Origin of the sequence: Cytobacillus sp. NCCP-133, assembly GCF_026011715.1 — a bacterium.
GTDB lineage: Bacteria > Bacillota > Bacilli > Bacillales > Cytobacillaceae > Cytobacillus.
This window is the reverse complement of the sequence record NZ_BRVM01000001.1, coordinates 347,375-405,045: the sequence shown is the minus strand read 5'-3', so window position 1 is coordinate 405,045 and position 57,671 is coordinate 347,375. Positions and strand designations below refer to the sequence as shown.

At 40.7% G+C, this 57,671-nt stretch carries 56 protein-coding genes and 1 other annotated feature; of the genes, 50 read left to right on the top strand and 6 right to left on the bottom strand.

The genetic code is table 11. The features are described 5' to 3' along the window. Position 1 precedes the first annotated feature (1 nt). Positions 2 to 1,801 carry a M3 family oligoendopeptidase gene (locus NCCP133_RS02130; RefSeq protein WP_264803311.1) on the top strand — a complete coding sequence of 600 codons (1,800 nt, stop codon included), beginning with the start codon at positions 2 to 4 and terminating at the stop codon, positions 1,799 to 1,801. A gap of 44 nt (positions 1,802 to 1,845) precedes the next feature. Here NCCP133_RS02130 and pssA read toward each other — a convergent pair whose 3' ends face one another. Further along, complete coding sequence (gene pssA, locus NCCP133_RS02125) at positions 1,846 to 2,385, bottom strand: CDP-diacylglycerol--serine O-phosphatidyltransferase (protein ID WP_264803310.1); 540 nt, start codon at positions 2,383 to 2,385, stop codon at positions 1,846 to 1,848. A gap of 177 nt (positions 2,386 to 2,562) precedes the next feature. Between pssA and NCCP133_RS02120 the strand changes: the two genes are divergently transcribed. Beyond that, positions 2,563 to 3,339, top strand: coding sequence for a phosphatidylserine decarboxylase (locus NCCP133_RS02120; RefSeq protein WP_264803309.1), 777 nt, complete (start codon positions 2,563 to 2,565; stop codon positions 3,337 to 3,339). Positions 3,340 to 3,369: 30 nt separating this feature from the next. On the opposite strand, the gene NCCP133_RS02115 is transcribed toward NCCP133_RS02120, so the two are convergent. After that, positions 3,370 to 3,510 carry a sporulation histidine kinase inhibitor Sda gene (locus tag NCCP133_RS02115; protein ID WP_026584554.1) on the bottom strand — a complete coding sequence of 47 codons (141 nt, stop codon included), beginning with the start codon at positions 3,508 to 3,510 and terminating at the stop codon, positions 3,370 to 3,372. 524 nt (positions 3,511 to 4,034) lie between these two features. Between NCCP133_RS02115 and NCCP133_RS02110 the strand changes: the two genes are divergently transcribed. The 8 genes from NCCP133_RS02110 (at position 4,035) to NCCP133_RS02075 (ending at position 9,143) form a co-directional block, all read left to right on the top strand. Next, a complete protein-coding gene (locus NCCP133_RS02110; RefSeq protein ID WP_264803308.1) occupies positions 4,035 to 4,550 on the top strand; it encodes a YqeG family HAD IIIA-type phosphatase in 516 nt (171 codons plus the stop codon). 3 nt (positions 4,551 to 4,553) lie between these two features. After that, on the top strand, positions 4,554 to 5,660 hold the full coding sequence (gene yqeH / locus NCCP133_RS02105) for a ribosome biogenesis GTPase YqeH (RefSeq protein WP_264803307.1): 1,107 nt from the start codon (positions 4,554 to 4,556) through the stop codon (positions 5,658 to 5,660). Between the two features lie 84 nt (positions 5,661 to 5,744). Then, positions 5,745 to 6,584 carry a shikimate dehydrogenase gene (gene aroE, locus NCCP133_RS02100; RefSeq protein WP_264803306.1) on the top strand — a complete coding sequence of 280 codons (840 nt, stop codon included), beginning with the start codon at positions 5,745 to 5,747 and terminating at the stop codon, positions 6,582 to 6,584. Beyond that, the gene (yhbY, locus tag NCCP133_RS02095) at positions 6,578 to 6,868 is read left to right on the top strand and encodes a ribosome assembly RNA-binding protein YhbY (protein ID WP_264803305.1); all 291 of its coding nucleotides are present in this window, start codon (positions 6,578 to 6,580) and stop codon (positions 6,866 to 6,868) included. The genes aroE and yhbY overlap by 7 nt, the downstream gene beginning before the upstream one ends. Before the next feature lie 42 nt (positions 6,869 to 6,910). After that, on the top strand, positions 6,911 to 7,480 hold the full coding sequence (locus tag NCCP133_RS02090; RefSeq protein WP_264803304.1) for a nicotinate-nucleotide adenylyltransferase: 570 nt from the start codon (positions 6,911 to 6,913) through the stop codon (positions 7,478 to 7,480). Further along, positions 7,470 to 8,036 (top strand): bis(5'-nucleosyl)-tetraphosphatase (symmetrical) YqeK, encoded by a 567-nt coding sequence (yqeK, locus tag NCCP133_RS02085; RefSeq protein WP_264803303.1) that lies wholly within the window; start codon positions 7,470 to 7,472, stop codon positions 8,034 to 8,036. Before NCCP133_RS02090 ends, yqeK begins: the two co-directional genes overlap by 11 nt. Positions 8,037 to 8,040: 4 nt before the next feature. After that, positions 8,041 to 8,397, top strand: coding sequence for a ribosome silencing factor (gene rsfS, locus NCCP133_RS02080; protein ID WP_264803302.1), 357 nt, complete (start codon positions 8,041 to 8,043; stop codon positions 8,395 to 8,397). Further along, positions 8,394 to 9,143 (top strand): class I SAM-dependent DNA methyltransferase, encoded by a 750-nt coding sequence (locus NCCP133_RS02075; protein WP_264803301.1) that lies wholly within the window; start codon positions 8,394 to 8,396, stop codon positions 9,141 to 9,143. The genes rsfS and NCCP133_RS02075 overlap by 4 nt, the downstream gene beginning before the upstream one ends. A gap of 100 nt (positions 9,144 to 9,243) precedes the next feature. Here the strand turns inward: NCCP133_RS02075 and comER are convergent, their stop codons facing one another. Next, on the bottom strand, positions 9,244 to 10,071 hold the full coding sequence (comER, locus tag NCCP133_RS02070) for a late competence protein ComER (RefSeq protein WP_264803300.1): 828 nt from the start codon (positions 10,069 to 10,071) through the stop codon (positions 9,244 to 9,246). 92 nt (positions 10,072 to 10,163) lie between these two features. Here comER and NCCP133_RS02065 point away from each other — a divergent pair, with 92 nt between their 5' ends. The 3 genes from NCCP133_RS02065 to NCCP133_RS02055 all read left to right on the top strand — a co-directional run bounded on the left by NCCP133_RS02065 (position 10,164) and on the right by NCCP133_RS02055 (position 13,945). Next, a complete protein-coding gene (locus NCCP133_RS02065) occupies positions 10,164 to 10,802 on the top strand; it encodes a helix-hairpin-helix domain-containing protein (RefSeq protein WP_264803299.1) in 639 nt (212 codons plus the stop codon). A 126-nt stretch (positions 10,803 to 10,928) separates the two neighbouring features. Beyond that, entirely contained in the window at positions 10,929 to 11,492 is a 564-nt protein-coding gene (locus tag NCCP133_RS02060; RefSeq protein WP_264803298.1) for a ComE operon protein 2, read from the top strand. Between the two features lie 134 nt (positions 11,493 to 11,626). Next, positions 11,627 to 13,945 (top strand): DNA internalization-related competence protein ComEC/Rec2, encoded by a 2,319-nt coding sequence (locus NCCP133_RS02055; RefSeq protein WP_264803297.1) that lies wholly within the window; start codon positions 11,627 to 11,629, stop codon positions 13,943 to 13,945. A gap of 113 nt (positions 13,946 to 14,058) precedes the next feature. On the opposite strand, the gene NCCP133_RS02050 is transcribed toward NCCP133_RS02055, so the two are convergent. Then, positions 14,059 to 14,193, bottom strand: coding sequence for a YqzM family protein (locus tag NCCP133_RS02050; protein WP_019382872.1), 135 nt, complete (start codon positions 14,191 to 14,193; stop codon positions 14,059 to 14,061). 459 nt (positions 14,194 to 14,652) lie between these two features. Here NCCP133_RS02050 and holA point away from each other — a divergent pair, with 459 nt between their 5' ends. Beyond that, positions 14,653 to 15,693 carry a DNA polymerase III subunit delta gene (gene holA, locus NCCP133_RS02045; RefSeq protein ID WP_264803296.1) on the top strand — a complete coding sequence of 347 codons (1,041 nt, stop codon included), beginning with the start codon at positions 14,653 to 14,655 and terminating at the stop codon, positions 15,691 to 15,693. Positions 15,694 to 15,871: 178 nt separating this feature from the next. Here the strand turns inward: holA and rpsT are convergent, their stop codons facing one another. Further along, positions 15,872 to 16,138, bottom strand: coding sequence for a 30S ribosomal protein S20 (gene rpsT, locus NCCP133_RS02040; RefSeq protein ID WP_264803295.1), 267 nt, complete (start codon positions 16,136 to 16,138; stop codon positions 15,872 to 15,874). 267 nt (positions 16,139 to 16,405) lie between these two features. Here rpsT and gpr point away from each other — a divergent pair, with 267 nt between their 5' ends. From gpr to deoC, 13 genes are all read left to right on the top strand, one after another. Further along, positions 16,406 to 17,533 carry a GPR endopeptidase gene (gene gpr / locus NCCP133_RS02035; protein ID WP_264803294.1) on the top strand — a complete coding sequence of 376 codons (1,128 nt, stop codon included), beginning with the start codon at positions 16,406 to 16,408 and terminating at the stop codon, positions 17,531 to 17,533. Positions 17,534 to 17,747: 214 nt separating this feature from the next. Next, a complete protein-coding gene (gene spoIIP, locus NCCP133_RS02030; RefSeq protein ID WP_264803293.1) occupies positions 17,748 to 18,953 on the top strand; it encodes a stage II sporulation protein P in 1,206 nt (401 codons plus the stop codon). Between the two features lie 19 nt (positions 18,954 to 18,972). After that, positions 18,973 to 19,317, top strand: a complete 345-nt coding sequence (locus NCCP133_RS02025) for a YqxA family protein (protein ID WP_264803292.1) — start codon at positions 18,973 to 18,975, stop codon at positions 19,315 to 19,317. Positions 19,318 to 19,516: 199 nt separating this feature from the next. Next, the gene (gene lepA / locus NCCP133_RS02020; RefSeq protein WP_264803291.1) at positions 19,517 to 21,352 is read left to right on the top strand and encodes a translation elongation factor 4; all 1,836 of its coding nucleotides are present in this window, start codon (positions 19,517 to 19,519) and stop codon (positions 21,350 to 21,352) included. Between the two features lie 263 nt (positions 21,353 to 21,615). Continuing rightward, positions 21,616 to 22,764, top strand: coding sequence for a radical SAM family heme chaperone HemW (gene hemW, locus NCCP133_RS02015; protein ID WP_264803290.1), 1,149 nt, complete (start codon positions 21,616 to 21,618; stop codon positions 22,762 to 22,764). Positions 22,765 to 22,870: 106 nt separating this feature from the next. Continuing rightward, positions 22,871 to 23,902, top strand: a complete 1,032-nt coding sequence (gene hrcA / locus NCCP133_RS02010; RefSeq protein WP_264803289.1) for a heat-inducible transcriptional repressor HrcA — start codon at positions 22,871 to 22,873, stop codon at positions 23,900 to 23,902. Positions 23,903 to 23,995: 93 nt separating this feature from the next. Beyond that, entirely contained in the window at positions 23,996 to 24,607 is a 612-nt protein-coding gene (gene grpE, locus NCCP133_RS02005; protein WP_264803288.1) for a nucleotide exchange factor GrpE, read from the top strand. A 25-nt stretch (positions 24,608 to 24,632) separates the two neighbouring features. Continuing rightward, a complete protein-coding gene (dnaK, locus tag NCCP133_RS02000) occupies positions 24,633 to 26,462 on the top strand; it encodes a molecular chaperone DnaK (protein WP_264803287.1) in 1,830 nt (609 codons plus the stop codon). 324 nt (positions 26,463 to 26,786) lie between these two features. Beyond that, on the top strand, positions 26,787 to 27,905 hold the full coding sequence (gene dnaJ / locus NCCP133_RS01995; protein ID WP_264803286.1) for a molecular chaperone DnaJ: 1,119 nt from the start codon (positions 26,787 to 26,789) through the stop codon (positions 27,903 to 27,905). Between the two features lie 20 nt (positions 27,906 to 27,925). After that, positions 27,926 to 28,864: a 50S ribosomal protein L11 methyltransferase gene (gene prmA, locus NCCP133_RS01990; RefSeq protein ID WP_264803644.1), complete on the top strand. Its 939-nt coding sequence runs from the start codon at positions 27,926 to 27,928 to the stop codon at positions 28,862 to 28,864. A 90-nt stretch (positions 28,865 to 28,954) separates the two neighbouring features. Beyond that, positions 28,955 to 29,704, top strand: a complete 750-nt coding sequence (locus NCCP133_RS01985) for a 16S rRNA (uracil(1498)-N(3))-methyltransferase (RefSeq protein WP_264803285.1) — start codon at positions 28,955 to 28,957, stop codon at positions 29,702 to 29,704. Positions 29,705 to 29,710: 6 nt separating this feature from the next. Beyond that, positions 29,711 to 31,063 carry a tRNA (N(6)-L-threonylcarbamoyladenosine(37)-C(2))-methylthiotransferase MtaB gene (gene mtaB, locus NCCP133_RS01980; protein WP_264803284.1) on the top strand — a complete coding sequence of 451 codons (1,353 nt, stop codon included), beginning with the start codon at positions 29,711 to 29,713 and terminating at the stop codon, positions 31,061 to 31,063. Between the two features lie 477 nt (positions 31,064 to 31,540). Next, complete coding sequence (deoC, locus tag NCCP133_RS01975; RefSeq protein WP_264803283.1) at positions 31,541 to 32,212, top strand: deoxyribose-phosphate aldolase; 672 nt, start codon at positions 31,541 to 31,543, stop codon at positions 32,210 to 32,212. A gap of 129 nt (positions 32,213 to 32,341) precedes the next feature. Here deoC and NCCP133_RS01970 read toward each other — a convergent pair whose 3' ends face one another. Continuing rightward, the gene (locus tag NCCP133_RS01970; protein ID WP_264803282.1) at positions 32,342 to 33,274 is read right to left on the bottom strand and encodes a Na/Pi symporter; all 933 of its coding nucleotides are present in this window, start codon (positions 33,272 to 33,274) and stop codon (positions 32,342 to 32,344) included. Positions 33,275 to 33,510: 236 nt separating this feature from the next. Between NCCP133_RS01970 and rpsU the strand changes: the two genes are divergently transcribed. The 23 genes from rpsU to rpoD all read left to right on the top strand — a co-directional run bounded on the left by rpsU (position 33,511) and on the right by rpoD (position 57,580). Continuing rightward, positions 33,511 to 33,684 carry a 30S ribosomal protein S21 gene (gene rpsU / locus NCCP133_RS01965; protein ID WP_057771617.1) on the top strand — a complete coding sequence of 58 codons (174 nt, stop codon included), beginning with the start codon at positions 33,511 to 33,513 and terminating at the stop codon, positions 33,682 to 33,684. Positions 33,685 to 33,699: 15 nt separating this feature from the next. After that, positions 33,700 to 34,143: a GatB/YqeY domain-containing protein gene (locus tag NCCP133_RS01960; protein ID WP_264803281.1), complete on the top strand. Its 444-nt coding sequence runs from the start codon at positions 33,700 to 33,702 to the stop codon at positions 34,141 to 34,143. A gap of 266 nt (positions 34,144 to 34,409) precedes the next feature. Continuing rightward, positions 34,410 to 35,741, top strand: coding sequence for an NfeD family protein (locus tag NCCP133_RS01955; RefSeq protein ID WP_264803280.1), 1,332 nt, complete (start codon positions 34,410 to 34,412; stop codon positions 35,739 to 35,741). Positions 35,742 to 35,761: 20 nt separating this feature from the next. Further along, positions 35,762 to 36,760, top strand: coding sequence for a flotillin-like protein FloA (floA, locus tag NCCP133_RS01950; protein WP_264803279.1), 999 nt, complete (start codon positions 35,762 to 35,764; stop codon positions 36,758 to 36,760). Positions 36,761 to 36,795: 35 nt separating this feature from the next. After that, positions 36,796 to 37,263 (top strand): hypothetical protein, encoded by a 468-nt coding sequence (locus NCCP133_RS01945; RefSeq protein WP_264803278.1) that lies wholly within the window; start codon positions 36,796 to 36,798, stop codon positions 37,261 to 37,263. Positions 37,264 to 37,328: 65 nt separating this feature from the next. After that, positions 37,329 to 37,619 carry a sporulation protein YqfC gene (yqfC, locus tag NCCP133_RS01940; RefSeq protein WP_264803277.1) on the top strand — a complete coding sequence of 97 codons (291 nt, stop codon included), beginning with the start codon at positions 37,329 to 37,331 and terminating at the stop codon, positions 37,617 to 37,619. 18 nt (positions 37,620 to 37,637) lie between these two features. Further along, positions 37,638 to 38,831 carry a sporulation protein YqfD gene (gene yqfD, locus NCCP133_RS01935; protein ID WP_264803276.1) on the top strand — a complete coding sequence of 398 codons (1,194 nt, stop codon included), beginning with the start codon at positions 37,638 to 37,640 and terminating at the stop codon, positions 38,829 to 38,831. Then, positions 38,828 to 39,790: a PhoH family protein gene (locus tag NCCP133_RS01930; protein ID WP_264803275.1), complete on the top strand. Its 963-nt coding sequence runs from the start codon at positions 38,828 to 38,830 to the stop codon at positions 39,788 to 39,790. Before yqfD ends, NCCP133_RS01930 begins: the two co-directional genes overlap by 4 nt. Before the next feature lie 672 nt (positions 39,791 to 40,462). Further along, positions 40,463 to 41,896, top strand: a complete 1,434-nt coding sequence (gene ltrA, locus NCCP133_RS01925) for a group II intron reverse transcriptase/maturase (protein WP_264803274.1) — start codon at positions 40,463 to 40,465, stop codon at positions 41,894 to 41,896. A gap of 586 nt (positions 41,897 to 42,482) precedes the next feature. Beyond that, positions 42,483 to 44,675 carry an HD family phosphohydrolase gene (locus NCCP133_RS01920; RefSeq protein WP_264803273.1) on the top strand — a complete coding sequence of 731 codons (2,193 nt, stop codon included), beginning with the start codon at positions 42,483 to 42,485 and terminating at the stop codon, positions 44,673 to 44,675. Next, positions 44,672 to 45,142 (top strand): rRNA maturation RNase YbeY, encoded by a 471-nt coding sequence (ybeY, locus tag NCCP133_RS01915; RefSeq protein ID WP_264803272.1) that lies wholly within the window; start codon positions 44,672 to 44,674, stop codon positions 45,140 to 45,142. The genes NCCP133_RS01920 and ybeY overlap by 4 nt, the downstream gene beginning before the upstream one ends. Continuing rightward, positions 45,120 to 45,518, top strand: coding sequence for a diacylglycerol kinase family protein (locus NCCP133_RS01910; protein ID WP_264803271.1), 399 nt, complete (start codon positions 45,120 to 45,122; stop codon positions 45,516 to 45,518). Before ybeY ends, NCCP133_RS01910 begins: the two co-directional genes overlap by 23 nt. Positions 45,519 to 45,874: 356 nt before the next feature. Then, positions 45,875 to 46,273 (top strand): cytidine deaminase, encoded by a 399-nt coding sequence (locus NCCP133_RS01905; RefSeq protein WP_309298027.1) that lies wholly within the window; start codon positions 45,875 to 45,877, stop codon positions 46,271 to 46,273. After that, positions 46,266 to 47,186, top strand: a complete 921-nt coding sequence (gene era / locus NCCP133_RS01900; RefSeq protein ID WP_264803270.1) for a GTPase Era — start codon at positions 46,266 to 46,268, stop codon at positions 47,184 to 47,186. The genes NCCP133_RS01905 and era overlap by 8 nt, the downstream gene beginning before the upstream one ends. Positions 47,187 to 47,345: 159 nt before the next feature. Next, positions 47,346 to 47,489, top strand: coding sequence for a YqzL family protein (locus tag NCCP133_RS01895; protein WP_214727896.1), 144 nt, complete (start codon positions 47,346 to 47,348; stop codon positions 47,487 to 47,489). Positions 47,490 to 47,519: 30 nt separating this feature from the next. Beyond that, a complete protein-coding gene (gene recO, locus NCCP133_RS01890; protein WP_264803269.1) occupies positions 47,520 to 48,272 on the top strand; it encodes a DNA repair protein RecO in 753 nt (250 codons plus the stop codon). Positions 48,273 to 48,342: 70 nt separating this feature from the next. Next, positions 48,343 to 48,526 (top strand) — a binding site (T-box leader). Between the two features lie 341 nt (positions 48,527 to 48,867). Next, positions 48,868 to 49,758, top strand: coding sequence for a glycine--tRNA ligase subunit alpha (glyQ, locus tag NCCP133_RS01885; RefSeq protein WP_264803268.1), 891 nt, complete (start codon positions 48,868 to 48,870; stop codon positions 49,756 to 49,758). Beyond that, on the top strand, positions 49,751 to 51,823 hold the full coding sequence (gene glyS / locus NCCP133_RS01880) for a glycine--tRNA ligase subunit beta (protein WP_264803267.1): 2,073 nt from the start codon (positions 49,751 to 49,753) through the stop codon (positions 51,821 to 51,823). The genes glyQ and glyS overlap by 8 nt, the downstream gene beginning before the upstream one ends. Before the next feature lie 279 nt (positions 51,824 to 52,102). Then, positions 52,103 to 52,738 carry a helix-turn-helix transcriptional regulator gene (locus NCCP133_RS01875; RefSeq protein WP_331490966.1) on the top strand — a complete coding sequence of 212 codons (636 nt, stop codon included), beginning with the start codon at positions 52,103 to 52,105 and terminating at the stop codon, positions 52,736 to 52,738. Positions 52,739 to 52,766: 28 nt separating this feature from the next. Then, positions 52,767 to 53,585 (top strand): pyruvate, water dikinase regulatory protein, encoded by an 819-nt coding sequence (locus tag NCCP133_RS01870; RefSeq protein WP_264803265.1) that lies wholly within the window; start codon positions 52,767 to 52,769, stop codon positions 53,583 to 53,585. Positions 53,586 to 54,026: 441 nt separating this feature from the next. Beyond that, the gene (locus NCCP133_RS01865; RefSeq protein ID WP_264803264.1) at positions 54,027 to 54,467 is read left to right on the top strand and encodes a YaiI/YqxD family protein; all 441 of its coding nucleotides are present in this window, start codon (positions 54,027 to 54,029) and stop codon (positions 54,465 to 54,467) included. A gap of 48 nt (positions 54,468 to 54,515) precedes the next feature. Then, the gene (gene dnaG / locus NCCP133_RS01860) at positions 54,516 to 56,333 is read left to right on the top strand and encodes a DNA primase (RefSeq protein WP_264803263.1); all 1,818 of its coding nucleotides are present in this window, start codon (positions 54,516 to 54,518) and stop codon (positions 56,331 to 56,333) included. Positions 56,334 to 56,455: 122 nt separating this feature from the next. After that, positions 56,456 to 57,580, top strand: a complete 1,125-nt coding sequence (gene rpoD, locus NCCP133_RS01855) for an RNA polymerase sigma factor RpoD (protein ID WP_264803262.1) — start codon at positions 56,456 to 56,458, stop codon at positions 57,578 to 57,580. The last annotated feature ends 91 nt before the right edge of the window (positions 57,581 to 57,671 follow it).

Here is a 57,671-nt window from a genome sequence, read left to right as displayed (position 1 = left end):
GATGACTGCAACAGCCTATTCTACAGTTTGGGATTTGGATACCTTTTTTAAAGGCGGAAGTGATTCAAAGGAATTCGAACAGCATTTGCAAACTACAAGAGAACATATCCAATCATTTTATAATCAGGTACATAAATGGCAGACTTCCAATTCAGCTGCAGATGCAAAAGATATAAATGCAATGATTGATCTATTCCAGCAAACAGCTAAAAAGCTCCGCCAGGCAGGAGCTTTTGTGAACTGCCTGCAGGCTCAAAATACAGAAGACAGGAAAGCAAAAGCTCTTAGGGGATCAACGACTGAGCTAAGTGCGGAATTTCAAACAGCTTTAACGGTTTTTGATCAGTTGCTTGCCAGTTTTGATGAGGCCGGATGGAAGAACATTCTGAAAGACGAAAGTCTGAGCGAACTTGCTTTTGTGCTTACAGAACGGCGGGAACGTGCAGCCGAAAAACGATCTCAAGAGGAAGAGTCAGTGATTAATGCTCTCGCAATTGATGGTTATCATGGCTGGGGTCAAATGTATGATGTAATAGTGGGAAATATTAAAATTTCAGTCCGTGAAGATGGAGAGGAAAAGCAGCTTTCAGTCGGCCAGGCTGCGAATAAATTTTCCAGTCCGGATAGAAGCCTTCGAAAGCAAGTCTTTGATAAATGGGAAAAAGCCTGGAGCGGCCAGGCAGATTATCTATCCAAGACATTGAATCACTTAGCTGGCTTTAGACTAAATGTATATAAATTAAGAGGCTGGGAGGATTTTCTGAAAGAACCTCTTAGCTTGAATAGGATGAAAAAAGAAACATTGGATACAATGTGGGAGGTCATCTCTAAAAATAAAGCACCTCTTGTGAGATATATAGAAAGAAAGGCAGAGTTATTGGGCATTGATAAATTAAGCTGGTATGACCTGGATGCACCGCTTAGCAAGACAGAAATGAAAGTCTCATACCAGGAAGGTGCAAGGTTTATCCTTGAACAGTTTTCTCAATTTGGAGAGGAAATGTCGGCGTTTTCCGAAAAAGCATTTGAAGATAAATGGATTGAAGCAGAGGATCGACCCGGAAAATCTCCAGGCGGTTTCCATACGTATTTCCCTGAAAGCAGCCAATCGAGAATCTTTATGACTTACTCCGGAACTCCCTCCAATATCTCTACTTTGGCACATGAGCTTGGACATGGATTCCACACTTATGCGATGAAGGAGCTTCATTTATTGAATCGCAGCTACGCTATGAATGTTGCCGAAACAGCATCTACTTTTGCTGAAATGATTGTTGCTGATGCATCAGTTAAAAATGCAAAGACTGAAGAGGAAAAATTGGCGCTTCTTGAAGAAAAGGTTCAAAGATCGGTAGCCCTCCTAATGAACATTCATGCACGCTTTTTATTTGAGTCCCGTTTTTATGCGGAAAGAAAAAAGGGAAATGTGAGTGCAGAACGATTGAATGAATTAATGGCTGAAGCTCAAAAAGAAGCTTACGGAAATGCATTGGATGAATATCATCCTTCCTTCTGGGCATCAAAGCTTCATTTTTACATTACAGGCGTACCATTTTATAATTTTCCTTACACCTTCGGCTACCTATTCTCGCTTGGAATTTACGCACAGGCTATTGAAGAAGGAAAGGGGTACGAGGAAAAATATATTGCATTGTTAAAAGATACAGCTTCCATGACGGTCGAAGATTTAGCGATGAAACATCTAAAGGCCGACTTAACAAAACCGGAATTTTGGAAAAGTGCCGTACAGCTATGCATTGATGATGTAGAAGAATTTCTGGCATTAACAGAAAAGAAGTAACAAAAGAAAAATATAAAGGCCGGACTCATTTGAGTGCGGCTTTATTACATTTTCTTTAGCTTAAAAGGGCTTATCATGAGAAATGAAAGAGTCAGCATAATAAACAGGAAAAGAGGTTCGGGCAAGTATGGAATTGCGAGGAAACTTAACGTTGCAAGGCAGCCCGCGGCTGTAATGGGAAGACCGGTAAAGTAGCCGTTTTGTTCCGATATATTAAAACGTGCAAGACGGACTGCTCCGCAACCGATATAAAGGATGGCGATAAAGGATCCCGGAGCTCCAAAACCGGCCAAAATTCCCTGGTACAGTAAAAGGGAGGGAGCAACTCCAAAGGAGATTATATCACTCATCGAATCAAGCTGCTTACCCATATCCGACACAATGTTCAGCTTTCGGGCTGCCATGCCATCAAAGCGGTCAGCAAGGGCAGCCACAAAGATCAGGAGCGCAGTTAGATTCAAGTTCCCATTAATAGCAAATAATATGGCTAAGCCTCCTAAAGACAGGTTGGCAAGCGTCAATACATTGGCTGTCTGTGTCTTTAGTTTCTTGATGGTTAAATCAAGAACATCAGATAAAAACATTCAATACACTCCTTGTTATTTGAGGGAATAGCTATTGGCTCAAAATTATGCTAAAAAGTATAGCAATGCTGGAGTAGTTTATGGCAAACTTAGATTAATTTGTTATATAATAATATTTTATTCTATGCTTTTTATGCCTGTTCGTAAATAACATATTTCTTTTAGGGGGCTTGCCGATTGATTAAATCTTTATATCGCTTGATGATCGAGCTTACAAATAGAAGATGGACATCCTCGTTGCTGCAGAGATTTGCACGATCAAAATGGAGCAGGTGGGCCATTCCTTCATTTTCAAGGGTTTATAATATAAATGAGAGTGAGATGGAAAGAGCAAGAAAGGACTACCGCTCTCTTCATGAGTTTTTCATCAGGAGATTAAAAGATGGATTACGGATTCCAGATGAAAGTCCGGATTCGGCAGTCAGCCCAGTCGATGCTGTTATTGAAGATATAGGGAGCATTCAGTCCACACGCATCATTACGGTTAAAGGCAAAGATTATTCCATTTCGGAAATGCTTGGTGAGAAGAAAGCTGAAAAATACACTGGTGGCACTTATATGATTTTTTATTTAAGTCCGAGCCACTATCATCGTATCCACAGTCCTGTTACCGGCAAGGTTGTTGACCAATGGGTTCTCGGTTCAAAATCCTATCCGGTGAATAAATGGGGATTAAAATACGGCAGGGATACTCTTTCAAAGAATTACCGCAGCATCACTGAGGTAATGAATGGAACAGCCACGATTGCAATCGTTAAAGTAGGGGCCATGTTTGTAAATTCAATTGAACTGATTCATGAGGAAGACCAGTTGGAAAAGGGCAAGGAAATGGCTTATTTCTCATTTGGATCGACTGTTATCCTTCTTTTTGAGAAAGGAAGATTTGAGCTGAATCCTTCCGTAAAGGCGCCAGCTCACATAAAAGTAGGGCAGCTCATTGGAAATCTTTTATAAAAAAACAAGCCCTTTCAGGGCTTGTACTTTTTAAGAAGAAACTTTTATTCTGTTTGATAGTGAGCGCCGATGGATTTCTGTTTCAATTAAACGGATGAAGTCTTTGCTAAGCTGGAGTTCCCTTGCCTTATGATAGGATTCGATTAGTAATTCATCTGACAGTTTGCGCATGCCTGTCACACCTCCAGAAAAAAGAAATAGACTGTTCTAAATCTTTATTTATATACATATAATGTAGGATTTTATGTTGTACCCCTACTCTAGCAAAATAAAACGATTGGAACAACTGTTCTGTTATCCACAGATAGCAGTGGATAACCTGTGATTATTTTGTTTATAAAAAGGGAAAAAGTATAAGAACCACATTGGAATATGTGCATAAAGTTATCCACAGTTATCAAAGAAAGTAGAACTTTGTCGAAAAATTTTTATAATTAGTTCAAAATTACTAAATTTCTGCAAGTAAATTTCCTTTGTTTGAGTGTCTTTCCCCTTTTTGTGGAATCTTATAAAATATAACAGCGTGATTTATGGTGTTGTTTTGAAAGAGCGGATATAATTGGTTATGATGTAAACGGTAATTAGCATTTGTAAGTAAAAATATTAATGTTCGAAACCTGCATAGGTGATATTGCTACAGGCCTCCCGCACTTATCGAAATGGACAATAAGAATAATGATAGAGGTGTAAATATAGTGTTAAAGCATTTTTTGCCTGACCAGCATGTGAAAAGCATCTTTGAGATTACTCCTCAAAGCTTAAAGGAAAAAGGCGTTAAAGGAATTATAACGGATCTGGACAATACTTTAGTGGAATGGAACAGGCCTAATGCAACCCCGAAACTGATAAGCTGGTTTGAAGAAATGAAACAAAGCAATATAAAGGTTACAATCGTTTCAAATAATAATGAAAACCGTGTCAAGGCTTTTTCCCATCCGCTGAGTATTCCATTTATATATCAAGCGAGGAAACCGATGGGAAGGGCATTTCGAAGAGCCTTATCTGAAATGGGGCTTAAAAAAGAAGAAACGGTTGTTATTGGTGACCAATTGCTGACGGATGTACTTGGCGGAAACCGAAGCGGATTCCATACGATCCTTGTCGTGCCTGTTGCTCAAACAGATGGGTTCGTTACAAAGTTTAACCGTTTAGTCGAAAGAAAAATTTTGAATTGGTTTAGAAAAAAAGGAATGATTCAGTGGGAGGATTAAAAAGTGAGTGAAGAGCAATATGCTTGTATAGGCTGCGGGATTAAAATCCAAACGGAAACCCCCGAGGAAATAGGTTATGCCCCAAAATCCGCGCTGGAAAAGGAAGCGATCATATGCCAGCGCTGCTTTAGGCTAAAACATTATAATGAAGTTCAGGATGTAAGTCTTACGGATGACGATTTCCTAAAAATCCTCAATGAAATCGGACAAAGCGATGCGCTAATTGTGAAGATCGTTGATATCTTTGATATCAATGGAAGCTGGCTTCCTGGGCTTCACCGCTTTGTTGGAAACAATAAAATCCTTCTTGTCGGAAACAAGGTTGATTTGCTTCCTAAATCAGTAAAAGCCAATAAGCTGATTAATTGGATGAAGCAAGAGTCCAAGCAGCTTGGGTTAAAACCTGAAGAAGTATTTTTGGTAAGTGCTTCGAAAGGACATTTCATCAATGAAGTTGCTGCAGCTATTGACCATTATCGAGAAGGAAAAGATGTATATGTGGTTGGCTGTACAAATGTCGGGAAATCCACCTTCATAAATCGCATTCTTAAGGAAATAACGGGTGAAGGAGACGTAATCACCACTTCTCATTTTCCAGGCACCACGCTAGATATTATTGAGATTCCTTTATCTGATGGGAAAGCATTAGTGGATACCCCTGGTATTATTAACCATCATCAGATGGCCCATTATGTGGATAAAAGGGACTTAAAAGTGATTACCCCAAAGAAAGAAATCAAGCCAAAAGTCTACCAGCTGAATGAAGAACAAACGCTATACTTTGGAGGGCTTGCAAGGTTTGACTATATATCTGGAGGACGCCGTTCGTTCGTCTGCCACTTTTCTAATGATCTTAATATACATCGAACTAAAATGGAAAAAGCAGATGAATTATATGAAAACCATGCGGGAGAAATGCTCACACCTCCAAGAAAAGAACAAATGGAAACATTCCCTGAACTGGTAAGGCACGAATTTAGCATAAAAGAGCCCAAAACCGATATCGTATTTTCGGGTCTTGGATGGATTACGGTGAACGATGCTGGAGCTAAAGTAGCTGCTTATGTACCGAAGGGTGTCCATGCATTAATAAGAAAATCTTTAATTTAATTGGACATTTTCTGGTCCTCAAAGTTTGGCAAAAACAATTTCCGATACGCTCGGACTTAGATTCTTTTAAAAGGGGAGAGGAAATTGAAAAAGCTCTTTGGTGTGATAGGTGATCCGATAGAACACTCGATGTCGCCCTCCATGCATAATGAACTGTTTCAGGTTTATGGCATAAATGCCAATTATCATGCGTTTCATGTTAAAAAAGAAAATCTTTCCGATGCTGTAAAAGGATTCAAAGCACTGGGTTTTGCAGGCTTCAACGTTACGGTTCCGCATAAAGAGGCAATCATCCCTTTATTGGATGAGCTGGATCCTCTGGCAAAGGCAATTGGTGCGGTTAACACAGTCGTAAATGAAAATGGAAACTTAAAAGGCTTTAATACAGATGGAAGCGGATTTGTCAAAGGGCTGCTGGAGAGAATCTCTATGTTATCAGAAAAGAAGGTACTAATAATTGGGGCTGGCGGAGCCGCTAGAGCCATATATTTTACTATGGCAAAAGAAGGTCCCGGCTTATTGGATATTTGTAATCGTACTGTTACTAAAGCTAATCTTATAGTTAAGGATTGCCCTTATCAGGTAACTGCCCGGGCATTGAATATAGAAGAAGCTGAGCATCAGCTGGAAATATACGATTTGATCATTCAGACAACACCAATTGGAATGGCTCCGGATATTGAACGGTCCCCTATTTCTATACATAAACTTAAGTCTGGCTCCTTTGTGAGTGATATCATCTACAATCCTCTTGAGACAAAGCTTTTGCGGGAAGCTGGCAATAAAGGAGCTGAAATCCAAAATGGACTTGATATGTTTGTACATCAGGGAGCTTTGGCTTTTAAGAAATGGAATGGCATTGTACCGGATATCAAAAGAATGAAAGACAAAGTCTTAAAACAACTGGGAGGATTATCATGCTAACAGGAAAGCAAAAGCGTTTTTTGCGTTCAAAAGCTCATCATTTAAATCCCATTTTTCAAGTGGGAAAGGGTGGGGTCAATGAAAATATGATTAAACAAGTAGGAGAAGCCTTAGAAGCACGTGAATTATTAAAAGTAACCGTGCTTCAGAACTGTGAGGAAGACAGGGATACGGTTGCGGAGCAGCTGGAAAAAGGAACAAAATCCGAGCTTGTACAAATCATCGGGAACATTATTGTTCTATATAAGGAATCTATGGACAACAAACAGATCGACCTGCCGTAATTCAGCTTTCTTATTTGGAATTTAGAAAGGAGGGGTAAACACATGGAGAAAATAGGCATACTTGGAGGAACTTTTGATCCGCCGCATCTTGGCCATCTTATTATTGCCAATGAGGTAATGTGCTCACAAGAACTGGATGAAGTATGGTTTATGCCGAACCAGGAACCTCCTCATAAGAAAAAGTCAAATGCCGTCACGAACAGGAATCGAATAGAAATGCTGAAACTGGCGGTGGCTGGACAGCCTAAGTTTAAATTGGAACTTATCGAACTTGAGAGACCAGGACCTTCTTTTACCTATGATACAATGAAGCTTTTAATGGAAAACTATCCACATAAGCAGTTTTACTTTATTATCGGTGCAGATATGGTCGAGTATTTGCCAAAGTGGCACAACATAGATAAACTTTTTGAAATGATTAACTTCGTCGGTGTAAAAAGGCCATCTTACAATCTCCAAACCTCTTACCCGATTTTTTATTCCGAGGTTCCTGAAATAGGAATATCCTCCAGTATGATCAGGAAACGGTTAAAAGAAGGCGGAACGATTCGGTACTTAGTCCCTGATTCAATAAGGAAGTATATAAAGGAGAATTATTTATATGAATCGTGAAGAAGCTCTGGCAATTGTTAAGGAGCAATTAACTGAACATCGCTATCTCCATACAATTGGTGTGATGGAAACGGCTTTAAGGCTTGCAGAAATGTATGGGGCGGATAAAAAGAAAGCTGAACTGGCAGCAATCTTTCATGACTATGCCAAGTTTCGGCCAAAAGAAGAAATGAAGGAAATCATTCTCATGGAACAGATGCCCAGAGAACTTTTGGATTATAATAGTGAACTTTGGCATGCTCCGGTTGGTGCCTTTTTAGCTGAAAAAGAAGCAGGAATTTCTGATAAAGAGGTTCTCAGCGCAATCAGGTACCATACTTCCGGCAGGACGGGGATGAATCTGCTGGAAAAAATCATCTACCTTGCAGATTACATTGAGCCAGGAAGGCATTTTCCGGGTGTTGAAGAGGTTCGAGAGATAGCTGATTCAAGTCTGAATAAAGCTTTAATAAAATCAATACAAAATACGATTATGTTTCTGATGAGAAAAGGACAGCCGGTTTTTCCTGCTACCTTCCATACCTATAATGACCTTGTAATGAAAATGGAGGATTGATTGAATGAATGAAAATGCATTGCTTATGACTGCAGTAAAGGCGGCTGATGATAAAAGGGCAGAGGATATTACCGTACTTAATATGAAAGGGATTTCTTTAATTTCTGACTACTTTGTTATCTGCCATGCGAATTCAGACAAACAAGTTCAAGCCATAGCCAGAGAAATGAAAGAAAAATCCGAAGAACATGGTTATATAATAAAAAGGATGGAGGGCTTTGATGAAGCAAAGTGGATCTTAGTTGATATGGGAGATATTGTAGCCCATATTTTCCACCGTGATGAAAGAGCCTACTATAATCTGGAAAGACTTTGGGGCGATGCACCGGTCGAAAACGTCCAAAGCATGCTTAATCAATGAGCTACGGCAAATTTGCTTACCTTTATGACCAGTTAATGGAAGACGTGCCTTACGACAGCTGGGTTGCATTAATAAACAAAAAACATAACAAGTATAAAGTTCAAGGAAAAAAGCTTTTGGACTTGGCATGCGGGACTGGCCAGCTTTCGATTAGGCTTGGGAAGCAAGGATTTGAAGTTACAGGTGTAGATTTGTCAGAGAATATGCTTGCTGTAGCCCAAACAAAAGCTGATCAACAAGGCTTGAAAATTCCTTTTTATCAGCAAAACATGGCAGAGTTAGATGGGGTTGGCCAATTCGATATTATAGGAATTTTTTGTGATTCATTAAATTATCTTGTAACGGAATCAGACGTGCGGGAAACCTTTAGGCGTGTTTATGCACATTTAAATGAGGACGGACTTTTTATATTCGATGTCCATTCAATCTATAAAATAATGCAAATCTTTATGAATCAGACCTTTGCTGAGAATGATGAGGAAATTTCTTATATTTGGCACTGCTATCAGGGAGAATACCCAAACTCTGTTGAACATGACCTTTCTTTTTTTGTTTTAGATGAAGGAACAGGGAAATATGACAGGTATGATGAGCTACATTTTCAGCGGACCTATCCTGTAGAAATTTATGAAGAATGGCTTAGGGAAAGCGGCTTCGAACTGCTCGAAGTATCGGCTGATTTTAAAGATGCCGCTCCTGGAACCCAGGCTGAACGGATATTTTTCATCTCAAAGAAATTGAGTTAATAGCTTATTATTGATATTAAAAAAGCCAGTTTGCGATATAAGCAACCTGGCTAAATTTTTTTCTAAAAAAGAAGGATTTATTTTACCGCAAAAAGAATTATTATTGTTGAAGTGTATACTGTTTTTTCACCACTACAAGATCCTCGTCAAATTTTGAATGTGTTGCCTGGAATAAATGCTCAAATACGTTACCTAATTCGTTCTCAAGCACTTTAATCCCTTCCCCGGTTATTCCGCCTTTGACACATACTTTTTCCTGCAGTGCAGGCAAAGTATAAAAACCTTTCTTCAGCAGATCCCCTAATCCTATTAACATTTCAGCTGCAAGCTTGGTTGCAGTCTCTTGGTCTATTTCTGTTTCGGATACAGCTGCATTAATAAAGCGCTGTGTTAAATAACTGAAAAAGGCAGGCCCGCAGCTCACAATATCTGAAGAAACTCTTGTAATGTTTTCCTTAATCGAGACAGGCGTTGAAATACTCTCAAAGAGCTCCCAGATGCTCATTTTCCACTCATTCTTGCAACTTTCCCCAAATGATAATAATGATACACCTGCTAACGCACGATTTGTAATGCTTGGAATAGCTCTTGCAGCAGAACAAGGCAGTACGGATTCAAGCTGATCTATACTTATGGGGCTTGTGATTGATACTACGCATTTATCTTTTGACAGGTACGGCAAAATATCCTGAATCACATTATACACATCATGCGGCTTTACACATACGAAAATAAGTGAAGCGTGCCTCGCAGTTTCCCTGGCATCTTCGGCTACCGCGATATCTTGGTAAGTTTCCTTTATCTCCATCGCTTTCGCAATTGTCCTATTGGTAATTGTTATGGAGGAAGGGGAAACGGCTCCTCCCTCGAGGAATGCCTCTGTCAGGATTCTCCCCATATTACCTGTACCAATGACTCCGATTTTCATTGTTCCATCCCTCCTTCAAAAAGCAGGCTCTCTCGTATAACGATATGTAGTGAAAAAAACATTTATGCTAAAAAAGAAAGGATTGGGCGACTATGACCGAATGGATAAAAAGCAATAAATGGTATTTTTTAGGAGGTTTATTTGCATTAAGTGCTCTCCTTTACTATTTATATATGCCTATTCAAGATACAAACACGGTTCCGGAAATAAATCAGCAGTTGTTAGCGGAAAAGGAAGACGATGGCCAAAATGGCGATGAGGATGTGGCCAAAGCAAATGGACAGCCGCAATATTTATTAGTTGATGTGAAGGGAGCGGTTAAGAAGCCTGGAGTGTATGAAGCAGAAGAAGGGGACAGGGTTATTGATGTACTTGAAAAAGCGGGAGGATTGAATGAAAACGCTGACGCCAATCAGATTAACTTCGCTTTAAGGGTATCGGATGAAATGGTCATGCATATCCCTGCAATAGGAGAGGATACGGATGGATTGGAAAAGCTGCAATCGGATACAGCGATTGGAGTACAGCCAAATGATGGAAAAATTAATCTTAACAAAGCAACTGAAACGGAATTGCAGACACTGCCTGGAATTGGGCCTTCAAAGGCTGCAGCCATTCTGGAGCATCGAGCATCAAATGGCCCGTTTAAGGCAATTGAGGATTTAAAGTTAATTGCAGGGATAGGGGACAAGACCTTTGAAAAACTAGAGGATCGAATAAAGGTAAAGTAGGAGATTTCCTTCCGTTGACCTTGTTTCTTTTCGGGCTTAAACTAATGAGAGTAAATAGATCTTCTACTATAATATTTAAGAGGCTGCACCGAGCTGCGCAAAAGACGGAAGGGGAGAAGCATAGAAATGGATCGTATTTCCTGGAATCAGTACTTTATGGCTCAAAGCCATTTGCTTGCTTTAAGGAGCACATGTACAAGGCTGGCGGTTGGAGCAACAGTTGTCAGAGATAAAAGAATTATTGCTGGCGGATATAATGGGTCAATTGCCGGCGGAGAACATTGTATGGATGAAGGCTGCTATGTGATTGATAATCATTGTGTACGCACCATCCATGCGGAAATGAATGCAATACTTCAATGTGCCAAATTTGGTGTACCTACAAGTGACGCAGAGATATATGTCACACATTTTCCTTGTCTTCAATGCTGCAAGGCAATTATCCAGGCTGGCATCATAACAGTTTACTATGCAGAGGATTATAAGAATCACCCTTATGGGATTGAACTCTTCCATAAGGCAGGGGTAAAAATGGTACAGGTCGAGGCTGAAAAAGTTTCTTTTGACGATAACAGACAAGAAAAACAGGAGTTAGTAGAAAAATTGCTAAGTGAACTGGAGAGAAGTGGAATTAATCGAGACTTATTGCATGATTATCAAACAAAGAAAGACAAGCTTTTTAATTCTTAGACTGTGTTTATTTAGAGCCATAATCAACAGGTAAGTATAATTAGGTTCCATTTTAAAATGAGTGCAGGAGTGATTTCTTAACTATTACAGCTTTTATTCCTGCACTGTATTTAATCCGTGAAAGGAGCAAATCTATGAAAGGCAGATGGATATATGCAGCTGCTGCCTCGCTCATGGGAATACTAATAGCTTTTTTAAAATCACCTATTCTTATTTTCATTTTGTCAATATCAGCAGTTTTACTGTATCACCGAAAAATTTTCACTCGAAAGCAGGCTGGCCTGCTGGCAATAATTTTTCTGCTTTTTTTTATACGGGGTGAAATCGCGCAGCGCCAGAATGAAACAAACCTAACTGGCAGAGAAATCCTCTTTGAAGTAAATATTAAAGAAAAAGTTAAAATAAACGGTGACCAGCTTTCAGTTTTTGTTGATTTATCTAACTTTAATGAAACAGTAATCGCAAAATATAAAATTAAAACAGAGAAAGAAAAACGGAAGCTTAGCAGTCATTTGCCTATTGGCATGTCATGTAAGGTGAGTGGCAAGCTGGAGGTACCGGCACCAGCCACAAACCCTAATGAGTTTGATTTTACAGAGTACCTGTATCATCATAATATCTTCTGGATCCTCCAAATTGAACATATTTCCCTTTCTGATTGCTCTTATCGTGAGAACAGCATCGTTCTTTCCCTCTTAAAATTAAGAGAAATGGGCACAAATTATCTCTTGGAACATTTTCCTGAAAAAACAGCATCTATAGCCGTTGCTCTTATATTTGGAAATCGGGAATTCATTGATCCCGATATCCTAGAGTCATACCAAAAATTAGGCATTATCCATTTACTTGCTATTTCAGGCTTGCATGTGGGGCTGCTTGCAGGTATGTTTTTTCTAGCAGGGATACGTGCGGGGATAACAAGGGAAAAAATGCTAAATGTTTTGATTCTGATCTTGCCAGGGTATGCCATCATTACAGGTGCTGCTCCATCAGTGCTTCGTGCAGTTTTTATGATGCTATTGGTTTTAATTGCACAAAAATTTAAATCTTCTTTCCAATTAATAGATATATTTTCCATTGTTTTCTTATTCTATATTTTAATTTCTCCGTTTACCCTTTTTAATGCGGGCTTTCAGCTTTCATTTGCTGTTGCCTTGGCGCTCATCCTTTCATCCCCCCTAATATTAAATCGAATCAACAGCCCTGCTGCAATCACTCTTGCTGTTTCCTTTGTATGCCAGATGGCAGCGCTTCCGATTTTGCTTTATCATTTTTTTGAGGTATCCATTATTTCTGTATTAGCTAATCTTATCTTTGTCCCCATTTTTTCATCTTTAGTACTCCCGTCTGTCCTGATTCTCTTTCTGCTTCACTTAATTACTGGCGGTAAATCAGCTTTCCTGCTTTCTCCTTTTGAACATTTTATTCATTTTATTGATGCAGTAGCCGGAACAATTTCAGATACCCCTCATGCTACGATTATTTTAGGACGTCCTTCCATTTATGTCATGGCATTGTATATTGTACTTATTCCTGCTTTTTTTGCAGCATGGGAAAGGAATAGGTGTAAAGCCATTATTTTTAACTGTTTCATTTTATTATTTGCAGTAATTGTGCATCTTTTTTCCAATGCCTTATCCCCAAGCGGAGAAGTTACTTTTCTCGATGTGGGCCAAGGTGACAGCATTTTGATAAAGCTTCCATATGGAAAAGGGAATTACTTGATTGATACAGGAGGGACCATTAAATTTCAAATGGAGAAATGGAAGTCGAGGAGTGATTCATATGAGGTGGGAAAGGATACTGTAGTCCCTTTTTTAAAAAGCAAGGGAATCAGTAAGATTGATAAGTTAATTTTGACACATGGCGACATGGATCACATTGGTGGTGCAGCTGCTGTTATTGATGAGTTAAGGGTTAAGGCTGTTCTGATGCCGATATCAGCTGAGAGTACAGAACTTGAAAAAAAAATCATAAAAAAAGCAATTGGTAAAAATAGTAAAGTGCGATTCGTTAAGGCAGGAGACAATTGGACTGAAGGAAAATCAATTTTTCAAATACTTTCTCCTCAAGCCGGAGTGAAAACCGAGAGTAATGATGGTTCTATTGTATTGTATGCAAAGTTAGGAGGGCTGAGCTGGCTATTTACCGGAGATCTCGAATTGGCTGGGGAAGAAAGGGTGATAGACAGGTATCCCAATTTGGAGGCGGATGTCTTAAAAGTGGGACATCATGGCAGTAAAACCTCTTCTGCAGAGTCATTCGTCTCAAACGTTAAGCCGGAACTCGCCATCATTTCTGCTGGAATAAACAATCGTTATGGGCATCCGCACCCGGACGTCATTGCACGGTTCAATCAGCATAATATTCAAATTTTGAGAACTGATGTTCATGGGGCGATTACCTATATTTTTAAAGGAAATTCAGGAACCTTTTCGGTGCAGGTTCCATAATATATCTTAGAAAGCAATCAGGACATAAAAAAAGACTGCATTTGCAGTCAGAATGCAGGTGGCCCATCATGAAGATGGGCCAGCACAATTTCAATTTTCGCATTATGTAGCCATTAAGCTCCTAAAAATTTAATGACTGTTGCAATAACAAATAACGTAGCGAAGAAACCAAATGATACAATGAACCCTACTCCAGAGTCGATAGCATCATTACGTTTGCTTTGGACGTTTTTTTCAAATTCGTTCACAGTCTACCCCTCCTATTTCCTATATAGTATAAGGCATTCATATAAAAAAATCTAGCATTCCCCGCCTCTTTTCCTGCATTAACAAGAGTTGTCACAAATAAGTTAAAACCACAAGGGGAAAAATAATAAAACAAAGGTGCACCGCTGCTTTCTGAGTATCCCGGGTCTCAGGAAGCGGCGTTCTATATAGATCAGAAATTGGCGTTCAAAAGGGACGCCAATTTCCTTTAATAACATGTATAGCTCCACCGGCTTATCACTCCCACGTGCTTCCAACATCTTGTCTGCGGTAAGTCAACATCGAATCGCTATCGCTCTTCGTGTTTCCTTTATCTCACTCGGCTCAGTCCACCATGTTTCGCCGATGGACGAGGGCGCCTGCGCTTTTCTTCTTGTCAAAACGCTCATGCTTCTTTAGGATAGAGAGAGAATAAAATGAAGTGAACGGAGAGAAATAAATTGGTTTTTGATATATGGAAACAAATAAAGGCAAAGCAGTTTGCTCCGATATACTTATTATATGGAACAGAACCCTATCTTATAAACGAAACAAAACAGCTGCTGATTAATAACGTATTAAGCCAAGAGGAAGCGGATTTTAATTTATCCTCTTATGATCTTGAAGAAACGCCAATCGATACTGCCTTAGAGGATGCAGAGACATTCCCGTTTATGGGTGACAGGAGGCTGATTTTTTTACATAATCCGGCTTTTTTAACCTCTGAAAAATCCAAAGCGAAAGTAGAACATAATCTTGCCAAGCTTGAAGCGTATATTAAGGAACCAGCACCTTACTCAGTTGTAGTTTTTGCTTCTTCTGCTGAAAAGCTGGATGACAGGAAAAAGATAACAAAACAGTTGAAGAAAACGGGAGCTGTCCTTGAAGCGAAGAAGCTGAACGAGGGGGAACTGAAAACATGGATCAGGGAAAAGGCTGCTGGAAACGGAGTTCAGATTGATGAGAGCGCTGTGGAGCTGGTTTTAACACTTGCCGGAAATAACTTATTTATATTGACAGGGGAAATTGAGAAGCTTGCTCTATATGCAAATGATTCAAAGCGAATTGATGAACAGATGGTTGAAAAGCTGGTTTCACGTTCACTTGAACAAAATATCTTCTCTCTTGTAGATAAGATTGTCCACCGGAAAGTAGAAGAGGCTTTAAGGATTTATTATGATTTGTTAAAACAAAACGAAGAACCGATAAAAATTTTATCTGTTATAACCGGCCAATTCAGACTCATTTATCAAGTAAAAGAGCTTGCCAGACGGGGATATGGACAGCAGCAAATTGCTGGATATTTAAAAGTCCACCCTTTCCGTGTCAAATTGGCAGCAGGGCAGGCACACCTATTTGGAGATGAAGAATTAACTCTTATTATGAGCCTGCTTGCAGATGCTGATTACCAAATGAAAACAGGAGGCATGAACAAAACGATGCTAATTGAAATGTTTTTGTTCCGCCTTCAGAGCCAGGCTTTGCGAAAAGCTGCCCATTAAAAAACGGTCCAGAAATTGGACCGTTTTTTTGTGTGTAAAGCAAGAAAGTAAAAAAAATTAGTCGTCGATAACTGTCTAGCGCAAGGCGCCTACCCCCCTTGTGGGTGGTCAAGGCGCCTTGCGCTTTTCTTGTGCAAAATAAAAGGCTACCCCTGAAGATAGCCGTTATCTTTAAACACTATGCGTTTAAAGAGTTCATTTTTTTCATTAAACGAGACTTTTTACGAGCAGCAGCATTTTTGTGGATAAGACCTTTTGCAGCAGCTTTGTCTAGTTTACGAGCAGCATCAGCGAAAGATTCAGTTGCAGCAGCAGCATCGTTGGTTACGATCGCAGCATCAACTTTTTTAACAGCTGTACGCATTGCAGATTTAACTGTAGCGTTGTGTGCGTTGCGAGCTTCGCTAGTTTTAACACGCTTAATAGCAGATTTAATGTTTGGCATTCCATTCACCTCCTGAAAAAGCATCGAGATTCTATAACTCGACATTACATTCATTAACAATAATTAAGAACAAGTGATATTCTATCAAACACGCGGGCATAATGCAATACTCAGTATGTAAATTTGATCATCTGGATTTCGTAATGAAGAAGAGCGCTTCATGCATGTTTTTGCCTTTATACGGCAAAGATAGAACATATCCGAATTCTAGTATATTATGGGTCGCTTTCCAAGTGCCCAAAAAAACAGAGAATGTGAGGGATAAACTTGAAGGAATCATTAGATTTAAGCAAATACTCTGTCCGGACAGATCTTGCCATTGAGGCAAGGGAAATGGTCATAGACAACCGGCAGAAAGACAATGTCCACACGCAGGAAAACCTATCACAAATTGAGGGCGTTATAATTAAGGAAAAAGAAGAAAATGATATTAAAATTTCTTTTGTAGAAGTGACAAAAAAAGGTGCAGAAGCCTTAGGGAAAAAGGAAGGCAATTATTTAACGCTTGAGGTGACAGGCATTCGCCAGCAGGATACTGAATTGCAGCATAAAGTGGAGTCTGTTTTTGCGGCTGAGTTCTCCCAGTTCATAAAGCAGCTGGGGATTCAAGAAAACGCATCATGCCTGATTGTCGGCCTCGGGAATTGGAATGTAACCCCTGATGCACTTGGACCGCAAGTTTGTGAAAACCTTTTGATTACAAGGCATCTTTATCAGCTGCAGCCTGAGAGTGTAGAAGAAGGATACCGTCCAGTGAGTGCTGTTTCTCCGGGTGTAATGGGATTAACTGGCATAGAGACAAGCGATATTATCTATGGAATCGTTGAAAAAACGAAGCCTGATTTTGTGATTGCGATTGATGCACTAGCATCCCGATCAATTGAACGGGTAAATTCCACTATCCAGATTTCGGATACCGGTATTCATCCAGGATCGGGTGTAGGAAACAAACGGAAAGAGATCAGCAAGGAAACCTTGGGTATCCCTGTAATTGCCATAGGAGTCCCGACGGTAGTTGACGCTGTTTCGATAACGAGCGACACAATTGATTTTATTTTAAAGCATTTTGGAAAGGAAATGAAAGAAGGTGACCGCCCTTCTCGTTCCCTTGCTCCAGCTGGCATGACTTTTGGTGAAAAAAGAAAGCTTACCGAGGAGGACTTGCCAAAAGAGCATCACCGTAAAACGTTTTTAGGCATGATTGGGACTTTGCCTGAAGAAGAAAAGCGGAAGCTTATTTATGAGGTGCTGTCCCCTCTTGGCCATAATCTGATGGTGACGCCTAAGGAAGTAGATGTATTTATAGAGGATATGTCCAACCTGATTGCGAATGGCTTAAATGCGGCACTCCATCAGCAAGTAAATCAGGAGAATGCTGGTTTTTATACGAGATAAAGCAAAACTCAATCAATGCGGTTTGCCTTTCCAACAGATTGTTGGTTGATTAATCGGGCTTTTGCCCGCTGCGTTTCCCTGACTATGCTTTGTCAAATCCTTGTCCTTCTAAGTATGGTTATAACTTCCCCGTTAATCCTGATAATAAATATTTTGTTCTATCTTCTCTAGCAAAGTCATAATATTTACTAGACTAGCAAGGAGAGGTGGAGCAATGAAACCTTTGAAGACGAACGGTATTGTTGTAACTATTCAAGGGACGAGCCTTTTAAAGGCTATAGCTGGGTTTTTGCTTTTTCTATTTATGATCTTTTCAATAAGCGGAGCTTTAACTTCTTTGAAACCGGAATATAGAATAAGCTCAGACTCTGTCAATACAGCTGCAAATAATCTGACAGGGGAAATGCTCTATCATTTTCTGGGATGGGAAAATCACTCTTTTCTTCAGGGAGTTCCTGGAAGCAGCACTCCTCTAAGTATTGGGAGCATGGTATTCAAACTATCAACGAATGTAAATCTTAATGACCCAAGAAGTTTATTAGGGAGAGAGCTTCCGTACTTTTCAATTTACGACAGCAAGATTTTGGTTGCCGGCGAAGGAACAGATTATACGAATATGCCGGTTGAGTCCTCGCCGCCTTTGGAGGTTTTGAAAGCCGAGCAGGAAGCTGCCCTCCAAAACACAGAAGGTCTAGAGTCTGCAGAAGATAAAGATCAGTCTGTGACACCTCCCGTGAATACAGGTGATAAAAAACCGGTTTATGTGTATTTCAGTCACAACCGGGAATCGTTCCTCCCTTATCTGAAAGGTGTGACAGATCCAAATGCTGCCAGCCATTCACAAATCAACGTTACAAAAATAGGGGACAAGCTTAAAGAAGTACTTGAGAGTAAGGGCATCGGGACAACTGTTGACAAAACGGATATTCAAGCAACTTTAAATAAAAGAGGATGGGGATATTCGCAATCCTATCAGGCATCAAGAGAAGTGGTTCAGGCAGCTGTATCTGCAGACCGGGATTTGACATACTTCATTGATATCCACCGGGATTCGCGCAGAAAAAAGGATACAACAAAAGAAATTAACGGAAAGCCATATGCAAAGCTGGCCTTTGTAATTGGAGCTGAACACCAAAACTATGAGAAAAATTTAAAGTTCGCCAATGACCTGCATAATAGATTAGAGGAAAAATACAGGGGATTGAGCAGAGGGATTATTCAGCTGCAGGGAGAAAGAACAAATGGGAAATTTAATCAGGACCTATCTGAACATGCTATCCTGGTGGAATTTGGCGGAGTTGACAATACCTTTGAAGAGTTAAATCGATCAGCTGAAGCCTTGGCGGAAATCTTCAGTGAATATTATTGGCAGGCTGAAGAAGTAAATTTGCCGGCGGGTCAAGAATCAGACAAGAAATAATATTTAGGTGTGATTTGTAATGAAAGTGTTTATGTTAAAAGCGGCTTTTCTTGCAGCGATAATGTTTATATCCGTCTTATTTGGGATGCAGCAGGCAAACGAGGGGATACAAAGAATGAAGGGGTATTCGGATGATGGTTTCAAAAGTGCCCTTACAATAAGCGAATCCGAGGATGGGGAGCTTCAGGCATCCGTGTTGGGCAACGATGTATCAAGCCACGACCTTCAGCAGAAAAAAGAAAAGCTTGAAGAAATGAAAGCTTTTAACTTCTTTTCATCTCTTGGGAAAAGCATCTCGGAAGGCCTGTCAGAGCTAACAGAAAAGTCGATCAAATTCATTACAGAATTAATAACCGGAAAATAGGGCTGCTATAAGGCAGCCCTGTTTTTTGCTCTAAAAAGCCTATACAGCTTAGCATTGAATCTTCAGAAACGTACTGCTATAATCAGAAATAGTGTATACAAACTAAGAGGTCTAATTAAAAAACGATTAACACTTGGCTCTAGGCGCCCTATTCAAGGCGGCTTGCGCTTTTCTCATAGTAGGAGTTGAATTATAAACAATGAATAAAGAAGAGAGACTTAAAAGGCAAGAGAAAATAAGGAATTTTTCCATAATTGCCCATATTGATCATGGGAAATCAACTTTGGCTGACCGGATCCTTGAAAAGACCAATGCACTGACTGCCCGTGAAATGAAGGATCAGCTCCTTGATTCCATGGACCTTGAAAGAGAGCGGGGCATTACGATTAAATTAAACTCGGTCCAGTTAAAATATAAAGCCAAAGATGGAGAAATCTATACTTTCCACTTAATTGATACTCCGGGGCACGTCGATTTTACATATGAAGTATCCCGCAGTCTGGCTGCCTGTGAAGGAGCAATCCTAGTGGTGGATGCAGCCCAGGGAATTGAGGCTCAAACCCTGGCAAATGTTTATTTAGCCTTGGATAATGACCTGGAAATTCTTCCGATCATCAACAAAATCGACCTTCCAAGTGCCGATCCGGAACGTGTGCGCAATGAAATCGAAGAGGTAATCGGCCTAGATGCTTCTGAAGCGGTACTAACTTCGGCTAAAGCGGGAATCGGTATTGAGGAAATCCTTGAACAGGTTGTTGAAAAGGTGCCTGCGCCTGTAGGCGATCCGGACGCTCCTTTAAAGGCGCTGATTTTCGATTCCCTTTATGATGCTTACCGCGGTGTAGTAGCCTATATCCGTGTTGTAGAAGGAACGGTAAAAGTTGGAGATAAAATAAAGATGATGGCGACAGGCAAAGAATTTGAAGTAACAGAGGTTGGTGTATTTACACCTAAATCCACCCCGCTGCATGAACTTTCTGTTGGAGACGTAGGGTTTTTAACCGCAGCCATTAAAAATGTCGGTGATACCCGTGTCGGTGACACTATTACAAGTGCTAAAAACGGTGCCACCGCAGCCCTTCCTGGTTACCGCAAGTTAAATCCAATGGTTTATTGCGGTTTATATCCGATAGACAGTGCCAAATTTAATGATTTGCGGGACGCTCTTGAAAAGCTTGAGCTTAATGACTCTGCACTTCAGTTTGAGCCTGAAACTTCCCAGGCACTGGGCTTTGGATTTCGCTGCGGTTTCCTTGGACTGCTTCACATGGAAATCATTCAGGAGCGTATTGAGCGTGAGTTCAAGATTGACCTAATTACAACAGCACCTAGTGTTATCTATGACGTCATCATGACTGACGGCACTGAAATTAAAGTAGATAACCCATCCAATATGCCTGACCCGCAACAGATTGATCGTGTGGAAGAGCCGTATGTAAAGGCTACAATGATGGCACCGAACGACTATGTTGGTGCCATAATGGAACTTTGCCAGGAGAAGCGTGGCATATTCATTGATATGCAGTACACGGATGAAACAAGGGTTAATATTGTTTACGAAATTCCTTTATCAGAAATTGTATATGATTTCTTTGACCAGCTTAAATCCAATACAAAAGGATATGCTTCCTTCGACTACGAATTAATAGGGTACAAGCCATCTAAGCTTGTTAAGATGGATATTTTATTAAATACTGAAAAAGTTGATGCATTAAGTTTTATTGTCCATAGAGACTTCGCTTATGAAAGAGGAAAGATTATCGTTGAAAAGCTCAAGGAACTTATTCCGCGTCAGCAATTCGAGGTTCCAATTCAAGCGGCAATCGGGCAAAAAATCGTTGCCCGCTCAACGATTAAAGCTATCCGCAAAAATGTATTGGCAAAGTGTTACGGCGGAGATATCTCCCGTAAGCGCAAGCTTTTGGAGAAACAGAAAGAAGGTAAAAAGCGGATGAAGCAGGTTGGTTCTGTTGAAGTTCCGCAAGAAGCTTTCATGGCTGTTCTGAAAATGGATGACAATAGCTCTAAAAAGTAATATATTTGCTTTGTTTAAGGAGGTTAGTTATGCTGTCATAATAATAACAGCGCTAGCCTCTTTTTTATTTAAATTTAAATTGTGAATTAGAGGCATCCTGTCTATTGGAGAGAAAGCGCGAGACTCCGAGAGGAAAAAGCAAACGTAAGGGGAATCTAACAGGATTTGACTGAGGAATGCCGAAATGCTCGAATTGAAATTCAATAGACAAGGTTTTCAAAAGCTTTTTAATAATGATGATTATTTTGAAGGTAGTGAAATAAATGGTTAAAGCAGCTTATATACACATCCCATTTTGTGAGCATATATGCCACTATTGTGATTTTAATAAAGTATTTCTAAAAGGTCAGCCGGTTGGTGAATATCTTAATTCTCTAGAAAAAGAAATAGAGCTTGCATTGAAGGAATCACCAACAGGGCATCTGGCTTCCATTTTTATTGGGGGAGGCACACCAACTGCACTTAATGAACAGCAGCTTGAAAAGCTTTGCAGCATCATTAAAAAACAGCTTCCATATGACAGTTCCACAGAATATACCTTTGAAGCGAACCCGGGAGACCTTTCCAAGGAAAAACTTCAAATTTTATATGATGCAGGAGTAAATCGGCTCAGTTTTGGCGTTCAGACCTTCAATGATGAACTGTTAAAAAGAATAGGCAGGGTCCACAGGGCCAAAGATGTTTTTCAATCTATTGAATCGGCAAAAAAAATCGGATTCCAAAACATTAGCATTGATTTGATCTACAGCCTTCCCGGCCAAACTTTGCTGGATTTTAAAGAAACCCTGGAAACTTCCTTTATTTTGGATATTGTCCACTATTCTGGCTATTCACTGATTATTGAACCAAAAACTGTTTTTTACAATCTATTAAGAAAAGGCAAGCTGCCGACTCCTGGGGAAGATGTGGAAGCAGACATGTATGCATTGTTGATGGAACAGATGGATAAAAATGGATTTAAGCAATATGAAATAAGCAATTTTGCAAAACCGGGTTTTGAAAGCCGCCATAATATTACCTATTGGGATAATGAATGGTATTTCGGTCTTGGTGCAGGAGCACATGGATATGTAAACGGTATACGCCGTTCGAATCATGGGCCGCTTAAGAAATATATGAAGCCAATTGCAAACGGCAAGCTTCCTATTTTTGAGGAACATAAGGTTACATTGGAAGAGCAGATGGAAGAGGAGATGTTCCTTGGCCTTAGAAAAACGGATGGAATTTCAATTAGTCGTTTTAAAATGAAATTTGACAGAAATCCACTAAAATTGTTCGAGGTTCAAATTGACAAGCTGGAAGGGTCAAAATTAATAGCTGTTAGTGAAGGCCATATTAAATTAACTGAACAAGGGCGATATCTTGGCAATGAAGTTTTCCAGACTTTTATAGGGGAATTGGGCAGGGAATAGTAAGATTAAAAAAGGAATCCAAATTATTGACACTGTACGCTTGATTTGATAATTTATTAGTAGAATTAGCACTCGCTAACAAAGAGTGCTAACAGAGGTGATTACTGTGTTAACAGATCGTCAATTATTAATTTTCCAAGTGATTGTTAATGATTTTATTCAATCTGCACAGCCTGTCGGTTCGAGAACCTTGTCAAAAAAAGATGAAATTTCTTTTAGTTCCGCAACGATCAGAAACGAGATGGCTGATTTAGAGGAACTTGGGTTTATTGAAAAAACACACACCTCATCGGGGAGGATTCCTTCGGAAAAAGGATACCGCTACTATGTGGATCACCTTATTTCCCCGCAAAAATTAAATCAGCATGATATCCACAAAGTTAAATCAATCTTTGCGGAAAGAATCTATGAGCTGGAAAAAATTGTTCAAAAATCGGCAAAAATATTGTCGGAGATGACAAATTATACATCTATTGTCCTCGGGCCTGCAGTGAGGGATAATAAGCTGAAGAAAATTCAAATTGTGCCTTTGAATAAAGAAACAGCAATAGCAATCATTATTACAGATACGGGCCATGTGGAAAACAGGATGTTCCATTTGCCGGAACATATTGATGCCGGAGACCTCGAAAAGGTAGTTAACATCCTCAATGACCGATTGTCGGGTGCTCCTATTGAACGTTTGAACAATAAGCTATACAAAGAAGTTGCCGTACTGTTGAGGCAGCATATCAATAACTATGACCTTATGCTGAATTCAATTGCTGATACCATAAAGATCCCAAGTTATGAAAAGCTGTTTTTTGGCGGGAAAACCAATATGCTTAGCCAGCCGGAGTTTCATGATATCGATAAGGTTAAAAGCCTATTGAATATGATTGAACAGGAAGAGGGCATATATGATTTGATTCGCAAAGATCAAGCCGGGATTAATATAAAAATTGGCAGGGAAAATAAGAATACTGCAATGGAAAACTGCAGCCTGATCACTGCCAGTTACTCAATCGGGACTGAGCAGCTGGGAACAATTGCTATTCTTGGGCCAATCAGAATGGAGTACTCAAGGGTTATTAGTTTATTGGACTATATTAGTGCAGACTTATCTGCTGTTTTATCGAAACTGTATCAAAACGACTGATGGTGGAGATATTGATTAAGGGTGGAAATGCCTTTCCATCCCTTTCCTTGTGTATTCCTAATATTGGCAGATTATTTAAGGGAGGTGAAAAAGTTGGCAGAAGAGAAAGAAACGTTGCATCAAGATTTAAAAGAAGAAATCAATGAACCTGAAGGAACTGAAAATGAAGCTCCTGTAGAAGAAGTGTTTGCAGAGGCGGAAGTGTCAGAAGCAATTGCAAATAGGGAAAATGCAGATGCGGAACTTACAGCAGCGAATGAAAAAATCGCTGAACTGGAAGGCAAGCTGGAAGAAGCGGAGAATCGCATTTACCGCCTTCAGGCTGATTTTGAAAATTCCCGGCGCCGTGCAAGGCTAGACCTTGAAGCGTCTGAAAAATATAGAGCACAAAGTTTAATCATGGACCTATTGCCTGCGATTGACAACTTTGAAAGAGCTCTTCACATGGAAGCGGATAATGAACAGGTAAAATCCATTCTTCAAGGAATGGAAATGGTTTATCGAGGCTTGCTGGAGGCTATTAAAAAAGAGGGTGCAGAACAAATCGAGGCTGTTGGAAATGAATTCGATCCGCATTTGCATCAAGCTGTGATGCAGGTGGAGGATGAAGATTTTAAATCCAATGTTGTAGTCGAAGAGTTCCAAAAAGGCTACAAGCTAAAGGACAGAGTCATTCGTCCATCAATGGTTAAAGTAAATCAATAAATACATATTTGGGGAGGTAAAGAACATGAGCAAAATTATCGGAATCGATTTAGGTACAACCAACTCATGTGTCGCTGTACTTGAAGGCGGCGAACCAAAAGTAATTCCAAATCCGGAAGGGAACCGTACAACTCCTTCAGTTGTTGCATTTAAGAACGGTGAACGTCAGGTCGGTGAGGTGGCGAAGCGCCAGTCCATTACAAACCCGAACACAATTATTTCCATTAAACGCCACATGGGCACAGATTTTAAAACAGAGATTGAAGGAAAAGAATTCTCGCCTCAAGAGGTTTCTGCTATTATTCTTCAATATTTAAAATCTTATGCGGAAGACTATCTTGGCGAAAAAGTGACTAAAGCTGTTATTACCGTTCCCGCATATTTCAATGATGCTGAACGTCAGGCTACAAAGGATGCAGGAAGAATTGCGGGCCTTGAAGTAGAGCGTATCATCAACGAACCTACTGCTGCAGCTTTGGCATATGGTCTTGATAAAATGGATGAAGACCAGACAATCCTTGTTTATGACCTTGGCGGGGGTACATTTGACGTATCTATTCTTGAACTGGGCGATGGCGTTTTTGAAGTAAAATCTACGGCAGGAGACAACCGTCTTGGCGGAGATGACTTTGACCAAGTAATTATTGATTACTTAGTTGAGCAGTTCAAAAAAGAAAATGGCATTGACCTTGCTAAAGATAAAATGGCACTTCAGCGCTTAAAAGATGCTGCTGAGAAAGCGAAAAAAGATCTTTCTGGTGTAACTTCGACACAAATTTCTCTTCCCTTCATCACTGCTGGGGAAGCTGGACCTTTACACCTTGAAGTAACTCTATCAAGAGCCAAGTTTGATGAGCTTTCTGCAGATCTTGTGGAACGTACAATGGGACCAACACGCCAAGCGTTGAAGGATGCTGATTTGTCTCCTTCAGAAATCGATAAAGTTATTCTAGTCGGCGGTTCTACTCGGATCCCGGCTGTACAGGAAGCAATCAAGAAAGAAACTGGCAAAGAGCCTCATAAAGGGGTTAATCCTGATGAAGTTGTAGCAATGGGCGCAGCCATTCAGGGCGGAGTTATCACAGGCGATGTTAAGGATGTTGTTCTATTAGACGTAACTCCATTGTCTCTTGGAATTGAAACAATGGGCGGTGTGTTCACGAAGCTAATCGAACGCAATACAACCATCCCTACATCAAAATCTCAAGTATTCTCAACTGCTGCTGATAACCAGTCCGCGGTTGATATCCATGTTCTACAAGGAGAGCGCCCAATGGCAGCGGATAACAAAACACTAGGCCGCTTCCAGCTAGGCGATATTCCTCCAGCTCCGCGCGGTGTGCCGCAAATCGAAGTGTCTTTCGATATCGATAAAAATGGTATCGTAAATGTACGCGCTAAAGACTTAGGCACAAACAAAGAGCAGGCGATTACAATTAAATCATCTACAGGGTTATCGGATGAAGAAATCGATAAAATGGTAAGAGAAGCAGAAGAAAATGCTGAAGCAGATAAGAAGCGTAAAGAAGAAGTTGAGCTTCGCAATGAAGCGGACCAGCTAGTCTTCACAGCTGAAAAGACTCTAAAAGATCTTGAAGGCAAAGTGGATGAAGCTGAGGTAGCAAAAGCGACTGAAGCGAAAGATGCTTTAAAAGCTGCAATTGAAAAGAACAATCTGGATGAAATCCGTGAGAAGAAAGATTCACTGCAGGAGGTAGTCCAGGCGTTGACAGTAAAACTGTATGAAGAGGCTCAGCAAGCACAGGCAGGCCAAGGTTCAGAAGGCTCTGACAGCAATAATGACGACGATAATGTCGTAGATGCAGAGTTCGAAGAAGTAAAAGACGATAAATAAATATGATTTAAAATTTTATTATCGTGATACTGCGTCTCCTAAAAGGGATTCCATGGATAAAGACGCAAGTCTTTTCAAAAAAAAGTCAAAGTCAGGTTTTTCTTGGCTTTGGCTTTTATTTCTGTTTGCAGCATTTCTCGAAAGATTGCAAGAAAATTGCTCCTTGCCTCATGCCCTATGAGTAGGCCAGGGTCCTTTCTTTGGGGAAGCGGCAAATGACAAAGTTAGTCTAACTATTCACTGTAAGTGTGAATGGCGGTTGCGGAATATAATTAGAGAATGATACAATAACCTTTATGTGAAATGAATCGGGGAGTGGTAATCATGAGTAAAAGGGATTACTATGAAGTTCTTGGAATCAGCAAAGGTGCATCCAAGGATGAAATTAAGAAAGCATATCGCAAGCTTTCAAAAAAGTATCATCCGGATATCAATAAAGCGCAAGATGCTGACGAGAAGTTCAAGGAAGTAAAAGAAGCTTACGAAGTGCTAAGCGATGATCAAAAGAAGGCTCATTATGACCAATTTGGGCACACAGATCCTAATCAGGGCTTTGGCGGAGGCGGTTTTGAAGGCTTTGGCGGATTTGAGGATATCTTCAGTACATTCTTCGGAGGAGGCTCTCGCCGCCGAGACCCTAATGCACCAAGGCAAGGGGCAGATTTGCAATATACGATGTCCCTTTCATTCGAAGAATCTGTTTTTGGCAAAGAGACCGATATTGAAATTCCTCGTGAGGAAACTTGTGAAACCTGTAACGGATCGGGAGCAAAGCCTGGGACGAAGCCAGAAACATGCCGCCATTGCCATGGATCAGGCCAGCTGAATGTGGAGCAAAATACGCCATTCGGCAAAATTGTAAATAGAAGAGTTTGTCATTATTGCCATGGCACAGGGAAAGAAATCAAGGAAAAGTGCTCCACATGCGGCGGCGCCGGAAAAGTGCAAAAACGCAGAAAGATCCATGTCAAGATTCCTGCGGGCATTGATGATGGACAGCAGCTTCGTGTAACTGGTCAAGGAGAGCCAGGTGTGAACGGCGGACCTCCGGGAGACCTGTATGTGGTTTTCCATGTTCGTTCACATGAGTTCTTTGAACGCGATGGCGATGATGTATATTGTGAGATGCCCGTTACATTTGTGCAGGCAGCCCTTGGTGATGAAATTGAGGTTCCAACCCTTCACGGAAAGGTAAAACTCAAAGTTCCCGCAGGTACACAAACAGGCACAAAATTTCGCCTGAAAGGGAAGGGTGTACCAAACGTAAGGGGATATGGCACAGGAGATCAGCACATTATTGTTCGAATTATCACACCGACAAAGCTGACAGAAAAGCAGAAGCAGCTGCTTAGCGAGTTTGCTGAAGTAAGCGGAAAAGTTCCACAGGGAGAACAGGAAGAAAGCTTCTTCTCTAAAGTAAAACGAGCCTTTAAAGGTGAATAATGGAAATGGAGTTGGTAGAAGTGAAATGGTCAGAAATCAGTATTCATACTACAAATGAAGCTGTTGAACCGATTTCGAATATTTTGCATGAAGCCGGTGCAAGTGGAGTTGTAATTGAAGATCCTTTGGAGCTTGTAAAAGAAAGAAAGGACCAATTCGGCGAAATCTACCAGCTCGATCCGCAGGATTATCCAGAAGAAGGCGTAATTGTAAAAGCATATTTGCCAGTGAACAGTTTCCTGGGCGAGACTGTGGAAGAAATTAAAGAAGCTATAAACAACCTGATACTTTTCAATATTGATATTGGGGCCAACAAAGTCAGCATCAGCGAAGTAAATGAGGAGGAATGGGCGACAGCCTGGAAAAAATACTATAACCCAGTTAAAATATCAGAACGATTTACGATTGTTCCGACATGGGAAGAGTATACTCCAGTAAGCAGCGACGAACTGATCATTGAGCTTGATCCTGGCATGGCATTTGGGACCGGAACACACCCTACGACAGTGATGTGCATTCAAGCCCTCGAAAGAACGGTGAAAATGGGAGACATAGCAATAGATGTTGGGACCGGTTCAGGCGTATTAAGTATTGCAGCAGCAATGCTTGGTGCCGAAACAGTAACAGCACTTGACCTTGATGAGGTTGCAGTAAATTCTGCAAGATTAAATGTTAAGCTTAATAAAGTTCAGCATGTTGTTGATGTATCACAGAACAATCTGTTGGACGGAGTTGACCAAAGAGCTGATATTGTAGTGGCCAATATCCTTGCGGAAGTGATACTGCGATTTACAGATGATGTTGCTTCAGCAGTAAAACATGGCGGATATTTTATTGCTTCCGGCATCATCCAGCAGAAGAAGCAAGAAGTTAGGGATGCCATTGCCGCAGCAGGGTTTGATATCGAAGAAACGATTCAAATGGAAGATTGGGTAGCGATTGTTGCCAAAAGAAATTAAAAGACTTTGTCATCTTGTTAGGGGGTAATTCATTACCCCCCCTTTACAGTGTAGAAGAATAACGGACTGGTTAGGGAAGAGGTGCCTGTTGTGCAGCGGTATTTCGTTGAGGAAGCAGCAATTGATGATCGCTTTTATATTTTTGGTGAGGACCTGCGTCATATTGTAAAGGTTATGAGAATGAAGGAAGGCGGCCAAATTATCTGTGTGGATCCCCATGGAAAGTGTGCTCTATGCATTATTGAAGAAATTACCGATGAACAAGCGGCAGCAGAAGTTGTACAATGGATTGAAGGGTCCTCAGAACTTCCTGTCGATATTACAATTGTGAGCGGACTGCCTAAAGGGGATAAACTCGAATGGATTATTCAAAAAGGGACAGAGCTTGGCGCTTGCCGGTTTATCCCTTTTACTTCAGCTCGTTCAGTAGTAAAATGGGATGCGAAGAAGGCTGAGAAAAAGGTTGATAGGTGGCAGAAGATTGCAAAAGAGGCTGCTGAGCAGTCGCACCGCACCAAGGTGCCTGAAGTTCTGGCTCCCCAAGATTTAAAGTCGCTGCTGAAACTATGCCTGGGTTATACACATAAATTGATTGCCTTTGAGGAGGAAGCAAGGCAAGGGGAGGCTTCCGTTCTTTCCAAAACATTGACTTCCATGAAAAAAGGAGATTCGCTTATTATATTGTTTGGGCCTGAGGGCGGGCTGACCAACCAAGAAGTATCAATTCTGCAGGAACAGGGCTTTCTTGCGTGTGGACTTGGCCCGCGGATTTTAAGGACAGAAACAGCACCGATGTACCTTCTTTCAGCTGTTTCTTATCAATTAGAACTAATGAGGTGAAATAGTATGCCTGCAGTTGCATTTCATACACTTGGCTGCAAAGTCAATCATTACGAAACAGAAGCCATTTGGCAGCTGTTTAAAGAAGCTGGCTACGAACGGACTGATTTTGAATCAGTCTCAGATGTATATGTTGTTAATACCTGTACTGTTACAAACACAGGGGATAAAAAAAGCAGGCAAGTGATCAGAAGAGCCATCAGAAAAAACCCTGATGCCGTTATCTGTGTAACTGGCTGCTACGCTCAAACATCACCTGCTGAGATCATGGCGATCCCTGGCGTAGATATTGTTGTTGGTACTCAGGATCGAGTAAAAATGCTTGAATATATTGAGCAATATAAACAGGAACGCCAGCCAATCAATGGTGTTGGAAATATCATGAAAAACCGTGTCTATGAGGAGCTGGATGTTCCTGCGTTTACGGATAGGACACGTGCTTCTCTTAAAATTCAGGAAGGCTGCAATAACTTCTGCACTTTTTGTATTATACCTTGGGCACGAGGGCTAATGCGATCCCGTGATCCTCAAGAGGTAATCCGCCAGGCTCAGCAGCTGGTTGATGCTGGATATAAAGAAATCGTCCTGACGGGAATCCACACAGGAGGTTATGGAGAGGACATGAAGGATTATAACCTTGCGGCTCTTCTTAGAGATTTGGAAGCGCAGGTAATTGGTCTGAAACGTCTAAGAATCTCTTCTATTGAAGCTAGCCAGATTACGGATGAAGTTATTGAAGTGATGGATCAGTCAAAGGTGGTTGTCAGACACCTGCACATTCCTCTTCAATCAGGCTCAAATACCGTTTTAAAGAGAATGCGCCGTAAATATACCATGGAATTCTTTGCTGAGCGTCTGGAACGCTTAAAGGAAGCTCTTCCAGGTTTGGCAGTCACTTCGGATGTTATCGTTGGATTTCCTGGAGAAACAGAAGAAGAATTTATGGCAACCTACAACTTTATTAAGGAACATAAATTCTCCGAGCTACATGTATTTCCGTATTCCAAGCGTACGGGAACTCCTGCAGCGAGAATGGACGGCCAGATTGATGAAGAAGTTAAAAATGAGCGGGTTCATCGCCTAATTGCATTGTCCGATCAGCTCGCAAAAGAGTATGCATCACAGTATGAAGGTGAAGTTCTTGAAGTGATCCCTGAGGAAAGCTTTAAAGAAGGCAGTGATAGCAATTTATTTGTCGGATACACTGATAATTACCTGAAAGTTGTCTTCCCGGCAACTGAAGAAATGGTGGGCCAAATTGTAAAAGTAAAAATTACAAAAGCTGGCTACCCTTATAATAAAGGTCAATTTGTTAAAATCCTTGATGTATTGAATGAAACAGAAGAGGCGGCAGTTTAGTGGAATTACCTACGGGTAGTTCCTTTTTTTATATCAGAATTTATATCCCTTTGAACTTAAAGAACTGTCTAGCTCCAGGCGCCTACCCCCTCGAGGTCACAAGCCTGTCTAGTTGCGGCTCCTAGGTGGGCGCTTGATCCTCGAAAATGCTCCCGCATTTCCTTTGTGCGGTGTTAATTCCGGGAGATTATTCTATGTCCTGCGGAAGGAGAGGGAGCGGGAGACACGCGGGTGAAGCCGAGGAGCTCTATTCTTCCCCGCGGAAAGCAAATGCCCAGTATTGAAATCAACGGGCTGAATTCATAAGCAAAACTTCATTCTATGAGAAAAGAGCCTTTTATAAATTTATTAATGTCCTATGGGAAAAACTACTTTCGAAAACGATTACAAAAATCATAAATGCTGCTCGATATTTTAGTATGCAAATGGTATTATGTAAGAGGTACGTACAACTTGTTTTTAAAAGGAGTAGTTAATATGACAAATAACGTAGCAAAAATGATCGATCATACATTACTTAAAGCAGATGCGACAAAAGACCAAATTGAAAAAGTTTGTGCCGAGGCTAAAGAATACAACTTTGCATCTGTTTGTGTTAACCCAGCATGGGTCAAACGTTCAAGCGAATTGCTTAACGGGACAGAAGTAAAAGTCTGCACAGTTATAGGCTTCCCATTAGGAGCTTCAACTCTTGAAACAAAAGCATTTGAAACGGCAAATGCAATTGAAAACGGTGCGGCCGAAGTAGATATGGTTATTAACATTGGAGCATTAAAAGGCGGAGACAATGAGCTAGTCGAAAGAGATATCCGCGCAGTTGTCGAAGCTGCAAAAGGAAAAGCATTAACAAAGGTTATCATCGAATCCTGCCTTCTTACAGAAGAAGAAAAAGTAAGAGCATGTGAGCTTTCTGTTAAAGCGGGAGCTGACTTTGTTAAAACATCTACAGGATTCTCAACAGGCGGAGCAACTGTAGAGGATATAGCTTTAATGAGAAAAACAGTAGGTCCTTATATTGGTGTTAAAGCTTCAGGCGGAGTAAGAAGTGCAGAGGACGCTCAGAAAATGATTGAAGCGGGTGCCACTAGAATTGGCGCAAGCTCAGGTGCAGCTATTGTCAATGGTTTGACAAGCGAATCTGATTATTAAGAAAAGCGGAAGGCTCCTGCTTATCGGCTTTGACCCAAGAGCCGATGGCGCCTGGAGCCAGACAGTTATCGAAATTCAAAACATTATTTTATTCTGTAATTAAATGCCGGGATTTCCCGGCATTTTTTGTTACCCGCTTTTACTGCTGTGAATTTTAATAATAAATCTTCCAAATTGATTAGCAAACGGAAGAACAAGCAGAGATGAAAAGACATTAAACAATACACTAATATGCGCGAGTTGTACATCAGGGTTACTTGCTGCATGTTGGCCGAGTTCAGAAAGAAGATCAATAAATGGATAGAAAGCCGCAACACCTAAACAATTTAGCCAGATATGGGCATAGGCGGAAAGTTTCGCTTCCCTGCCTGAGCCAATGGATGCTAAATAGGCATCCACGCATGTTCCGATGTTGGACCCAAGCATGATCGCAATTGCCGTATCCAAATCCATGGCTCCCGCTGTCAGGAACCCCATTATAATGCCTGTTGCAGCTGTGCTTGACTGAATGATTGCCGTAATGACCACACCTGCAAACACAGCATACAAATAGCTTCCATCAAGTGTAAGAAGCATATGTTTTACCAGATCATTGCTCTTTAGGGATCCGGCCATATATTCAAATCCTCGCATTGCAGCAAATACAGCAGAAATCCCCAATAAGGCCAAGCCTGCGCTGCGCAAGTTTTTTCGTTTCATTACTGCAAGGAGGCTGCCGAAAACTGCCAGCGGAATTATATAGGACTCTATATTAAAAGTAATTAATTCTGTCGTAAACGTAGTACCGATATTGGTGCCTAAAATAATGCCAATGGTTTGCGGAAAGGTGAGCATTCTTGCGGAGACCATTCCGATTGTAATAATCATAACGGCTGAACTGCTTTGCAGGAGCGCTGTAATGAGAGTTCCAATAAGGAGCCCTTTCCAGGGGGCGTTTGTCAGCACTGCCAGCCAATTTTTCAATGAATCGGCAGATAGGTTAAAAAGCCCTGATCTTAACAATGTCATGCCATAAATAAATAACCCGATAAGCAGCAAAAATAATAATAGCTGGATAAACAAGCTCTCACCCCCTACATCTAATACTATGGGGTATAATGAAAGGACATGCCTGTGACTAATAAATTGTTTCGTTTGTTCTTATAGAGGGTATTTATATAGTACCTTAGTTTAAAAACAACACGTGAGCAGGATAATTACTGTTGACCTTGATAAGCTGTTATATTATAATTGCAAGGTACATGGAATAAACCATGTTGTTGATGTAAGTGTGTTGTGCTCGGAGGGAGGGAAAGAGAATGTCTAAAACCGTCGTTCGTAAAAACGAATCGCTTGAAGATGCTCTTCGTCGCTTCAAACGTACAGTATCAAAAACTGGTACTTTGCAGGAAGCAAGAAAGCGCGAATTCTATGAAAAACCTAGTATTAAACGTAAGAAAAAGTCTGAGGCTGCTAGAAAGCGTAAGTGGTAAGAGAGGGTGTATGTAATGAGTCTTCTCGAGCGTTTAAATGAAGATATGAAACAAGCGATGAGGAATAAAGAAAAAGAAAAACTCACTGTCATTCGTATGATTAAAGCCTCTCTTCAAAACGAAGCCATCAAGTTCGGTGAAGAGCTTAACGAAGAACAAGAGTTAACTGTCCTTTCTCGCGAAGTTAAACAACGCAAGGATTCCCTCCATGAATTTGAAAAAGCAGGTCGTGAAGACCTTGTTGAAAAAATTCGTACTGAACTTCAGTATGTCGAATTATATATGCCTAAACAGCTTTCTGAAGAAGAGGTTTCTAAAATTGTTGCTGAAACGGTTGAAGAAACTGGTGCATCCTCAAAGGCTGATATGGGTAAAGTGATGGCTGCCATTATGCCTAAAGTAAAGGGCAAAGCAGACGGATCACTAGTAAATAAACTTGTACAACAACACCTTTCATAAAACTATGTAATAAAAGACCGAAGGCCAATGGCTGACGGTCTTTTTATATGTTTAAAAATGGTGCTGTTGGCTTTGATATCAGTCGAAATTCTCCTGCAGGTAAACGGTAACGGTTTTCCAAAAATATCAAATGTTTACGTTCATTAGTTGGTTATACTAAAATAAGGATACACTGATTCAACTTTTTTGCAAAAAATGAAACTTTTTCAATGGAAGATCGTAAATACATACATATATTCGAGTTCACCTTCGAAGGGGGGAAAGAGATGACTGCAAAAAGGATGATCACTGTCTTTTCTTTTTTGCTTGCCTTTGTTCTGATGGCTGTTCCTTTTCAGGGAAAAGCAGATAATGAAATTGTCTATATTGCACCTATTGAGGAAACGGTGGAAAAAGGTCTATATGCTTTTTTGAGCAGGGCAGTCCATACGGCCGAGGCAGAAAATGCTTCTGCAATTATTTTTGAAGTAAATACACCTGGAGGAGCAGTTGATGCGGCTGGTGAAATAGGCAAACTTTTGACTTCCACAAATATAAAAACAATTTCTTTTGTGAACAAGCAGGCTTTGTCGGCAGGTGCCTATATTTCTTTGAATACAGATGAAATATATATGGTCCCAGGTTCTACAATGGGTTCTGCTGCTATTATAGACCAACAGGGCAATACGGCTGGCAAGAAAGCTGAATCTTTCTGGTTTGCTGCTATGCAGAGCGCAGCTGCCCAAACTGACAGAGATCCCATTTATGCACTTGCCATGGCAGACGAATCAGTAGATCTCCCAGAGCTTGGCGCACCAAAAGGAAAGCTTCTTACTTTAACTGCTGAACAAGCTGAAGAAGTAGGCTATTCGGAAGGCACCGTTAGCTCAAGGGCTGAATTATTAGAAATGCTTGGGTTCGAAAATGCAGAAATACGTACTATTGATGAAAGTTTTGCAGAAAAGCTGGCCCGTTTCATCACTCATCCTGTTGTAATTCCAATCCTATTGTCGATAGGAAGTTTAGGGCTGGTACTGGAGCTGTATTCACCAGGTTTTGGGGTTCCAGGTTTTATGGGGCTATCGGCATTGCTGCTTTTCTTCTACGGACATATGGTCGCTGGATTGGCGGGGTTTGAAACACTTATCCTCTTTGTGGTCGGCATTGGCTTAATTATTGCAGAGTTTTTCCTCCCGGGGGGAATTGCGGGCATAGCCGGAATAGGAGCCATATTGGGCAGCCTATTTTTAGCAACTGACAATGTGGCCCATATGGGAATGTCCATTTTAATTGCTCTGGGAATTTCAGTTTTGGCGTCTATTTTAATGATAAAGGTGTTTGGTAAAAAAATGAAATTCTTCAAAAAAATCATTTTAACCGATAGCACAAATACGGAAAAAGGCTATATTTCGAATAAAAGCAGGCTTGAACTGATTGGACTCGAAGGATATGCACTCACTGCACTGCGTCCTTCAGGGACGGTCGTCCTCCAGGATGAACGGATTGACGTTGTCAGCGAGGGAGGCTATATTGCGAAGGGAGCCAAAGTCAAGGTTGTTAAAGCTGAAGGCTCACGGATTGTTGTAAGGGAAATATCTAATATTGATTTAGATAAATAAAAATTTCAGGAGGTAGGAACATGCTAGAAGCAGGAACAGTATTTGTCCTGGTTGCCGTTGTACTGGGAATCATTTTGTTGGGAATATTATTCACCTTTGTACCTGTCATGCTGTGGATTTCAGCCTTGGCAGCCGGAGTAAGGGTCAGCATATTTACATTAATTGGGATGAGGCTTCGCCGGGTTATACCGAGTCGAGTCATCAATCCTTTGATTAAGGCTCATAAAGCGGGGCTTGATGTTTCAACCAATCAGCTTGAGAGCCATTATCTTGCTGGAGGTAACGTTGACCGGGTTGTGAATGCATTAATTGCAGCACATCGTGCAAATATTGACTTGAGCTTTGAACGAAGCGCGGCGATTGATTTAGCAGGCCGTGATGTTTTGGAAGCTGTTCAGATGAGTGTTAACCCTAAAGTGATTGAAACACCTTTTATAGCGGGTGTAGCAATGGATGGAATTGAAGTGAAGGCTAAAGCGAGAATTACCGTTAGAGCGAATATTGACCGCCTTGTTGGCGGTGCCGGCGAGGAAACGATTGTAGCACGTGTCGGGGAAGGGATTGTCTCTACAATCGGTTCATCCGACAATCACAAAAAGGTACTGGAAAATCCAGACATGATTTCCCAAACAGTTCTTTCGAAAGGATTAGATGCAGGAACTGCTTTTGAGATTCTGTCGATTGATATTGCGGACGTGGATATAGGCAAGAATATCGGAGCAGAACTACAGACTGAGCAGGCTGAGGCTGACAAGAAAATTGCCCAGGCTAAAGCGGAAGAAAGACGTGCAATGGCTGTAGCGCAGGAGCAGGAAATGAAAGCCCGCGTCGAAGAAATGAGAGCGAAGGTTGTGGAAGCAGAAGCCCAGGTACCGCTGGCCATGTCAGAAGCGCTTCGTTCCGGTAATATCGGTGTTATGGATTATATGAATATTCAAAACATCTCAGCAGATACGGAGATGAGAGATTCAATCGGCAATATGAGTGAAGACCGCAAAAATGGCCGCAAAAATGACTAAATGATCCCAAAATAGGGAGAAGGGAGGGTACTCTCTTGGAAATATTATTGGAGAATCCATTTATTCTCATAGCTCTATTAGCGTTTATCTCTTCTCTCTTTAAGAAGAAGAAGAAGGGAGAGTCTGAAAAACAAAAAAAACGCCCGCAGCAGAGGCCGGAGCCGCAAGCAGAGCAATCAGCAGCCGAGGTTTTAATGGAAAAAGCTGTTAAAGAGGAAAAGAGGCAGCAGGCTGAGAGAGCAAGCAGGATAGAAGAAGAATACAGACGCCGGAAACAGCAGGCTGAAGAAAGTATAAGGGTTCTTCAGAATCAAAAGCTAGCTGCTGAAAGACAGGCAAGTGTATTTAGGGAGCCGGCCGAGAAGCCAGTGGACCGCCCTCAAGCCCGAATACAAGGCCAGTTTGCACCCCAAAAGAAGGCTCTTGTCGACGGAATTATTTGGTCTGAGATCCTGGGGCCGCCAAGGGCAAAAGGTCCCCATCGATCGTTAAAAAGGAAGTAATGAAAAATAAGTGCTAGAACCTTCGTTCATTTCATACATATGAGATGAAAGGGGGTTCTTTTTTTATGGCAAAAAAATGGGGACATATCGTCCGCAGCTGGATGACTAAAAACATGGAGCTTCCTCAAGATGTCATGATGGATTTACCCCGTATCACGATGATTGGACAGATCCACATATATATTGAGAACCACAGAGGATTACTTGCCTTTTCAGATAAGGAACTCAGGCTGCTTTTGAAGCAGGGGCAGCTGTTGATTAAAGGGAAAGCATTTGTAATTAAAACAATTTTACCGGAAGAAATACTGCTTGAAGGGAAAATCGATTCAGTTACTTACCTTTCAGACAATGAATAAGAATTCAGGAGGAAGGAAATGAAGAACCAGTGGATAGAGTTTTATAGGGGTCTTGTTACAGTAAAAGCAAGCGGAAAGGGAATCGAGCGTTTCATTAATACACTAACAAGAAGCGGTATTAATATTTGGTATGTAAAGAACCATGGCGAACAAGCTGTGACGTTTAAAATGAAGCTTGAAGATGCAAAAAAAATCAGAAGCCTCGCCAGGAACAGCGATTGCAAAATCGAGTTCCTGCAGCGGGCAGGAGTTCCTTTTCTTTATAAGAGGTTATTGAAAAACAGCGGATTTGCAGCTGGTGCATTGGCTTTTTTTGCAGCTATTATTCTTTTATCCAATATGATTTGGGGAATAGAAATCAAAGGTGCAAACCCTTCAACTGAATACCAGATCCGCAAAGAATTGGACAAGATGGGGGTTAAGACAGGAAAGCTTCAATTCTTTATTGATAATGCGGAAACAATACAGCGTAAGCTCTCCAATAATATAGGAGCGATTACATGGGTCGGTGTGGAATTAAAAGGGACAACCTACCATTTACAGGTTGTAGAGAAAAATGAACCGGAGAAGCCTGAATATTTGAGTCCACGCCATCTAGTGGCAAAAAAGAAGGCAGTAATTGTAGACATGTTTGTAGAAGAAGGCCGGCAAGTCGTTGATATAAATGATCACGTTCAGCCTGGACAGCTTCTGGTTTCAGGTGTAATCGGAAAAGAAGGAGAAACCGAAACAGTTCCAGCCAAAGGAGAAATTCTCGGAGAAACCTGGTATAAATCAATAGTTGAGCTACCGCTGAAAAGCACATTCCAGGTATTTAACGGAAATGAAAAGGTTAAGCATTCCATTACAATCGGTTCATTGGATATTCCGGTATGGGGATTTGGAAAGTTGGAGTTTAAAGAATATGAAATAGAGGAAAATGAAACGAAAATCAAGTTCTTAAAATGGGAGCTCCCTGTTTCGTATAAAAATAAAACATACAGAGAACGGGAGCAGGTAACTAGGATTTATTCAAATGAAGAAGCATTTGATGTTGCAAAAGATTTGGCAAGAAAAAAAATAAAAAATACCTTAGATGAAAATGCTAAGGTTAAGGGTGAAAAAGTTTTGCACCAATCGGTTGATAATGGTAAAGTAACATTAGCAATACATTTCCAAATTATTGAGAATATTGCAGAAGGACAACCAATTATTCAAGGAGATTCAGAATGACAGAAGACTTGAAAACAATGAACCTGCAGCTAGAAGACCCAAACGAAGCAATTGCCCTATTGGGAAATGCGGATGCAAATCTGAAAATTATTGAACAAGAACTGAACGTTTCCGTTGTAACCAGAGGTGAATCTGTTTATGTGTCTGGGGAAATGGACAAAGTAGAGCTCGTCGGAAAAGTTCTGGATAAATTGCTTTATGTCATTAGAAAAGGAATAAATATAAGCCAGAGAGATGTCATGTACGCAATTCAAATGGCGAACAAGGGCACGCTCGAATATTTCAGTGACTTATATGAAGAAGAAATTACGAAAAATGCAAAGGGCAAATCCATTCGAGTCAAAACACTGGGTCAGAGTCAGTACATCAATGCCATACGCCAAAACGACCTGGTATTTGGCATAGGACCGGCCGGTACTGGGAAAACATATTTAGCTGTTGTGATGGCGGTCAATGCCTTGAAAAATGGAAAAGTAAAAAGAATCATCCTAACCCGTCCTGCTGTTGAAGCAGGAGAAAGCCTTGGGTTTTTGCCTGGAGATTTAAAGGAAAAGGTAGATCCTTATTTGCGGCCTTTATATGATGCGCTGCATGATATATTAGGTATGGAGCATACACAGAGAATGATTGAAAGAGGAACGATTGAAATTGCACCATTGGCTTATATGAGGGGACGGACCCTTGATGACGCATTTGTCATTCTTGATGAAGCGCAGAATACAACACAAGCTCAAATGAAAATGTTTTTAACCCGCTTAGGTTTTGGGTCGAAAATGATTATTACTGGTGACCGTACACAAGTCGACCTTCCAAAAGGGGTTAAGTCGGGGCTGATTGTCGCTGAAGACATACTCAACGGAGTAAAAGGCTTGTCATTTGTACATTTAGAGCAAAGTGATGTAGTCCGTCATCCGCTGGTAGCAAAGATTATCCAGGCATATGAAAAAGACATTAACTAGACACCGCCAATTTTTTTTGGCGGTTTTTTGTGCGACGGGCAGTCACATAGGACGTCGTAAATTCCGACGTCCTTCACTTCTTTTAAGGACAGAGACGACATTGAGATGTAACGACTGGATGAATGAAGAGAAGCTGAATTCCAGATGGTGAAAATCCATCCCCGAGGAGACTGACCTAGCTCGGGAAGCCTAATCTAGGGCAGTATCGTGAGGTATTGTTCGAAGGAGATGCGGGAATTCGAGAGATCCGTAGGCGAAGAAATAGACCCTAATGCAAGAAGTGTGAAGCACGGCGGCGGGATAAGTTGGTGACTTTTCGAAAAGTGAGGAAGCCCACTAAAAGGCATTTTCCCTAGAAGTCAGAACGGGAAATTGTAACTTATCATGTGATGGTGAAGGGTATGTTTTGAAGGAAGATGCGATGACCCCGTGAGGTCTCCACCTTACCAAACAGGCAGGGTTCCAATCTATAAGGGTAATCCGAAGTGATTAGGAACGGGTGGAGAAGTCAGACATTCTCATAGTACGGAAGTAGTTCCACGACCATAACGCCGGACGAACGGAAGGGGAATGACCTATGGCTCCAAGCCATGAACAAGATGCAATGCCAACAAATAAGTTACTGCGGTAAAACCGTTTGAAAGTACATCAAGGAAAGGCGCGGAATACGCAATGAATCAAGAGTGGAAATTTAAGCTACACAGTGTGTATGGACAAATTCTATTTGACCGTAAATTAACTCAAAGCTTTGAACAAGTAAAAGCGAACAAAGGCACCGGAGGAATAGACGGAGAAACACTTGAAAGCTACAATGCGAATTTAGAAGACAACATCATGTCCCTTCTAAACAAATTAAGAACGAAAACTTACCAAGCCCAACCAGTAAAAAGAGTATACATCCCAAAAAAGAATGGGAAGAAAAGACCTTTAGGCATTCCAACAATTGAGGATCGTATTGTGCAACAGAGTGTAGTAAATGTACTACAACCAAAATTTGAAGACTTCTTATTTCATAATTGGTCAGTTGGATATCGACCGAACAGAGGAGTAGAAAGAGCTCTCCAAATCATCCTATGGAACATAGAACAAGGATATAACTATATTTACGACTGTGATATCAAAGGGTTCTTTGACAACATCTCCCATAAGAAACTCATGGGCACCTTGAAGAAGTATGTGTCAGACCGAACGGTCTTAGGTTTAGTTGAACAATGGCTTAAGGCAGGTGCCATGGAAGAAGGGAAACTGATACACTCTGACTACGGAACGCCACAAGGTGGAGTCATCTCACCCTTACTGGCGAATGTATATCTTAACGAATTGGATTGGGAATGGGACTTGCATGGTATTCGCTTCGTGCGGTACGCCGACGATTTTCTTTTATTTGCCAAATCTCAAGAAGCCATAGAAAAGGCAGCTGCTTTGACGAAAGAGAAATTAGCTGAACTGGGATTGGAAATCTCTAAAGAGAAAACAAAAGTAGTTAACTTTAAAAAGGATAATTTTGATTTTCTAGGGTTCACCTTTCATCACTGGAGGCCAAGAAAGAAAGATAAGAAGCTTGCCTTTCATGTCACACCCAAGAAAGAATCCATCAAAGATTTCCGATTGAAAATCAAAGATAAAACACGAAAGACTTTAACCTTAAATAAAGAGGAATGGGTAAATCGTGTAAATCCAATTATTCGAGGAAAAGTAAACTACTATTTAACCAATGTCAAAGCCATTAAAGCAAATGAAGAGCTGGCGCAAAAGAGTCACTGTGTCACTCGTTGGATGCGAAGAATCCTTCTGGGTTTAGATGGATATATAAGGAAAAGGCTGCGAGTTGCCTTTATCCATAAACATCCTAATCAGAAGAAAGAACAAAAGATGAGATATAAATGGAATAAGGGTTTCTTTGTCGGGATTAAACTAATACCCAGCTATTGGTTATATCTAAATAAAGCACTTGGATATACACTCGAACAATATCTCGAAGAGATGAGAGAAAAAGGAAAACGGAAACAACGAAATGCAATAAGACGAGCAAAAGAAAAAGGTGAGGAGTATTTTACTCCCCACCGTCTCCAAAAGATGCAGAATGCCTGGAACGCATCCTCTTGATAATCATTGTAACATATGGGTAAGCTGTATGCCTTAATAGGGCACGTACGGTTTGATAAGGGGGAAGCCATGAGAGTGGTTTCCCTACTTTATTTGTAATATCAGAATTTATATCCTTTAGAACCTAGAAAACGGTCTAGCCCCAGGCGCCATCGGCTCTCGGGTCTAAGCCAATCCGTTCAAATGTTTAAAAAAACAACCTTTCAGCCAGCTCGTCTTATGCTTGTCACCGATAGGGAGCGCTTTGCGGTTTCTTATGTTAAGCTCCTGTTTATTCAGAGTACTTCAATTTATTGTAAAGGTGTCTGTGAAGGGACCGCCTCAAAGATGCGTTAAGCAGGAGAACGTCTTTTGCAGCAAAAACTGGCAAAGGGAGTTTAATCAACAGGTAATCTAAGAGATTCTTTTTTAAAGAAATTGTTATGGAATTATTTGCTATTAATGAAATGTTTAGGTACCCTGTTAATAAATAGCTATTTTTCCTGATGAAACTTAATGAAAAAACTGTTATGATTTTACATAAATTAAGAATAATTTATGTTCAAGCTTATCTGGCAGCATTGCGGTCAAGATAGGAGGGGTATTTATGGGAAACCTTCAGCAAAGTATGACTAAAATCAGAAATTTATTAAATATGACTTTTTTTCGAGTTCTGTTATTTCTCCTTTTGGGCACTGTCATGTATTTTTCCATGTACAGCAATGTCAAACCGGAAAAATTGGATTTGAGGCTGTTCTCAGTTGCTGAACAGACGATTAGATCCCCAATCACAATTGAAGACAAAGCGAGTACAGAGAAAAAGAAAAAAGATGCTGAAAACGAAGTGAATGATATTTATGTTGTAAAAAAAGAAATTGCTCAAAATCGGGTTGATTTAGTTACTTCTATTTTCGGTTCAGTATTCGAAGTGAACGAAGAGGTTCAAGAGGATCTTGACAAAAAAAAGAATGAGACTTCTGAAAAAGCTGGTGACGAGTCAGAGGCTCCAGTACCGACTGGGCCTTCTCCGAATGAGAAACTCTCCATGGTTAAAGAAAAGCTGACAGAGGATGTAACACGTGAAGTCTCAGATGATGTTTTTCTGGCTCTGCTGCAGGCAAAAAAAGGTGAGCTTTCCATTGCTAAAGACCTTACTGTTACCGCGATTAATAAGATTATGAACAGTGAGATACCAGCTGAACAGGTGGAGAATTCGAAAAAACGGGTCGAGGAAGAACTGAGGTTTACTAGCTTAAACTCTGATTTAAAACAGGCTGCAATTGAGTTAGGGCGTTATGCGATCTATCAAAATCGATTCTATGATCCAGTGGCTACAGAAGAAATGCGGCAGCAGGCTGTGGAGAGCATTGAACCTGTTAAAATCCTGCAGGGGCAGATTATTGTGGAGGAAAATCAGCTGATCAGCAGGGATATTTACAGGCAGCTTGAACTTGTTGGCCTTTTGGACAGCGTGAATTCAATACAGCCTTTTGTTGGTCTGTCATTGATCATCTTGATTGCTCTATCGGCTTTTTACTATTATTTCCATGAATTAAATGCTCAATCGGAACTTAAGCAAAGCTACTTGCTACTGTTTAGCCTTGTATTTGTTCTGTCTTTATTGCTCATGAAGGTAATCAGTTTTTTTCAGGATTCAGATTACTCTGAAATAGGCTATATATTCCCTGCAGCGATGGGGGCAATGCTGATTAAAATATTGATTGATGAGAAATTGGCTCTTTTCTTTACAATTATTATGGCAATTTGCGGAAGCATTATTTTTAATGAAGGAATCACCGGCACATTTCAGTTTACAGCAGGCATCTATATTATTTGCAGCGGATTAGCGGCAATCTTATTTCTAAGCAAGCAAAATCGCCGATCAAAAATTTTGCAGGCTGGCATGTTTGTTTCGGCTGTTAACATTATCGTCATCTTTTCTTTGCTGTTCTTAAGAAATGGCCATTATGATACTGTGGAATACGGTTTTTACCTTGTGATTGCGCTAATTTCAGGCATTTCTTCAGCAGTGCTTACAATTGGGCTGCTTCCATATTTTGAAGCCGGATTTGGGATCTTATCAACGATGCGGCTGATTGAGCTGTCTAATCCTAACCATCCGCTGCTGAGAAAAATCTTAACCGAAGCCCCAGGCACTTATCACCATAGTGTCATGGTTGCGAATCTTTCGGAATCAGCCTGTGAAGCAATTGGCGCAAACGGTCTTCTAGCCAGAGTGGGCTGTTATTATCACGATATCGGAAAAACAAAACGCCCGCAATTTTTTATAGAAAATCAAGTGAATATTGAAAATCCACATGATCGGCTGCCGCCGCAGACCAGTAAAAATATTATTATTGCACATGCTGTGGATGGGGCGGAAATGCTGAAGAAGCACAAGATGCCTAAAGAAATTGTAGATATTGCCGAGCAGCACCATGGGACGACGCTGCTTAAGTATTTTTATCATAAAGCAAAGCAGAATGGGCTAGAGGTCAAAGAAGAGGATTATCGTTATCCCGGACCAAAAGGGCAATCAAAGGAATCCGCTATAATCGGAATTGCCGATAGTGTGGAAGCTGCTGTAAGATCTATGTCTCACCCTACTACCGAACAAATTGAGGGACTGGTCCGAAATATTATTTCGGACCGCCTACAGGATGGACAGCTGAATGAATGTGATTTAACCTTAAAAGAGCTCGAAACGGTTTCACATTCATTTTGCGAGACGCTAAACGGAATCTTCCACTCTAGAATCGAGTATCCAGAAATGACAAAACAGAAGGTGAAGCAAGCATGAGTTTAAACGTTGATTTTTTTGATGAAACAAATGAACTGAAGGAAAATGCAATTGCCCAAATAGAAGAGTTAATTAATTTTGCAGCTGCAAAAGAGGGGGTTGAACCGGAAAGTGAGGTTTCAATCACATTTGTTACCAATGACCGCATTCGGGAAATCAATAGGGAGTACCGTGACAAAGACCAGCCAACCGATGTGATTTCTTTTGCGATGGAAGAAATGGGCGAAGGTGAAGTCGAACTTGTTGGAGCTGATATGCCGAGGGTTTTAGGAGACATTATTATATCAGTTGCAAAAGCAGTTGAGCAAGCGGAAGAATATAGGCACTCTTTTATGCGGGAGCTTGGTTTTTTGGCAGTCCATGGATTCCTCCATCTTCTGGGCTATGATCATGAGAACGCTGAGGATGAGAAAAAAATGTTCTCCCGCCAGAAGGATATACTTGATGAATTTGGGCTCAAAAGATAATAAGAAGCGTACTCACGGTTTCCTTAAATCCTTTGCATTTGCATTTGCCGGCATTAAATCAGCTTTAATGAAAGAAAGGAACCTCCAAATTCACGTTGTGATCTCAATTGCTGTTATCTTACTGGGAGGAGTACTATCAATTTCACGGATTGAGTGGATAATGATTCTCTTTGCAATAGGCGGAATGCTTTCCCTTGAATTAATGAATACTGCCATTGAAAGGGTTGTCGACCTGGCAACAGAAGACTATCACCCACTCGCAAAGCAGGCTAAGGATATTGCAGCGGGGGCTGTTTTAGTGTACGCTGCTCTCTGCATAATAATCGGCATTATCGTTTTTTTGCCGAGAATTCTTGCTTATATAATTAGTTTATAGCTGTCCAAATGGGCAGCTTTTCTTTGTGCTGGCAATTATGAATTCCCTGAGAAGATTCAGCCTAATTACATTATAAAAAAATTGTTACATTACAGAGTTTGAAAACGCTCATTGAATCCGCTAAAATGACAGAACAGCCCTTAAAAATCTGGTGAAGTAAAAGTGAGCAGAGACTATATAAATGGCATCGTAAATATAAAGTATCCTTTACAAGCCTATCTTTTAAGAAACGGTTATATTTTTAGAAAATTCAAATATTTTTATTACGTTTTTGCTACAAACAGTGAAAATGCCGGTGAAATGGTGTAAAATAATAGGGAGGCGACAGCCTTCTTACTCGAAAGGAAGAACGAATCGTGAAAATGGATCAACTAATTGAAGAAGCAAAGATTGCAAGAGATAGAGCTTATGTACCTTATTCGAAATTCAAAGTAGGAGCGGCGCTGCTGAGTGATGACGGGCAGGTTTTTCACGGCTGCAATATTGAGAATGCTGCCTACAGCATGTGCAACTGCGCGGAAAGAACTGCACTTTTTAAAGCGTATTCAGATGGGGTTAAAAACTTTTCTGCCATCGCCGTAGTAGCAGATACTGATCGCCCTGTACCTCCGTGCGGAGCATGCAGGCAGGTAATATCAGAGCTTTGTCCTCCAAATATGAAAGTGGTTTTAACGAATTTAAATGGGGATATAAAAGAATTAACAGTAGAAGAACTATTGCCAGGAGCATTTTCACCGGAGGATCTACATGAATAAAGAAACAACACCAAAAGACCACAAATCAGGGTTTATCTCTATTATCGGAAGGCCGAACGTCGGAAAGTCAACCTTTCTTAATCGTGTAATCGGTCAGAAAATCGCCATTATGAGTGATAAGCCGCAGACAACCCGCAACAAAGTTCAAGGTGTTCTGACAACAGATGATGCCCAATATATCTTCATCGATACACCTGGAATCCATAAACCGAAGCATAAGCTGGGAGACTTTATGATGAAAGTTGCCCAGAATACGCTAAAGGAAGTAGATGTTATCCTTTTTATGGTCAATGCCCAGGAAGGCTTCGGCCGCGGTGAAGAATTTATCATTGAAAAATTTCAGTCAGTCCGTACGCCTATTTTCCTTGTTATCAATAAAATTGACCAGGTACACCCGGATGAACTGCTGAAGATTATTGACTCCTACAAGGAGAAGTACGAATTCAGTGAAATTATCCCCATTTCTGCTCTTGAGGGAAATAATGTTGAGACATTATTAAATCAGATTAAGGAATATATTCCGGAGGGTCCGCAATTTTATCCTGCCGACCAGGTGACCGATCACCCTGAAAGATTCATCGTTTCTGAGTTGATCAGGGAAAAAGCACTCCATCTGACCAGAGAAGAAATTCCGCATTCGCTGGCCGTTGTAATTGATAAAATGGAGCGCCGTGAAGAGAAGAATGTCGTTCATGTAATGGCCACTATTATTGTTGAGCGTGACTCACAAAAAGGCATTGTAATTGGGAAGCAGGGGAAAATGCTGAAGGAAATAGGCAAAAGGGCTAGAATGGATATTGAAAACCTGCTTGGTTCTAAGGTGTTCCTTGAACTTTGGGTCAAGGTTCAAAAGGACTGGCGCAATAAAATGGCCCAGCTCCGCGATTTTGGTTTCCGCGATGATGATTACTAAATACCAGCCCTAAATAAGGTATTAGCGATTATAGGTTAATATGCATGATACTGATTGACAATATTTTCGTCTCATGATTTTACAAAGACAGGCTATGATATAGATAAAGTATTGGGATAAATAAATTGCTAGTTGAAAAACAGAAAGGTGGGGTTTTCGATGATGGATTTTACCTGGAAAGTGTTTTCTCAGACAGGTAATATTGACACATATCTTCTCTTCAAGGAGCTAGAAAAGGAAACTCAGGATATACCCGGAAATAACGATGAAGAGCTAGCAGAAGCTGATTTTCCCATCTCATAGGTTTGTCGAAAGACAGGGATGGTGTCAAAGATGCTTGATAAATGCGAGGGCATCGTCATTAGGACTACTAATTACAGCGAAACAAATAAAATAGTTACTCTATATACACGTGAATGGGGAAAGGTTGGTGTGATGGCACGCGGTGCCAAAAAGCCGAACAGCCGGCTTTCTGCCGTCACCCAGCTTTTTACATACGGATATTTTTTAGTACAAAGAGGAAGCGGGCTGGGGTCACTTCAGCAAGGAGAAATGGCCTCATCCATGCGTTCCATTAAGGAAGACATTTTTCTGACAGCATATGCAAGCTATATTATTGATTTAACAGACAAAAGCACTGAGGAAAAAAAGCCAAACCCTTTTCAGTTTGAATTGCTTTACCAATCCTTAAATTTCATAAATGAAGGGTATGATCCGGAAATCATAACAAATATTTATGAAATGAAAATGCTGAATACGTTGGGGTTATATCCTGTTTTGGACCAATGTTCTGTCTGCGGAAGCACTGACGGGCATTTTTCATTTTCCATCAGGGAAAACGGGCTTATTTGCCACCGCTGTCTCGAAAAAGACCCGTACCACTATAAAGTTTCGCAGTCAACTATTAAGCTTCTGCGCCTTTTTTACTTTTTTGATTTATCCAGACTTGGGAATATTTCCGTTAAACCGGAAACAAAAGCAGAGCTGAAAAAAATTATCTCCGCTTATTACGAAGAATATTCGGGCATCAGCTTAAAAACAAAGAAATTTCTAAATCAAATGGCCAAATTCGATGGTTTAATCTAAATTGTAATTGGTGCAGACATACTGATGATTGACAATCAAAACTGTTTCGGCTATGATTCAAATTAATTAAATAATTGCAGTGAAGGAGAAGAGTACTTAACTCAGGTCTATTAAAGCGAACCCGGGAAGGTGAAAGCCGGGCATGGAAGGTTAAGGAAGGGCGCTCCAGAGCAATATTGTCATTCGACTAAAAGAGGCTGCGGCAATTGCTGCAGCAAATAGGGTGGAACCGCGGGTAAACTCTCGTCCCTATGCCTTGAGCATAGAGACGGGAGTTTTTTTATGTTCACAGCAAAGTGGAAGCGCCTTGCTCACCCCCGACAAGCACAAGACGAGCCTCCCGGAAAGGCGTCCTTTGCCTTTTTGGGAGGATTGCCTGAAATGTGGAGGCGACTGCCCAGGGACGACAGGCATAAGCCATGCCCTGTAAGAAGGTGTTCTTTCCTTCTGTAAGGGAATGGCTTATGACCCCGAGTCCCTAGGAGCCGCAACTAGACAAACTTGTGGCCTCGAGGGGGTAGGCGCTGGAGCTAGACAGTTATCAAGGTTTAAAAGTTATACTTTTACTTTAAAACAAATATGGAAGAGGTGTCCTATGAATATTCAAAACATGATATTAACACTTCAAAAACATTGGTCTGAACAAGGCTGTATCCTGATGCAGGCTTATGATGTTGAAAAGGGTGCAGGTACAATGAGTCCATACACTTTTTTAAGGGCGATCGGACCTGAGCCGTGGAATGTGGCTTATGTAGAACCTTCGCGCCGCCCTGCTGATGGCCGATATGGTGAAAATCCAAACAGGCTTTATCAGCACCATCAATTTCAAGTGATTATGAAGCCTTCTCCAGATAACATCCAGGAGCTATACCTTGATTCATTAAAAGCATTGGGGATCGATCCGCTGGAGCATGATATCCGCTTTGTTGAGGATAATTGGGAAAATCCATCCCTTGGCTGTGCAGGATTAGGATGGGAAGTTTGGCTTGATGGTATGGAAATCACGCAATTTACCTATTTTCAGCAGGTAGGAGGTTTGGAATGCAAGCCGGTTTCTGTTGAGATTACATATGGGATTGAAAGGCTTGCTTCATACATACAGGATAAAGAAAATGTATTTGACCTGGAATGGACAGAAGGTTTTACTGTAAGAGATATTTTCCTGCAGCCTGAGTTTGAACATTCGAAGTATACCTTTGAAACATCAGATCAGGAAATGCTTTTTAATCTGTTCAATATCTATGAAAAAGAAGCGCACAGACAAATGGACGAAGGCCTTGTTCATCCGGCATACGATTATGTCCTGAAATGTTCACACACTTTTAACTTGCTTGATGCCAGAGGAGCCATTTCTGTTACAGAAAGGACCGGCTATATCGCCCGCTGCAGAAGCCTTGCGAGAAAAGTGGCTAAAACTTTCTACGAAGAACGCGAAAAACTTGGCTTCCCAATTTTAAAAGAAAAGGAGGAAGGATCCCATGAATAAAAAAGATTTATTATTGGAAATAGGCCTGGAAGAAATGCCGGCCAGGTTTGTGACTAATTCAATGAAGCAGCTTTCAGATAAAGTAAGATCATGGATGACTGATAAGAAAATTTCTTTCGATGAGATTAGAGCCTATTCTTCTCCACGCCGTCTGGCTGTATTAGTGACGGGAGTCAGCACAGCTCAGGATGATATAAATGAGGAAGCAAAAGGGCCAGCGAAAAAAATCGCACTGAATGAAAATGGAGAATGGTCAAAAGCTGCAATCGGATTTACCCGCGGTCAGGGATCCTCTATAGAGGACATCTTTTTTAAAGAAATTAACGGGGTTGAATATGCCCATGTCAATAAATTCATTAAGGGCCAGGAGACATCAGCACTTCTGCCAGAACTGGAGCAGATTGTTGCTTCTTTAACATTTCCAAAGAATATGAGATGGGGAACTCAAGATCTTCGCTTTGTTAGGCCTATTAAATGGCTGTTGGCCTTATTTGGCAGCGAATTGATCCCCTTTTCCATTACGGGTGTTCAAACATCGAACCGGACGAGAGGCCATCGATTCCTTGGTGAAGAAATTGAGCTCAACAATCCTGCCGATTATGAAAAAGCCTTGCTGGCGCAATATGTGATAACGAACCCCCAGGAAAGAAAAAATGCCATTTCATCACAGCTGGAAAAGATTGAAGAAGCGAACGGCTGGGTTATTCCTGTTGATGAAGATCTGCTGGAGGAAGTAAATAATCTGGTTGAATATCCAACTGCTTTATACGGCCAATTTGAAGAGGCCTTCCTTGAACTGCCGGAAGAAGTCTTAATTACTTCGATGAAGGAGCATCAGCGTTATTTTCCGGTTAAGTCTAAGGAAGGAAGGTTGCTTCCATATTTTGTGACAGTCAGAAATGGCGGACATGAACATTTGGAAAAGGTAGCTAAAGGAAATGAAAAGGTTCTAAGAGCAAGACTTGCAGATGCAGCCTTTTTCTATAAGGAAGACCAAAAAACGGCTATTAATGCCTCATTGGCAAAACTTCAAAGCATTGTTTACCATGAAGAGATTGGCACTCTTGCACAAAAAGTGGATCGTGTTCGGCAGCTTGCAAATCAATTGAGCAGTAAACTTTGTTTTAACGAAGAAGATCAAGAAATTACAGATCGTGCAGCCGAGATAAGCAAGTTCGATCTGGTTTCCCATATGGTATATGAGTTTCCGGAACTCCAAGGTTTTATGGGTGAAAAATATGCGATTCAAAAAGGCGAAAAAGAAGCCGTAGCACGTGCGATTAATGAACACTATATGCCAAGAAATGCGGAAGATCATACCCCTTCAAGCAATGCGGGAGCACTCCTTTCAATCGCTGAAAAAATGGATACAATTGTGGCATCCTTTGCAATAGGGATAATTCCAAGCGGTTCACAGGATCCATACGCACTGAGAAGACAGGCAACAGGGGTTATCCAAACGTTATTGGCCAAGCAGTGGGACCTTAAACTGGAAAATCTAATCGGGTTAGCTTTGGATGCAGTCCTTAATGCGAAGATTGGCAAGAAGGGCAAAGCTGATTTAATGGATGAGTTAACGTCTTTCTTTAAATTAAGAGTTAAGTATTTGCTGCAGGGAAAAGGTGTAAGGTACGACTTTATTGATGCAGTATTAGGCAGAGAAATTGGATCGGTGTCATCTCTTGTAAGAAGGGCTGAAGTTCTTGAAGCGAACAAAGATGCTGAAGGTTTCAAAGAAAGCATAGAAGCTTTAAGCCGTGTTATCAATATTTCTTCAAAGGCAGAAGAAAAAGGTGAAGTAGATAGCAGCCTGTTTGAAAATGAATACGAAAAAGCTCTTTTCAATAAATACTTATCAGTGAAGAAAGAAATGGAAAATGCAGTTTCAGAAGAATCGGCGTTTAAATTGCTTATAAGCATGAAGCCTGAAATTGACCAATACTTCGAACATACAATGGTTATGGCCGAAAACAAGGACATCCGATCGAACAGATTGACCCAGATGGCGCTTTTAGCTGGGGTTATTCTGCAGTTTGCCAACATGAATGAAATTATTGTGAAATGACAAGCTAAAGGTTTTATGTTTTATTACGGATTAGGATTTAATTGAATAAAGAAGGGCAGCAGAAGCACTGTTGGCCTGCAAGAAAGAGCCTGTTATATTTATTGACGGGCTCTTTCATGTTTAGATAAAATGATGGCTCTGCTAACTAAGTATGAAACACATCTTTTCATTTATGGTAAATAGTATATAATAATTATATAAAAGTATAACCTTATTTAATTTAGAAGGTCTGGAGCTTCTAAAGTTTTTTGGGGTTTTCCAGATCTTTTACAAAGTTAGGTGGTGAGGAAGATCGAATTAAATAAAAGGCAGGAGAAGATAATAGAAATTGTTAAGGAAAATGGCCCTATTACAGGTGAAAGCATAGCTGAGCAGCTAAACTTGACAAGGGCGACTTTAAGGCCGGATTTGGCCATTTTGACAATGGCAGGATATTTGGATGCGCGTCCGCGTGTAGGATATTTTTATACTGGCAAAACTGGAGCCCAGCTTTTGACTGAAAATCTTCAAAAGCTATATGTTAAGGACTACCAGTCGATTCCGGTTGTGGTCAATGAAAATGTTTCAGTCTATGATGCAATAGTAGCCATGTTTCTTGAAGATGTTGGGACATTATTTGTGGTTGACCAGGAATCACTGCTTGCCGGGGTGCTTTCCCGCAAGGACCTGCTGCGTGCCAGTATTGGTAAGCAGGAGCTGAACTCAATTCCTGTCAATATTATCATGACGAGAATGCCTAATATTACAATGTGTGAGAAAGATGATTTGCTGATAGATGTAGCTAAAAAGCTGATCGGAAAACAAATTGATGCACTGCCGGTAGTAAAGCAGACAGAAAAGGGATTCGAAGTGAACGGCAGGATAACGAAAACAAACTTAACAAAAGCGTTCTTGGCCCTTGCGGGTGAAAAGTAATTGGGCGCGAAGGAGATGGTCTTGAAGAATGGGAAAAATGCCAATTATCTACGTCGTTTCTGACTCAGTTGGGGAAACAGCCGAGCTTGTAACAAAGGCTGCTACGAGCCAGTTTAACGGCAGCGATATAACCATCAAGCGTTTTCCATATGTTGAAGAAAAGATACATATTGATGAGGTCATTTCCCTGGCCAAGCTGGATAATGGAATGATTGCTTATACGATGGTTAAGCCTGATATGAGAAAATATATTAACCAAAGGGCAGCAGAAGAAGGAATTTATGCTTTTGATATTGTAGGTCCGCTTATGGATCAAATTCAAAAAGCATGCGGGGTGACGCCGCTTTTCGAACCAGGGCTTGTTCGCAAGCTTGACGAAGATTATTTTAAAAAGATTGAAGCAATAGAATTTGCGGTCAAATATGATGACGGACGTGACCCAAGGGGAATTTTAAAAGCGGATATTGTATTAATCGGTGTTTCGAGAACCTCTAAAACACCACTATCACAATACCTTGCTCATAAAAGGCTGAAGGTTGCAAATGTCCCTCTGGTTCCTGAAGTCGATCCTCCTGAGGAGCTATTTCTCGTACCGCCTGAGAAATGCTATGGACTGAAAATCAGCCCGGAAAAATTAAACTATATCCGGAGGGAACGTTTAATCTCTTTAGGACTAAGCGATCGAGCAAGCTATGCAAACATAAAAAGAATTAAAGAAGAAATAGGTTATTTTGAGCGGATTGTATCCAAAATCAAATGTCCGGTTATCGATGTAACCAATAAGGCTGTTGAAGAAACAGCAAATATGATTTTAAATCAATACCGGAAAAGCTTTCCGAGAAGCTAGCACATAAATTTTTATGTGCCTTTTCTTTTGTTTATTATCATACATGCCAGTTCAAAGAAGCAATTATAGTCAAAATGATGAGGAATCTTTCTCCTTAGTGCTGAATACAAATTAAATCGGATATTTAATCTTAATAATAGGGATTCGAGGCATAAGGCTCTGCTAAGATATGTTTAAAATAAATCATTGATCTAAAGCTCTAAATCGCAAAGAAAAAATAATGGCAAAATAGGCTTTAATGTACTATAATAAAAAATTGTGATAAAAATGTATCCGAATAGGTTTAGAGTTCCTCTTGAACGAATAAACTATTTATTGTGGCATGTCAAGGTTTCGTTCAAGAAAAAATTCGACATAAATCTCTATTCAAAAGTTATTTTTGGAAAGAAGGAATATGCGGAGTGATGTAGAATTATTAGAACATTAGGCAAACCAATCATTATGGTGGATGCAGATTCCTGTCCGGTAAAAGAGGAAATTGTCGAAATTGCCATTTCCTTTTCACTTGATACAGTATTTGTTGCTTCTTATGCCCACATGAAAAATGATTTAAACGGGGCAGTTTGGAAGTTTGTTGATACCAGCAAAGAAGCAGCTGATCTATTCATTATGAATAATGTAAAATCCGGAGACGTGGTAGTTACCCAGGATATCGGACTTGCTTCAACTCTTTTGCTAAAAGGAGTTTATGTGCTTTCCCCCAAGGGAATTTTGTTTGAAGAAAACGAGATTCGCACTGCCCTAGATATGAGATATTTATCAGCGAAAGCTCGCAGAAAGGGAATGTATGGGAAGGGGCCAAAGCCTTATAGCAGGGAGGACCGGTCGAGATTTGTGGAACAGCTGACCAGCATTTTGTCGAATTTTGAAGGTATTCTGTAATATTTATAGAATACCTCAGTAAGTAACGGAAGTAATGGAGTTGTTCATATGGCAGAGCGAATCGCCGAAGAAAAAGTAAATGAAATTCGGCAAGCTGTAGATATTGTTGATGTCATTGGCGACTATATTCAATTAAACAAGCAAGGGCGCAACTACTTTGGGCTTTGCCCATTTCACGGCGAGAATACACCCTCCTTTTCTGTTTCACCAGAAAAGCAAATTTACCATTGCTTTGGGTGCGGGGCAGGAGGAAATGCTTTTTCATTTTTGATGGAGCTCGAAGGCTACTCGTTTCAGGAAGCTGTGCTAAAGCTTGCGGAAAAGGGAAATATCCAGCTTGATATTGATGCATCATCAGTAGCGTCAGCAAAATCGTTGCCTGTTGATTTGCAGCAGATGATGGAAGCTCATGAGCTCTTACGTAAATTTTATCACCATCTGCTTGTAAACACAAAAGATGGTCAACATGCACTTGAATATCTGCTAAATAGAGGCTTTACAATGGAAGCAATAGAAAAGTTCCAAATCGGATATTCACTGAAATCCTGGGATTTTGTGTCAAAGTTCCTTACGAAGCGCAAATTCCCGGAAGATGTCATGGAAAGAGCGGGGCTGATCATTAAACGGGAGAAAGATGGTAACTATTTTGACCGCTTTAGAGATCGGATCATGTTCCCGATTTTTGACCGCACCGGAAACACGATTGCCTTTTCAGGAAGATCACTCGGGGACGATGAGCCCAAATATTTAAATAGCCCTGAAACAGCAATCTTTAATAAAAGTAAAACTTTATATAATTTTCATTTGGCGAGACCTCAGATTAAAAAATTGCAAAGAGCCGTGCTGTTTGAGGGGTTTGCTGATGTAATCGCCGCTGACCGCGCTGGCGTCGGAAATGGTGTCGGCACGATGGGTACAGCTTTAACGGAAGAGCATATCACTTCTTTAAGAAGGAATGTTCAATCGATCACGATCTGCTATGATTCTGATAATGCAGGTATAGAAGCAGCGCACAGGGCAGCAAATCTTTTGACAGAGGCTGGCTGTCAGGTCAGAGTGGCTCTAATGCCTGATGGTTATGACCCTGATGATTATGTTAAGGAATACGGAGAAGAAAAGTTTCGTAATGAGGTTATTGATTCAAGTGTAACATTAATGGCGTTTAAGCTGCTTTATCTCCGCAGGGGCAAAAGACTTCAAAATGAAGGAGATCGGCTCCTTTATATCGAAGAAGTATTAAAGGAAATAAGCCATCTGGATAAGGCTGTTGAAAGAGACCACTATCTGCGCCAGCTTGCAAATGAATTTTCGCTTTCCCTTGAGGCATTAAAAGAGCAGCAAAAACAAGTTTTTTATGCAGAGAAGCGAAGGAATAACCAGAAGGGAAAGGGAGCGTTTGATCCTCCCAAAAAGCATCAGCTGCCGAAAAGGGCTGATCATCTTAAACCCGCATATCACACAGCGGAAAGAAGATTAATTGCCCACATGCTTAGGGATAGTGACATAGCTTTTAAAGTTCAGGATATGCTTCAGGGTAATACTTTTAACATCGATGAACACCAGGCCATTATTACTTATCTTTTAGGTTTTTACGAGAATGGCCATATACCTGATCCAAGTGCATTTATAAATTTTATAAAAGATGAAAAGCTTAAACGGATTGTTGTAGATATCGAAATGATGTCGATAAATGATGAATTAAGCGAACAGGAATTTAATGATTATATTAAACAGGTGTTGAATTATCAAAAGATGTTAAAAATAAAGGAAAAACAAAATGAAGAAAAAGAAGCAGAACGACAAAAGGATTATGCGAAAGCAGCATTAATCGCAATGGAGATCCTTCAATTGCGCAAGTCACTATAGATGAAATTGGAAATCAGCCATAAATAGGCTGGAACATGCTGTTGGGATTATTGTCTCCTATATAAATTCCCAAAGTGCATGTGGATGAAGAATGTCTGTGATTTTTGGAAGGAGGGGGACATATGGCTGAAAAGTCGGCCCGTTCAAAAGAGGTTGATACAGAATTGACCCTTGAACAAGTAAAAGAGCAATTAGTTGAAATAGGAAAAAAGACAGGTGTCCTTGCCTACGATGATATAGCTGAAAGAATGTCTCAATTTGAAGTTGATTCCCATCAGATGGATGAATTTTATGAATTCCTTGGTGATCAGGGTGTCGAACTGGTAGGCGATAACGAAGATGAAGATCCTAATGTCCAGGAACTTGCCAAAGGGGAAGAGGAATTCGACCTTAATGACTTAAGTGTTCCTCCAGGTGTTAAGATCAATGACCCTGTCCGCATGTACTTAAAAGAAATAGGCCGTGTTGATTTGCTTTCGGCAGAGGAAGAAATTTCGCTTGCCAAAAGAATTGAAGAAGGCGATGAAGAAGCTAAAAGACGACTGGCTGAGGCAAACCTCCGCTTGGTTGTAAGCATCGCGAAAAGATATGTAGGACGCGGAATGCTTTTCCTTGACCTGATCCAGGAAGGAAACATGGGTCTCATTAAAGCCGTTGAAAAGTTTGATTATCGAAAAGGCTATAAATTCAGTACGTATGCAACATGGTGGATACGCCAGGCGATTACACGTGCGATTGCAGACCAGGCTAGAACAATTCGCATCCCTGTGCATATGGTAGAAACTATTAATAAATTAATTCGAGTCCAGCGTCAACTTCTTCAGGATTTAGGGCGAGAACCAACTCCGGAAGAGATTGCTGAGGATATGGATTTAACTCCTGATAAGGTACGTGAAATTTTGAAAATTGCACAGGAGCCTGTTTCTTTGGAAACACCAATCGGTGAAGAGGACGATTCGCACTTAGGTGATTTTATTGAAGACCAGGAAGCGACATCCCCATCAGAACATGCTGCCTATGAGCTTTTAAAAGAGCAGCTGGAAGATGTTCTGGATACACTTACAGACCGTGAAGAAAATGTACTCCGTCTTCGTTTTGGATTGGACGATGGACGTACCCGTACATTGGAAGAAGTCGGAAAGGTATTTGGCGTAACACGCGAACGAATTCGTCAAATCGAAGCCAAGGCTTTAAGAAAACTAAGACATCCAAGCCGAAGCAAGCGTTTAAAAGACTTTTTAGAATAAAAAAATGGATTGTCAGGAAATAGTTTACTTCTAAAAATGGAAGTACCGGATTTTTTTGTAATATCAGAATTTATATCCTTTGGAACTTAGA

Bases quoted from the DNA above. Each gene is read 5' to 3' on its own strand.
- NCCP133_RS02130 (WP_264803311.1), top strand. From the start codon at position 2: ATGACTGCAACAGCCTATTCTACAGTTTGGGATTTGGATACCTTTTTT.
- pssA (WP_264803310.1), bottom strand. From the start codon at position 2,385: ATGTTTTTATCTGATGTTCTTGATTTAACCATCAAGAAACTAAAGACA.
- NCCP133_RS02115 (WP_026584554.1), bottom strand. From the start codon at position 3,510: ATGCGCAAACTGTCAGATGAATTACTAATCGAATCCTATCATAAGGCA.
- yhbY (WP_264803305.1), top strand. From the start codon at position 6,578: ATGCTAACAGGAAAGCAAAAGCGTTTTTTGCGTTCAAAAGCTCATCAT.
- NCCP133_RS02090 (WP_264803304.1), top strand. From the start codon at position 6,911: ATGGAGAAAATAGGCATACTTGGAGGAACTTTTGATCCGCCGCATCTT.
- yqeK (WP_264803303.1), top strand. From the start codon at position 7,470: ATGAATCGTGAAGAAGCTCTGGCAATTGTTAAGGAGCAATTAACTGAA.
- rsfS (WP_264803302.1), top strand. From the start codon at position 8,041: ATGAATGAAAATGCATTGCTTATGACTGCAGTAAAGGCGGCTGATGAT.
- NCCP133_RS02075 (WP_264803301.1), top strand. From the start codon at position 8,394: ATGAGCTACGGCAAATTTGCTTACCTTTATGACCAGTTAATGGAAGAC.
- comER (WP_264803300.1), bottom strand. From the start codon at position 10,071: ATGAAAATCGGAGTCATTGGTACAGGTAATATGGGGAGAATCCTGACA.
- NCCP133_RS02065 (WP_264803299.1), top strand. From the start codon at position 10,164: ATGACCGAATGGATAAAAAGCAATAAATGGTATTTTTTAGGAGGTTTA.
- NCCP133_RS02060 (WP_264803298.1), top strand. From the start codon at position 10,929: ATGGATCGTATTTCCTGGAATCAGTACTTTATGGCTCAAAGCCATTTG.
- NCCP133_RS02055 (WP_264803297.1), top strand. From the start codon at position 11,627: ATGAAAGGCAGATGGATATATGCAGCTGCTGCCTCGCTCATGGGAATA.
- rpsT (WP_264803295.1), bottom strand. From the start codon at position 16,138: ATGCCAAACATTAAATCTGCTATTAAGCGTGTTAAAACTAGCGAAGCT.
- spoIIP (WP_264803293.1), top strand. From the start codon at position 17,748: ATGAAACCTTTGAAGACGAACGGTATTGTTGTAACTATTCAAGGGACG.
- NCCP133_RS02025 (WP_264803292.1), top strand. From the start codon at position 18,973: ATGAAAGTGTTTATGTTAAAAGCGGCTTTTCTTGCAGCGATAATGTTT.
- lepA (WP_264803291.1), top strand. From the start codon at position 19,517: ATGAATAAAGAAGAGAGACTTAAAAGGCAAGAGAAAATAAGGAATTTT.
- hemW (WP_264803290.1), top strand. From the start codon at position 21,616: ATGGTTAAAGCAGCTTATATACACATCCCATTTTGTGAGCATATATGC.
- dnaK (WP_264803287.1), top strand. From the start codon at position 24,633: ATGAGCAAAATTATCGGAATCGATTTAGGTACAACCAACTCATGTGTC.
- dnaJ (WP_264803286.1), top strand. From the start codon at position 26,787: ATGAGTAAAAGGGATTACTATGAAGTTCTTGGAATCAGCAAAGGTGCA.
- mtaB (WP_264803284.1), top strand. From the start codon at position 29,711: ATGCCTGCAGTTGCATTTCATACACTTGGCTGCAAAGTCAATCATTAC.
- deoC (WP_264803283.1), top strand. From the start codon at position 31,541: ATGACAAATAACGTAGCAAAAATGATCGATCATACATTACTTAAAGCA.
- rpsU (WP_057771617.1), top strand. From the start codon at position 33,511: ATGTCTAAAACCGTCGTTCGTAAAAACGAATCGCTTGAAGATGCTCTT.
- NCCP133_RS01960 (WP_264803281.1), top strand. From the start codon at position 33,700: ATGAGTCTTCTCGAGCGTTTAAATGAAGATATGAAACAAGCGATGAGG.
- NCCP133_RS01955 (WP_264803280.1), top strand. From the start codon at position 34,410: ATGACTGCAAAAAGGATGATCACTGTCTTTTCTTTTTTGCTTGCCTTT.
- floA (WP_264803279.1), top strand. From the start codon at position 35,762: ATGCTAGAAGCAGGAACAGTATTTGTCCTGGTTGCCGTTGTACTGGGA.
- yqfC (WP_264803277.1), top strand. From the start codon at position 37,329: ATGGCAAAAAAATGGGGACATATCGTCCGCAGCTGGATGACTAAAAAC.
- yqfD (WP_264803276.1), top strand. From the start codon at position 37,638: ATGAAGAACCAGTGGATAGAGTTTTATAGGGGTCTTGTTACAGTAAAA.
- NCCP133_RS01930 (WP_264803275.1), top strand. From the start codon at position 38,828: ATGACAGAAGACTTGAAAACAATGAACCTGCAGCTAGAAGACCCAAAC.
- ltrA (WP_264803274.1), top strand. From the start codon at position 40,463: ATGAATCAAGAGTGGAAATTTAAGCTACACAGTGTGTATGGACAAATT.
- NCCP133_RS01920 (WP_264803273.1), top strand. From the start codon at position 42,483: ATGGGAAACCTTCAGCAAAGTATGACTAAAATCAGAAATTTATTAAAT.
- ybeY (WP_264803272.1), top strand. From the start codon at position 44,672: ATGAGTTTAAACGTTGATTTTTTTGATGAAACAAATGAACTGAAGGAA.
- NCCP133_RS01910 (WP_264803271.1), top strand. From the start codon at position 45,120: ATGAATTTGGGCTCAAAAGATAATAAGAAGCGTACTCACGGTTTCCTT.
- era (WP_264803270.1), top strand. From the start codon at position 46,266: ATGAATAAAGAAACAACACCAAAAGACCACAAATCAGGGTTTATCTCT.
- NCCP133_RS01895 (WP_214727896.1), top strand. From the start codon at position 47,346: ATGATGGATTTTACCTGGAAAGTGTTTTCTCAGACAGGTAATATTGAC.
- recO (WP_264803269.1), top strand. From the start codon at position 47,520: ATGCTTGATAAATGCGAGGGCATCGTCATTAGGACTACTAATTACAGC.
- glyQ (WP_264803268.1), top strand. From the start codon at position 48,868: ATGAATATTCAAAACATGATATTAACACTTCAAAAACATTGGTCTGAA.
- glyS (WP_264803267.1), top strand. From the start codon at position 49,751: ATGAATAAAAAAGATTTATTATTGGAAATAGGCCTGGAAGAAATGCCG.
- NCCP133_RS01870 (WP_264803265.1), top strand. From the start codon at position 52,767: ATGGGAAAAATGCCAATTATCTACGTCGTTTCTGACTCAGTTGGGGAA.
- NCCP133_RS01865 (WP_264803264.1), top strand. From the start codon at position 54,027: ATGGTGGATGCAGATTCCTGTCCGGTAAAAGAGGAAATTGTCGAAATT.
- dnaG (WP_264803263.1), top strand. From the start codon at position 54,516: ATGGCAGAGCGAATCGCCGAAGAAAAAGTAAATGAAATTCGGCAAGCT.
- rpoD (WP_264803262.1), top strand. From the start codon at position 56,456: ATGGCTGAAAAGTCGGCCCGTTCAAAAGAGGTTGATACAGAATTGACC.